Origin of the sequence: Bradyrhizobium sp. I1.14.4 (assembly GCF_050435825.1) — a bacterium.
Lineage (GTDB): Bacteria > Pseudomonadota > Alphaproteobacteria > Rhizobiales > Xanthobacteraceae > Bradyrhizobium.
Genome location: NZ_JBNDLA010000010.1, coordinates 1 through 56296, shown reverse-complemented (window position 1 = coordinate 56296; position 56296 = coordinate 1). Strand labels below are relative to the sequence as shown.

The 56296-nt window shown below is 64.2% G+C and carries 55 protein-coding genes, 1 tRNA gene and 1 other RNA gene (1 of these 57 cut by a window edge); 25 read left to right on the top strand and 32 right to left on the bottom strand.

The window, feature by feature from the left end; genetic code table 11:
* From cydB to ABIB78_RS21050, 6 genes are all read right to left on the bottom strand, one after another.
* Positions 1-366: the start of a cytochrome d ubiquinol oxidase subunit II gene (gene cydB / locus ABIB78_RS21075; protein ID WP_429028114.1), read on the bottom strand. It extends 645 nt beyond the left edge of the window; 366 of the gene's 1011 nt are visible here — the first part of the coding sequence; it begins with the start codon at positions 364-366; its stop codon lies beyond the left edge, outside the window.
* Positions 363-1772, bottom strand: coding sequence for a cytochrome ubiquinol oxidase subunit I (locus ABIB78_RS21070; RefSeq protein WP_429028112.1), 1410 nt, complete (start codon positions 1770-1772; stop codon positions 363-365). The genes cydB and ABIB78_RS21070 overlap by 4 nt, the downstream gene beginning before the upstream one ends.
* Positions 1773-1848: 76 nt before the next feature.
* Positions 1849-2427, bottom strand: a complete 579-nt coding sequence (locus ABIB78_RS21065) for a redoxin domain-containing protein (protein ID WP_429028109.1) — start codon at positions 2425-2427, stop codon at positions 1849-1851.
* A gap of 18 nt (positions 2428-2445) precedes the next feature.
* A complete protein-coding gene (locus ABIB78_RS21060; RefSeq protein WP_429028106.1) occupies positions 2446-3141 on the bottom strand; it encodes a cytochrome c biogenesis CcdA family protein in 696 nt (231 codons plus the stop codon).
* Positions 3142-3552: 411 nt separating this feature from the next.
* The gene (locus ABIB78_RS21055) at positions 3553-4164 is read right to left on the bottom strand and encodes a sigma-70 family RNA polymerase sigma factor (protein ID WP_429028104.1); all 612 of its coding nucleotides are present in this window, start codon (positions 4162-4164) and stop codon (positions 3553-3555) included.
* 235 nt (positions 4165-4399) lie between these two features.
* Positions 4400-5467, bottom strand: a complete 1068-nt coding sequence (locus ABIB78_RS21050; protein ID WP_429028101.1) for an acyltransferase family protein — start codon at positions 5465-5467, stop codon at positions 4400-4402.
* A gap of 215 nt (positions 5468-5682) precedes the next feature.
* Here ABIB78_RS21050 and hrpB point away from each other — a divergent pair, with 215 nt between their 5' ends.
* The 6 genes from hrpB to ABIB78_RS21020 all read left to right on the top strand — a co-directional run bounded on the left by hrpB (position 5683) and on the right by ABIB78_RS21020 (position 12883).
* Positions 5683-8151, top strand: a complete 2469-nt coding sequence (hrpB, locus tag ABIB78_RS21045) for an ATP-dependent helicase HrpB (RefSeq protein ID WP_429028099.1) — start codon at positions 5683-5685, stop codon at positions 8149-8151.
* 235 nt (positions 8152-8386) lie between these two features.
* Positions 8387-9838: an NCS1 family nucleobase:cation symporter-1 gene (locus ABIB78_RS21040; RefSeq protein WP_429028098.1), complete on the top strand. Its 1452-nt coding sequence runs from the start codon at positions 8387-8389 to the stop codon at positions 9836-9838.
* Between the two features lie 200 nt (positions 9839-10038).
* Positions 10039-10551, top strand: a complete 513-nt coding sequence (locus ABIB78_RS21035) for a TIGR02281 family clan AA aspartic protease (RefSeq protein ID WP_429028095.1) — start codon at positions 10039-10041, stop codon at positions 10549-10551.
* A gap of 126 nt (positions 10552-10677) precedes the next feature.
* Positions 10678-10908, top strand: a complete 231-nt coding sequence (locus ABIB78_RS21030) for a nucleotidyltransferase family protein (RefSeq protein ID WP_429028093.1) — start codon at positions 10678-10680, stop codon at positions 10906-10908.
* Complete coding sequence (locus ABIB78_RS21025; RefSeq protein ID WP_429028090.1) at positions 10898-11245, top strand: HepT-like ribonuclease domain-containing protein; 348 nt, start codon at positions 10898-10900, stop codon at positions 11243-11245. The genes ABIB78_RS21030 and ABIB78_RS21025 overlap by 11 nt, the downstream gene beginning before the upstream one ends.
* A gap of 138 nt (positions 11246-11383) precedes the next feature.
* Positions 11384-12883: a phosphomannomutase/phosphoglucomutase gene (locus ABIB78_RS21020; RefSeq protein WP_429028087.1), complete on the top strand. Its 1500-nt coding sequence runs from the start codon at positions 11384-11386 to the stop codon at positions 12881-12883.
* Between the two features lie 189 nt (positions 12884-13072).
* Here ABIB78_RS21020 and ABIB78_RS21015 read toward each other — a convergent pair whose 3' ends face one another.
* From ABIB78_RS21015 to ABIB78_RS20990, 6 genes are all read right to left on the bottom strand, one after another.
* Positions 13073-14539 carry a methyl-accepting chemotaxis protein gene (locus ABIB78_RS21015; protein ID WP_429028085.1) on the bottom strand — a complete coding sequence of 489 codons (1467 nt, stop codon included), beginning with the start codon at positions 14537-14539 and terminating at the stop codon, positions 13073-13075.
* Entirely contained in the window at positions 14520-14831 is a 312-nt protein-coding gene (locus tag ABIB78_RS21010) for a hypothetical protein (RefSeq protein ID WP_429028083.1), read from the bottom strand. Before ABIB78_RS21010 ends, ABIB78_RS21015 begins: the two co-directional genes overlap by 20 nt.
* 156 nt (positions 14832-14987) lie before the next feature.
* Positions 14988-15488 (bottom strand): Lrp/AsnC family transcriptional regulator, encoded by a 501-nt coding sequence (locus tag ABIB78_RS21005; RefSeq protein WP_024578797.1) that lies wholly within the window; start codon positions 15486-15488, stop codon positions 14988-14990.
* A 76-nt stretch (positions 15489-15564) separates the two neighbouring features.
* A complete protein-coding gene (locus ABIB78_RS21000; protein ID WP_429028079.1) occupies positions 15565-16512 on the bottom strand; it encodes a sugar kinase in 948 nt (315 codons plus the stop codon).
* 79 nt (positions 16513-16591) lie between these two features.
* On the bottom strand, positions 16592-17542 hold the full coding sequence (gene nudC / locus ABIB78_RS20995; protein WP_429028076.1) for an NAD(+) diphosphatase: 951 nt from the start codon (positions 17540-17542) through the stop codon (positions 16592-16594).
* Between the two features lie 6 nt (positions 17543-17548).
* Complete coding sequence (locus ABIB78_RS20990; protein ID WP_225164140.1) at positions 17549-17968, bottom strand: HIT domain-containing protein; 420 nt, start codon at positions 17966-17968, stop codon at positions 17549-17551.
* Positions 17969-18065: 97 nt separating this feature from the next.
* Here ABIB78_RS20990 and ffs point away from each other — a divergent pair.
* The 5 genes from ffs (at position 18066) to ABIB78_RS20965 (ending at position 21739) form a co-directional block, all read left to right on the top strand.
* Positions 18066-18162, top strand: an RNA gene (gene ffs, locus ABIB78_RS20985) — signal recognition particle sRNA small type.
* A 114-nt stretch (positions 18163-18276) separates the two neighbouring features.
* Positions 18277-20118 (top strand): DNA polymerase III subunit gamma/tau, encoded by a 1842-nt coding sequence (locus ABIB78_RS20980; protein ID WP_429028074.1) that lies wholly within the window; start codon positions 18277-18279, stop codon positions 20116-20118.
* Positions 20119-20139: 21 nt separating this feature from the next.
* Positions 20140-20460, top strand: coding sequence for a YbaB/EbfC family nucleoid-associated protein (locus ABIB78_RS20975; protein WP_429028073.1), 321 nt, complete (start codon positions 20140-20142; stop codon positions 20458-20460).
* The gene (gene recR, locus ABIB78_RS20970) at positions 20461-21066 is read left to right on the top strand and encodes a recombination mediator RecR (protein WP_429028071.1); all 606 of its coding nucleotides are present in this window, start codon (positions 20461-20463) and stop codon (positions 21064-21066) included.
* 244 nt (positions 21067-21310) lie between these two features.
* A complete protein-coding gene (locus ABIB78_RS20965) occupies positions 21311-21739 on the top strand; it encodes a hypothetical protein (protein WP_429028068.1) in 429 nt (142 codons plus the stop codon).
* 194 nt (positions 21740-21933) lie between these two features.
* Here ABIB78_RS20965 and ABIB78_RS20960 read toward each other — a convergent pair whose 3' ends face one another.
* The 3 genes from ABIB78_RS20960 to ABIB78_RS20950 all read right to left on the bottom strand — a co-directional run bounded on the left by ABIB78_RS20960 (position 21934) and on the right by ABIB78_RS20950 (position 25000).
* Positions 21934-23295: an AmpG family muropeptide MFS transporter gene (locus tag ABIB78_RS20960; RefSeq protein WP_429028066.1), complete on the bottom strand. Its 1362-nt coding sequence runs from the start codon at positions 23293-23295 to the stop codon at positions 21934-21936.
* Between the two features lie 120 nt (positions 23296-23415).
* On the bottom strand, positions 23416-23715 hold the full coding sequence (locus ABIB78_RS20955; protein ID WP_429028064.1) for a GIY-YIG nuclease family protein: 300 nt from the start codon (positions 23713-23715) through the stop codon (positions 23416-23418).
* A gap of 76 nt (positions 23716-23791) precedes the next feature.
* Positions 23792-25000 (bottom strand): DNA recombination protein RmuC, encoded by a 1209-nt coding sequence (locus tag ABIB78_RS20950; RefSeq protein WP_429028062.1) that lies wholly within the window; start codon positions 24998-25000, stop codon positions 23792-23794.
* Positions 25001-25171: 171 nt separating this feature from the next.
* Between ABIB78_RS20950 and def the strand changes: the two genes are divergently transcribed.
* The 3 genes from def to truA all read left to right on the top strand — a co-directional run bounded on the left by def (position 25172) and on the right by truA (position 27675).
* Positions 25172-25699, top strand: coding sequence for a peptide deformylase (gene def / locus ABIB78_RS20945; RefSeq protein WP_429028061.1), 528 nt, complete (start codon positions 25172-25174; stop codon positions 25697-25699).
* A 168-nt stretch (positions 25700-25867) separates the two neighbouring features.
* Positions 25868-26803: a methionyl-tRNA formyltransferase gene (fmt, locus tag ABIB78_RS20940; protein ID WP_429028059.1), complete on the top strand. Its 936-nt coding sequence runs from the start codon at positions 25868-25870 to the stop codon at positions 26801-26803.
* A gap of 134 nt (positions 26804-26937) precedes the next feature.
* Positions 26938-27675: a tRNA pseudouridine(38-40) synthase TruA gene (truA, locus tag ABIB78_RS20935; RefSeq protein WP_429028058.1), complete on the top strand. Its 738-nt coding sequence runs from the start codon at positions 26938-26940 to the stop codon at positions 27673-27675.
* A 150-nt stretch (positions 27676-27825) separates the two neighbouring features.
* Here the strand turns inward: truA and dapE are convergent, their stop codons facing one another.
* The 11 genes from dapE to rpmH all read right to left on the bottom strand — a co-directional run bounded on the left by dapE (position 27826) and on the right by rpmH (position 37294).
* Complete coding sequence (gene dapE, locus ABIB78_RS20930; protein ID WP_429028057.1) at positions 27826-28992, bottom strand: succinyl-diaminopimelate desuccinylase; 1167 nt, start codon at positions 28990-28992, stop codon at positions 27826-27828.
* A 49-nt stretch (positions 28993-29041) separates the two neighbouring features.
* Entirely contained in the window at positions 29042-29629 is a 588-nt protein-coding gene (locus ABIB78_RS20925; RefSeq protein WP_429028054.1) for a DUF805 domain-containing protein, read from the bottom strand.
* A gap of 73 nt (positions 29630-29702) precedes the next feature.
* A complete protein-coding gene (gene dapD / locus ABIB78_RS20920) occupies positions 29703-30548 on the bottom strand; it encodes a 2,3,4,5-tetrahydropyridine-2,6-dicarboxylate N-succinyltransferase (protein ID WP_429028051.1) in 846 nt (281 codons plus the stop codon).
* A 168-nt stretch (positions 30549-30716) separates the two neighbouring features.
* Complete coding sequence (locus ABIB78_RS20915; protein ID WP_429028048.1) at positions 30717-31409, bottom strand: pyrimidine 5'-nucleotidase; 693 nt, start codon at positions 31407-31409, stop codon at positions 30717-30719.
* A 182-nt stretch (positions 31410-31591) separates the two neighbouring features.
* Positions 31592-32578: a DUF1036 domain-containing protein gene (locus ABIB78_RS20910; RefSeq protein ID WP_429028505.1), complete on the bottom strand. Its 987-nt coding sequence runs from the start codon at positions 32576-32578 to the stop codon at positions 31592-31594.
* 86 nt (positions 32579-32664) lie between these two features.
* Complete coding sequence (argB, locus tag ABIB78_RS20905) at positions 32665-33558, bottom strand: acetylglutamate kinase (RefSeq protein ID WP_016848093.1); 894 nt, start codon at positions 33556-33558, stop codon at positions 32665-32667.
* A 92-nt stretch (positions 33559-33650) separates the two neighbouring features.
* A complete protein-coding gene (locus tag ABIB78_RS20900; protein ID WP_429028045.1) occupies positions 33651-34019 on the bottom strand; it encodes a DUF423 domain-containing protein in 369 nt (122 codons plus the stop codon).
* Positions 34016-34669 (bottom strand): ribosome biogenesis GTP-binding protein YihA/YsxC, encoded by a 654-nt coding sequence (gene yihA / locus ABIB78_RS20895; protein WP_429028043.1) that lies wholly within the window; start codon positions 34667-34669, stop codon positions 34016-34018. Before yihA ends, ABIB78_RS20900 begins: the two co-directional genes overlap by 4 nt.
* A gap of 166 nt (positions 34670-34835) precedes the next feature.
* Positions 34836-36743 (bottom strand): membrane protein insertase YidC, encoded by a 1908-nt coding sequence (yidC, locus tag ABIB78_RS20890; protein ID WP_429028041.1) that lies wholly within the window; start codon positions 36741-36743, stop codon positions 34836-34838.
* Between the two features lie 3 nt (positions 36744-36746).
* Positions 36747-37127 carry a ribonuclease P protein component gene (gene rnpA, locus ABIB78_RS20885; protein WP_429028039.1) on the bottom strand — a complete coding sequence of 127 codons (381 nt, stop codon included), beginning with the start codon at positions 37125-37127 and terminating at the stop codon, positions 36747-36749.
* Positions 37128-37159: 32 nt separating this feature from the next.
* Positions 37160-37294 (bottom strand): 50S ribosomal protein L34, encoded by a 135-nt coding sequence (gene rpmH, locus ABIB78_RS20880; RefSeq protein WP_008542748.1) that lies wholly within the window; start codon positions 37292-37294, stop codon positions 37160-37162.
* A 397-nt stretch (positions 37295-37691) separates the two neighbouring features.
* On the opposite strand from rpmH, the gene ABIB78_RS20875 reads away from it, so the two are divergent.
* The 7 genes from ABIB78_RS20875 (at position 37692) to ABIB78_RS20845 (ending at position 44451) form a co-directional block, all read left to right on the top strand.
* Positions 37692-39137 carry an ATP-binding protein gene (locus ABIB78_RS20875; RefSeq protein ID WP_429028025.1) on the top strand — a complete coding sequence of 482 codons (1446 nt, stop codon included), beginning with the start codon at positions 37692-37694 and terminating at the stop codon, positions 39135-39137.
* 154 nt (positions 39138-39291) lie between these two features.
* Positions 39292-39368: transfer RNA gene (locus ABIB78_RS20870), tRNA-Arg, on the top strand.
* A gap of 1086 nt (positions 39369-40454) precedes the next feature.
* Complete coding sequence (locus ABIB78_RS20865; RefSeq protein WP_429028022.1) at positions 40455-41417, top strand: alpha/beta fold hydrolase; 963 nt, start codon at positions 40455-40457, stop codon at positions 41415-41417.
* Positions 41418-41869: 452 nt separating this feature from the next.
* On the top strand, positions 41870-42136 hold the full coding sequence (locus tag ABIB78_RS20860; RefSeq protein WP_429028020.1) for a hypothetical protein: 267 nt from the start codon (positions 41870-41872) through the stop codon (positions 42134-42136).
* Between the two features lie 617 nt (positions 42137-42753).
* Positions 42754-43554 carry a sterol desaturase family protein gene (locus ABIB78_RS20855; RefSeq protein ID WP_429028017.1) on the top strand — a complete coding sequence of 267 codons (801 nt, stop codon included), beginning with the start codon at positions 42754-42756 and terminating at the stop codon, positions 43552-43554.
* On the top strand, positions 43541-43828 hold the full coding sequence (locus ABIB78_RS20850) for a DUF5658 family protein (RefSeq protein WP_429028015.1): 288 nt from the start codon (positions 43541-43543) through the stop codon (positions 43826-43828). Before ABIB78_RS20855 ends, ABIB78_RS20850 begins: the two co-directional genes overlap by 14 nt.
* Positions 43829-44076: 248 nt before the next feature.
* Positions 44077-44451: a hypothetical protein gene (locus tag ABIB78_RS20845; protein WP_429028013.1), complete on the top strand. Its 375-nt coding sequence runs from the start codon at positions 44077-44079 to the stop codon at positions 44449-44451.
* 46 nt (positions 44452-44497) lie between these two features.
* Here ABIB78_RS20845 and ABIB78_RS20840 read toward each other — a convergent pair whose 3' ends face one another.
* The 6 genes from ABIB78_RS20840 to ABIB78_RS20815 form a co-directional block, all read right to left on the bottom strand.
* Positions 44498-45994 carry a sugar ABC transporter ATP-binding protein gene (locus tag ABIB78_RS20840; protein WP_429028011.1) on the bottom strand — a complete coding sequence of 499 codons (1497 nt, stop codon included), beginning with the start codon at positions 45992-45994 and terminating at the stop codon, positions 44498-44500.
* Complete coding sequence (locus ABIB78_RS20835; protein WP_429028009.1) at positions 45991-47088, bottom strand: SMP-30/gluconolactonase/LRE family protein; 1098 nt, start codon at positions 47086-47088, stop codon at positions 45991-45993. The genes ABIB78_RS20840 and ABIB78_RS20835 overlap by 4 nt, the downstream gene beginning before the upstream one ends.
* Positions 47085-49202, bottom strand: a complete 2118-nt coding sequence (locus tag ABIB78_RS20830) for an ABC transporter permease (protein ID WP_429028007.1) — start codon at positions 49200-49202, stop codon at positions 47085-47087. The genes ABIB78_RS20835 and ABIB78_RS20830 overlap by 4 nt, the downstream gene beginning before the upstream one ends.
* 83 nt (positions 49203-49285) lie before the next feature.
* Complete coding sequence (locus tag ABIB78_RS20825) at positions 49286-50302, bottom strand: sugar ABC transporter substrate-binding protein (RefSeq protein WP_429028006.1); 1017 nt, start codon at positions 50300-50302, stop codon at positions 49286-49288.
* Between the two features lie 41 nt (positions 50303-50343).
* On the bottom strand, positions 50344-51315 hold the full coding sequence (locus ABIB78_RS20820) for an ABC transporter permease (RefSeq protein ID WP_429028004.1): 972 nt from the start codon (positions 51313-51315) through the stop codon (positions 50344-50346).
* A 20-nt stretch (positions 51316-51335) separates the two neighbouring features.
* On the bottom strand, positions 51336-52043 hold the full coding sequence (locus tag ABIB78_RS20815) for a TetR/AcrR family transcriptional regulator (protein ID WP_429028503.1): 708 nt from the start codon (positions 52041-52043) through the stop codon (positions 51336-51338).
* Positions 52044-52462: 419 nt separating this feature from the next.
* Here ABIB78_RS20815 and ABIB78_RS20810 point away from each other — a divergent pair, with 419 nt between their 5' ends.
* The 4 genes from ABIB78_RS20810 (at position 52463) to ABIB78_RS20795 (ending at position 56138) form a co-directional block, all read left to right on the top strand.
* The gene (locus tag ABIB78_RS20810) at positions 52463-53233 is read left to right on the top strand and encodes a secretin and TonB N-terminal domain-containing protein (RefSeq protein WP_429028003.1); all 771 of its coding nucleotides are present in this window, start codon (positions 52463-52465) and stop codon (positions 53231-53233) included.
* Positions 53230-53958: a TonB family protein gene (locus tag ABIB78_RS20805; protein ID WP_429028002.1), complete on the top strand. Its 729-nt coding sequence runs from the start codon at positions 53230-53232 to the stop codon at positions 53956-53958. Before ABIB78_RS20810 ends, ABIB78_RS20805 begins: the two co-directional genes overlap by 4 nt.
* A 189-nt stretch (positions 53959-54147) precedes the next feature.
* Positions 54148-54690 (top strand): RNA polymerase sigma factor, encoded by a 543-nt coding sequence (locus ABIB78_RS20800; protein WP_429028000.1) that lies wholly within the window; start codon positions 54148-54150, stop codon positions 54688-54690.
* Positions 54691-55154: 464 nt separating this feature from the next.
* Positions 55155-56138 carry a FecR family protein gene (locus ABIB78_RS20795; protein WP_429027998.1) on the top strand — a complete coding sequence of 328 codons (984 nt, stop codon included), beginning with the start codon at positions 55155-55157 and terminating at the stop codon, positions 56136-56138.
* Positions 56139-56296 lie beyond the last annotated feature (158 nt).

The following is a 56296-nucleotide window of genomic DNA, read 5'->3' as shown; positions in this document are numbered from 1 at the left end:
GCCGGTGAAGGCGAGATCCCATTTGTTGCGTGCTTTCTGGGTCCGCCAGCGGAATTCGAAGGCGACGCCGCGGAACACCAGGCCGAGCAGCATCGCGATCATCGGGGTGTAAAGCGCCGGCATCAGCACCGCGTAGGCCAGCGGAAACGCCGCCATCATGCCGCCGCCGCCGAGCACCAGCCAGGTCTCGTTGCCGTCCCACACCGGCGCCACCGTGTTCATGATGACGTCGCGATCGGCTTTTTGCGGAAACAGCGGAAACAGGATGCCGAGGCCGAGATCGAAGCCGTCCATCACGACATAGACGAACACGGCAAAGGCGATGATGAAGGCCCATATCGTGGTGAGATCGATGGCGAAGCTCATCGTGCGCCCTCCGCGACGGGGGCGCCAGCCGCCGGCGTGATGCCGGCCGCGCGGGCGGGAAGGTCTTTTGTCGGGCCCTGCTCGCCGGGATGCGGCGGCTGCGCCATCAGCCGCAGGATGTAGATCACACCGGCGGTGAACACGGCGAAATAGACGATGATGAAGGCGATCAGTGACGAGCCCACCGCCGGCGCCGCCAGCGGCGACGCGGAATCGGTCGTGCGCAACAGCCCATAGACCGTGAACGGTTGCCGCCCGGTCTCGGTGGTGATCCAGCCGGCGAGCACCGCGATGAAGCCGGCCGGGCCCATCAGGACCGCGAAGCGGTGCAGCAGCGGCGACTGGTACATCATTCCACGCCAGCGCATCAGCAGGCTGAACAGGCCGAGCCCCATGATCAGGAAGCCGAGCCCGACCATGATGCGGAACGACCAGAAGGTGATCGGTACCGGCGGCCAGTTTTCGCGCGGCACGGTGTCGAGGCCGGCGAGCGGGGCGTCGAGCGAATGCTTCAGGATCAGCGACGACAGCTTCGGCACCTCAATCGCGTATTTCACCTTCGCGTCGGCCTGGTCCGGCCAGCCGAACAGGATCAGCGGCGCGCCGTCCTTGTGGCTCTGGTAATGGCCTTCCATCGCCATCACCTTGGCGGGCTGATGCTCCAGCGTGTTGAGGCCGTGCTGGTCGCCGGCGAGAATCTGGATCGGCGCCACCAGCGTCGCCATCCACATCGCCATCGAGAACATCACGCGCGGGCCCGCCAGATGCTGGTCGCGCAACAGGTGCCAGGCGCCGACTGCGCCGACCACGAGCGAGGTAGTGAGGTACGCCGCTAGCACCATGTGCACGAGGCGATAGGGGAACGACGGATTGAAGATCACCTTGAGCCAGTCGGCGGCGACGAACTGCCCGTCGGCATTGACGGCATGACCTGCCGGTGTCTGCATCCAGGAGTTGGCCGACAAAATCCAGAACGCCGAGATCAGCGTGCCGATCGCGACCATCAGGGTCGCCACAAAGTGCAGCCTGGGCCCGACCCGTTCGAGCCCGAACAGCATCACGCCGAGAAAGCCGGCCTCGAGGAAGAATGCGGTCAAGACCTCATAGGCCATCATCGGGCCGATCACCGGCCCGGTCTTGTCGGCAAAGGACGACCAGTTGGTGCCGAACTGGTAGGACATCACGATGCCCGAGACCACGCCCATGCCGAACGCAACCGCAAAGATCTTCAGCCAGTAATTGAACAGGTTGATGTAGACCTCGCGCTTGGTGGCAAGCCACAGCGCTTCGAGCACCGCGAGGTAGCTCGCAAGCCCGATCGAGAACGCGGGAAACACGATGTGGAACGACATCGTGAAAGCGAATTGCGCGCGGGCGAGTACGACCGCATCCCAGCCTTCGAACATGATCCACCACTTGCCGTCGACCTGGCGTGGACCTTACCACGCCAGACGTGACGACGACACAGGGCGGAATGTCCAATCAGCTATTGGCGTTGAGCAGCCGGGCGACGGTGCGGTCGATCTCGTCGTACTGCCCTTCGCCGGCATGCTGGAACACGATCTTGCCGTTCCGGTCGATGATGTATTGCGCCGGCCAATACTGGTTGCCGTAGGCGTTCCAGGTCTGCGAATTGTTGTCCTGCGCCACGGGATAGAGGATGCCGTGCCGCTTCAGCGCCGCCTGCACGTTGGAGGCCGAATGCTCGAACGGGAATTCCGGCGTGTGGACCCCGATCACGACGAGGCCGCGATCCCGGTACTTTGAATAAAGTTTGGTGACATGCGGCAGCGTGTTGACGCAGTTGACGCAGCCATAGGTCCAGAAATCCACCAGCACGACCTTGCCGCGCAGGTCGGCAAGCCTCAGCGGCTGCGAATTGAACCAGTTGCTGATGCCGGCGAATTCGGGCGCGGTCTGGGTCTGTTCGGTCGTCATGGCGGTGGCCATTGGAACGGGCTCGGCCGGCGCGTTGGACTCGGTGCAGAGGCCGGGGATGACGGCGCCGCCGAGGCCAAGGCCCGCGACCACAGCGGATACAGCAATCAAGCGCAGGGACATCGATCTCTCCTTATGAGCTCACAGGCCGATCTGGCCGTTGGGGTAGAACTGGGTCAGCCACGCCACGATCAGCGTGTCGTATTGCAGGTAGGACAGCGCGGCGAAGGCAATGATCACGACGCCGAAGCCTTGCTGCAGGCGGGGCGCGATCCGCGCCATGCTGCGCATGCGGGTGGTGACGGCCTGCCCGCCATAGGCAATCGCAAGCATCGGGATCGCGGCGCCGATCGCGTAGGTGACGAGCTGCAGGCTCGCCCACGCCGTATCCTTCGAGGTCGCGACGATGGTCAGGATCGAGCCGAGCACGGGACCGGCGCAGGGCGTCCACACCAGTCCGAGCGTGCTGCCGAGCACGAAGCCGCCGAACAGGCTCTGCGACGGCGCAGCCTGGCCGACGCCGCCCGCGGCGCCGGTGAGCCGGATCGCCAGCCACTCGAACGGCGCCGGCCAGATCATCAGGAGGCCGAAGCCCGCGAGCAGGACAGCCGCACCCGTTCGCAGCACGTTCGGATCGAAGTCGAAGGCGCGCGTGATCGCGCTCAGCAGCAACGCCACGGCAGAGAACGACATCACGAAGCCGAGCGCGATCATCGCGGGCCGCGCCTTGCCGGTCTGGCCTATCGATACCCCGAGCAGGATCGGCAGCATCGGCAGGGTGCAAGGGGCGGCGACGGTGGCGACACCGGCAAGCAGGGCAAGGGCAAGGCTGAGCATCGTCGTCCGTCCATCAGAAGTCCCGGCGCGCCAGAAGGCCGTGCCGGGTACGCCTGATGTTCTTCGCCAGGACGGCGTGGCCGTTACGGCCGAGCAATCGCAGGCGTCGTCACGTCCGTGTGAGACGAGCTGTGTTCGGCTTCACGACCGCGCGCCAAAAACAGAGCGACCCGGCTGGGGGGCATCCCGGCCGGGTCGTTGGAGGTTTACTTGGGAGGTTAGAACTAGGGAGGTATCGAAACTGGTTCAGTGAATGGGGTTGGCGTTGCGTCGTTGGATATAGGTATAGAGATCGTGTTTTTCCGGCTGATGTCGTCGATTGTTTCAATTGTTTCGTCGCCTGACTTTTTTGGCTTCGTGGACAATCGCCCGGATCGCTCTCTCCTATTAAGTAACTGAATTTGCTTTATTTTATGCCGCGACGCTGTCCACGCCGGCACCCCGGAGGAGGTCGGCGAGCTGTTTGCGGGCATAGAACATGCGGGTCTTCACCGTGCTCTGCGGGATACCGATGATCTGCCCGGCCTCCTCGACCGACTTCTCATGGTAGTAGACCAGATTGATGATCTCGCGGTGGGCCGGCGACAGCTTGGCTACGCAGGCGCGCAGGATCTCGCTGGTTGTGGCGCGATCGAGCGAGGTTTCCGGTGTGTCGGCCCCGTCGGCGATCTCCAGCACGTCGTCCTGGTCGATGTCCTCATGCTTGCGCTGGCGCAGCGCGGTCAGCGCCTTGAAGCGGGCGATCGAGAGCAGCCAGGTCGAGACCTGCGAGCGGCCCTCGAACTGGGCCGCGGTGCGCCAGACGTCCAGGAACACCTGGCTCACCAGATCCTCGGCCATGGTGGTGTCGCGCACCATGCGGAGCACGAAGCGGTAGACCCGGACATTGTGACGGGCATAGAGCGTGTGCATCGAGGTGCGGTTATTCTTGGCGATACGCGCGAGCAGCGTTTCATCCGAGGTCGCGCGGGCAGCATCGATATGCTTCGTGGCTGCAGTGTTGATGGCGATGACGTTCGGCATGACAGGCTCCCAGTTCGCCGTTGGGCGGCGGTTCGTTGGGAGAATTGTTAGTTACCGCCCGTTTCCGGATGTCTGCGCGAAAAGCGGAAAATGGTTTCGTGATCGGGAGAATTGTTTCGTCGCCGGCCGGACGACGAAACATTCGGGACCAAAAAGCCAGTAATTTCAACGGGTGGAAAATTCGAGCCGCCGGAATCGCCCCTGTTGGAACGAATCCGGGCCATGACTTTTGGCACTATTCGGCCGCCTGCAAAGCGGTCGCCGCCTTTTTCGGGGCGATCCAGAACACGTCGGGCCGTTCGAAAAGGAAATTGGCCCGCACCGCCAGCGCCAGCCGCCAGATCAGGAGCGAACCGGCGACGCCGGCCGCGGTCACGATCAGCGAGACCAGGCCGATGTCGGGGATGACGTCGTATCGCAGCAAGAGGGTGCGTGTCGCGGCCATCGGCAGGAAGAAGGCGAGATAGATCACGATCGAGTGCTCGCCGCAGAAGCGCAGGAAGCCGAGCGGGTGCGCCCGCGCCAGCAGCGTGCCGGTCACGATGATGGCGCAGGCGCCGGCAAAGCCGAGTGCCAGCGAGACGATCGGCCATTCACTTACCCCGAGCGCAACAAGGCCGCCATTGATCAGGGCCCAGAGCCCAAGCCCGAGCAAGGCAAGCGCAGGCTGCGCCCGTGCGCGGTCCGACAGGGCGAACACGTAATCGGCGAGGACATAGCCGGTGTAGAAGTAGACAAAGCGGGAGCAGAACTCGTCGATCACGGTCCAGCCGGTCGCGAGATGCGCGGTCTCCAGCACTGCCGCGACGAGCCAGATCGCGAGCGGGTGCACATTGCGCGTGAGCTTGGTGACGACAAAGAAGATCGGCAGCAGATAGATGAACCACAACGTGCCGAACGGCTCGATGAAGGATTCGAGATATTGCAGCCCGACCTGGGCCCAGCCTCCCTGAGCAGCCAGCGAGGGTGCCTTGAAGCCGAACTGGATCGTCACCCAGAGCACGTAGAAATAGGCGAAGTGCATCACCTTGCGGTCGAGATAGGCGCGCCAATCGCGATCGATCACGACCGACAGGAACAGTCCCGAGATCAGGAAGAAGTCCGGCATCCGGAACGGTTTTGCGAACATCACGACGTAATGCATGAAGCCGGTCTGCTCGGCGGCCTTCTCCACCCCCAGCACCGAATGCATCATCACGACCATGATGATGCAGATGCCCTTGGCGTAGTCGACCCAATCGACGCGCGCGCCCATGTTCCCGGCGGAACGATCTGTCGCAGCTTGTGTGCCGTTTGTGGTCATCCTTGTCCTGTTCCGGCATGAGCGGACCCCATCATCGGCCCGATCGGTTGCTTTCTCCTTTATCTATACAAATGATGTGCCGCCGAACCCGGGCCTTTCCCAGGTTTCCCTGGACCCTGCGAATGGTCTAAGAGGCCCGGAAATCCCAAGCGAAGCCGGGGTTCGTTAACCACAGGACGCAGGCCGGCCGAGCGCCGCTGCTGCGATGAGACTCGTTGCCGCACCATTTCGATAGCCCGCTGCCGATCGACGCCGTGCTTGATGAGCTCGACCGCACGCTCGACGGCCACAACGCCGCCGTGCTGGTCGCGCCGCCGGGTGCCGGCAAGACCACGCGCGTGCCGCTGGCGTTGCTCGATGCGCCCTGGGCCAAGGGCAAGAAAATCATCGTGCTGGAGCCGCGCCGCATCGCCGCGCGCGCCAGCGCCGAGCGGATGGCGAAGACGCTCGGCGAGCGTCCCGGGGAGACCGTCGGCTATCGGGTGCGCTTCGGTTCAAAAGTGTCGCGCGCGACGCGGATCGAGGTCGTCACCGAGGGCATTTTCTCGCGCCAGATCCTCGACGATCCCGAGCTCAGCGGCGTCGCCGCCGTGCTGTTCGACGAATTCCACGAGCGCTCGCTCGATGCCGATCTCGGGCTGGCGCTGGCGCGCGACGCGCAAACCGGCCTGCGCGAGGATCTGCGCATCCTCGTGATGTCGGCAACGCTCGACGGCGCGCGTGTCGCAAAACTGCTCGGCGAGGCGCCCGTCGTCGAGAGCGAGGGGCGCGCCTTTCCGGTCGAGACCCGTTACGTCGGCCGCAAGGTCGATGCGCCGGTGGAGCGGCAGATGGCCGAGACGATCGCGGCCGCGCTGCGCGCCGATACCGGCTCGGTGCTTGCCTTCCTGCCGGGCGCGGCCGAGATCCGCCGCACCCAGACCTTCCTCGCCGAGCGCGTGCACGATGCCTCGATCGAGATCGTGCCGCTGTTCGGCGCGCTCGATTCGACCGTGCAGGATCGTGCCATCGCGCCGGCGCCGAAGGGCATCCGCAAGGTGGTGCTGGCGACCTCGATTGCCGAGACCTCGTTGACCATCGAGGGCGTGCGCATCGTGGTCGATTCCGGCTTGGCGCGGGTGCCGCGCTACGAGCCTGACATTGCATTGACGCGGCTCGAGACCGTGCGGGCCTCGCGCGCTGCGGTCGATCAGCGGCGAGGCCGCGCCGGCCGTATCGAGCCTGGCGTCTGCTACCGTCTCTGGGACGAGCCGCAGACCGCGTCGCTTCCGGCCTACACCGCGCCCGAGATTCTCTCCGCCGATCTGTCCTCGCTGGTGCTCGACCTCGCGCAGTGGGGCGTCAGCGATCCCGCAAGCCTTGCCTTTCTCGATCCGCCGCCGGGGCCGGCGCTGAAGGAAGCCAAATCACTGCTGTCAGAACTTGGCGCGCTCGACGGTGACGGCCGCATCACCGAGGAGGGCAAGAGCCTGCGCGCGCTGGCGCTGCCGCCACGGCTGGCGCGCATGATCGTGGATTCCGCCCGCTTTGGCGCGGGCGAGGAGGCGGCCGAGATCGCCGCGGTGCTGACCGAGCGCGGGCTCGGCGGCGACAGTGTCGATCTCGACGTCAGGCTCGACCAGTTCCGCCGCGACCGCTCGCAGCGGGCATCGAGCGCGCGCAGCATGGCCGCGCGCTGGGCTTCGCAGGTGGAGACGGCGGCCGGCGAGCAGAGCGGTCTCTCCACCGGCGTCATGCTGGCCTTCGCGTTCCCGGATCGGGTCGCGAAGAACCGCGGCAATGGCAGCTTCGTGCTGGCCAATGGCCGCGGCGCTGCCGTCGAGCAGACCGCGGCGCTGGCGCGGCTGCCCTATATCGCGGTTGCCGAGCTGACCGGTACGGCGGCGAGCGGCCGCATCCTGCTGGCGGCGCCGATCACCCAGGAGGAGATCGAGCAGCGCTTCGCCGACCAGATCGAAAACGTGGAAGAGGTGACGTTCGACCGCGGTGCAATGGCGTTGCGCGCGCGCCGCCGGCGTTCGTTGCATGCGATCACGCTATCGGAGGCGCCGATGTCATTGTCGCCATCGGCCGATACCGCGCGCATCTTCGCCGACGGCCTGATCGCGGCCGGGTTCGACCGGCTGCCGTGGTCGAAGCATTCGAAGCAGTGGCGCGACCGCGTCATGTTCCTGCGCAAGGCCGAAGACGAAAGCTGGCCCGATCTGTCGGACACGGCACTCGCCGCGCGAGCCGACGATTGGCTGGTGCCCGCGCTCTACGACAAGACCGCGCTGAAGGATCTGTCCGCCGGTGACCTGTCGGACGCGCTGATGGCGTTGCTGCCGTGGGACTTGCGCGCGCGGCTCGATCGCGAGGCGCCGACGCATTTCGAGGCGCCGACCGGAACGCAGCTTGCGATCGATTACGAGGCCGAGCAGGGCCCGACCATCGCGGTTCGGCTGCAGGAGCTGTTCGGGCTCAACACCCATCCCTCGATCGCCAAGGGCGCCGTGCCGCTGGTGCTGGAACTGCTGTCGCCGGCGCAGCGCCCGGTGCAGGTGACGCGCGATCTGCCGGGTTTTTGGCGCGGCAGTTACGCCGCCGTCCGTTCCGATCTGCGCGGCCGCTATCCGCGCCATCCCTGGCCGGAAGATCCCGCCAGCGCGATGCCGACAAGGCGCGTGAAACCGCGCGGCACTTGAGATTTCGAACACAGTCGGCTCTCGGGAAACATTTGATGATTCGCTTCCCGTCATGGCCGGGCTTGTCCCGGCCATCCACGTCTTCCCTTGCTCGAGGAATGCATAGACGTGGATGCCCGGCACAAGGCCGGGCATGACGAGCTGGATGAGTTCTTGCGCTGGCGAGCGCCGGCAAACGGTGGTTAGATTTGCGGGCTGGGATGGGATCACGGGCTCGCACCTTGGGGAGACCGCTGTGGAGATCAAGAACGCATCGCCCTCGCTGTACAACGAGGATCTGGCGCCGGCCAGGGAGCGCAACTGGGGTGCCTTCAGCATCTTCAACGTCTGGACCTCTGATGTGCATAGCCTGTGGGGCTATTATCTCGCCGCCAGCCTGTTCCTGCTCTGCGGCAGCTTCGTCAACTTCATCCTCGCGATCGGCGCCGGCTCGCTGGTGATCTTCGTGCTGATGAGCCTGATCGGCAACGCCGGCGTAAAAACCGGCGTGCCCTATCCGGTGCTGGCGCGGGCCTCGTTCGGGATCTGGGGCGCCAACATTCCGGCGCTGGTGCGCGCCATCGTCGCCTGCTTCTGGTACGGCGCGCAGACCGCGGCGGCCTCGGGCGCGATCGTCGCGCTGCTCACGCGCATCGACAGCTTCAAGGCGTTCCACCAATCCACCCACGTGCTCGGCCATTCCGGACTTGAAGTGGTCTGCTTCGTCGTGATCTGGGCGCTGCAGCTCCTGATTATCCAGCGCGGCATGGAGACGGTGCGCCGCTTCCAGGACTGGGCGGGGCCGGCGGTGTGGCTGATGATGCTGGTCCTCGCGATCTATCTCTGCATCGCGGCCGGCGGCATCTCGCTGACCGCGCCGATCCCGCAGGATGTGCTGCTGGAGAAGACCAAGGATGCCGGCGTGCCCGGCGAGCCCGGCACGTTCCCGGCGCTCTGCGCCGTCGCGGCGACCTGGATCACCTATTTCGCCGCGCTGTATCTCAATTTCTGCGACTTCTCGCGTTACGCGCCCGACGCCAAGGCGCTGCGCAAGGGCAATATCTGGGGCCTGCCGGTCAATCTGATCCTGTTCTCGCTGGTCGCCGGCGTCACCACGATCGCGGCGTTCAACGTCTATCACGAGGTGCTGCTGCATCCCGACCAGATCTCGGCCAAGTTCGACAGCTGGTTCCTGGCGCTGCTCGCCGCGGTCACCTTCGCGGTGGCAACGCTCGGCATCAACGTCGTCGCCAATTTCGTCTCGCCGGCGTTCGATTTCTCGAACGTGTTTCCGCGGCATATCGACTTCAAGAAAGGCGGCTACATCGCGGCGCTGATCGCGCTGGCGCTGTATCCGTTCGCGCCCTGGGAGGGCAGCGCCGCCTCGTTCGTCGGGCTGATCGGCGCGACCATGGGGCCGATCTTCGGCATCATGATGGTCGACTATTATTTGATCGCCAAAGGTCGCGTGAACGTGCCGGCGCTGTATCAGGAGAACGGCGAATATCGCTTCCAGAACGGCTGGAACGCCAGGGCGCTGATCGCAGCCGCGATCGGCGCCCTGTTCTCGTCGGTGTTGCCGAACTTCACCTCGATCCTGCCTTCGTGGTGGGCGGTCTATGGCTGGTTCTTCGGTGTCGCGATCGCGGGCGCGGTCTATTACGCGCTGCGGGTGGCGATGCCGAGCCCGGTCGCCAGGACGGCCTGAAGCCCGCCTGAAAGATCGCCTGAGGGCCGGCAAACTTCGGCCCTGGCCGGCGGCCGATGGTATTCGGCCGCCTGATCGGACTCATATTAACTCTTCGCTCATCCTTTTCGCCAAAATGGCAGGCTCGCGCTGCTGCCCTCGCTCGCGGCGGGACGTGCGGCGTGGTGAAATTGCGTGTTCGGTTTTCCGAGTATGGTGTCATGCGTAACCTGATGATTTTCGCGGCCATCCTGATCGGGCTGGGCACCTTCATGGCCCAGATGGCCAGCAAGATGTCGCCCGCCGCCGCGACCACCGCAAAGCAGACCATAGCCCCCGCCGTCACGGTGGCGCAGGCCAGCGCCCGCACGCTCAGCATTTCGCCCGATCCGCGCGGCCATTTCGCAACCGACGGCCGGATCGACGGCCAGCGCATCGACTTCATGGTCGACACCGGCGCATCGGTGGTTGCCCTGAACGAGACCTCGGCCGCGCGCTTCGGCCTGCGTCCGGTGCCGGGCGATTACACCTCGCGCGTCACCACCGCCAACGGCACCATCAAGGCGGCGCGCGCCCGCATCGCCATGATCGAGATCGGCGGCGTTACCGTACGCGACGTCGACGCCCTGGTGCTGCCGGACGAGGCGCTGTCCGAAAACCTGCTTGGCCTGTCGTTCCTGTCGAAGCTGAAGCGCTTCGAATACGCCAACGGCAAGCTGTTGCTGGAGCAATAGACGGGCCCTTGGCCTATCGCGGCCCTCCCGGCGGGCGCCGTCGCATGCTATATTCGGCCTATGAACAGCTCCGATGCGATCGACACGTTACGGCGTTCCGAGCAAGCCCTGCGCAGGCGCGGAGTGATGCATGCTGCCCTGTTCGGCTCGGTCGCGCGGGGCGATCATAGCGCTGACAGCGATATCGACATTATGATCGAAATCGATCCGGACGTCCGCCTGACGGTTTTCGACTACATGGATCTCAAGGAATACATCTCAGGGCTGTTCGATCGGCCCGTCGATGTGGTCAATCGCGACGCCCTGAAATCACACGTCCAGCCTGCCGCAACGGCCGATGCCGTCTATGCCTTCTGACCGCGCGGGCGGTGCGCTCCGCGATATCCTGCATCACATTGACTTGGCAACGACGTTTAGCGAAGGCTTCGATCGCCAGACGTTCGGCGCGGACATTCGCTCCATCTATGCGGTGACGCGTTGTCTGGAAATCATCTCGGAAGCATCGCGGCGTCTCCCGGCCAGCCTCAAGGCGCGACATCCTGATATTGCGTGGAAACAGATGGCTGGGGCCGGGAATGTCTATCGGCACGACTATGAGGATGTTGCCGCGCAGTTCGTGTGGGACACGGTTGAGCAGGCGTTACCTCCCCTGAGAGCGGTTGTCGAACAGGAGATCGCGCGTTTGACCAGATAGACCCGGCGCTGCCTCGTATGTCACCGCCATTTCTGCCGTAATTGTCGGCCACCAGCCCCAGTCCCACCTTTCGCCCGGCCCGCGCATTCGCTAAAGGCTGCGGCGATGTCTTTGTGCATGCGACCATAAGGCCGACCCATGTTTCCCAAGCCGAAATCCGCGCTGGTCCCGAACACCTATGCCTTCGAATCCGAGCCGCTGGTGAAGCCGACCGGGTTTCGCGAATACGACGCGCGCTGGCTGTTCAACAAGGAGATCAACCTGATGGGCGTGCAGGCGCTGGGCATGGGGCTCGGTGCGCTGATTGCGGAGCTCGGCGTCAAGCAGGAGATCGTCACCGGTCACGATTTTCGCGGCTATTCCGCGTCGATCAAATACGCGCTGATCTCGGGCCTGATGGCGGCGGGCTGCAAGGTGCATGACATCGGGCTTGCGGTGACGCCGATGGCTTATTTCGCGCAGTTCGATCTCGACGTGCCCTGCGTCGCGATGGTCACCGCCTCGCACAACGACAATGGCTGGACCGGCGTCAAGATGGGGGCCAACCGTCCGCTCACCTTCGGCCCCGGCGAGATGACGCGGCTGAAGGAAATCGTGCTCAACGCCGCGTTCGACAACAAGGCCGGCGGCTCCTACCAGTTTCACGAGCATTATCCGGCGCGCTACATCGCCGATCTCACCAGCCGGCCGAAGCTGAAGCGCAAGCTGAAGGTGGTGGCGGCCTGCGGCAACGGCACCGCGGGCGCGTTCGCGCCGCAGGTGCTGGAAGCGATCGGCTGCGAGGTGATTCCGCTCGACACCGAGCTCGATCACACCTTCCCGAAATACAATCCGAATCCGGAAGACATGGAGATGCTGCACGCGATCCGCGATGCGGTGCTGGCGCACAAGGCCGATGTCGGTCTCGGCTTCGATGGCGACGGCGACCGCTGCGGTGTGGTCGACAACACCGGCGAGGAGATCTTTGCCGACAAGGTCGGCGTCATGCTGGCGCGCGACATGTCGGCGATCAACGCCAACGCGCAGTTCGTCGTCGACGTGAAATCGACCGGGCTGTTCGTGACCGATCCCGTCTTGCAGAAGCAGGGCGCGAAGACGGTCTACTGGAAGACCGGCCATTCCTACATGAAGCGCCGCACCAATGAGCTGGGCGCGCTCGCCGGCTTCGAGAAGTCGGGCCACTTCTTCTTCAACAAGCCGTTCGGCCGCGGCTATGACGACGGCCTGGTGTCGGCGATCGCGATCTGCGAGATGCTCGACCGCGCCCCCGGCAAGTCGATGGCCGACCTGAAGGACGCGCTGCCGAAGACCTGGTCGTCGCCGACCATGTCGCCGCACTGCGCCGACGAGGCGAAATATGGCGTGGTCGACGCCGTGGTGAAGCACTTCGAGACGCTGCAGCAAAAGGGCGCGCAAGTCGCGGGCCAGAACATCCGCGATCTCGTCACCGTCAATGGCGTGCGCGTCACGGTCGAGGACGGCAGCTGGGGCCTGGTGCGTGCGTCCTCGAACAAGCCGGAGCTCGTGGTCGTGGTGGAAAGCCCGGTCAGCGAGCAGCGCATGCGCGACATGTTCGAGGCGATGGATTCCGTGCTGCGCACGCACCCCGAGGTCGGCGCGTACAATCAGAAGATCTGAGCACGCAGCTCCGCTGTCATCACCCGCGCATGCGGGTGATCCAGTATTCCAGAGACGGAAGTGATTGAGCCGAGAGGCCGCGGCGTACTGGATCGCCCGGTCCCGTCTACGCCAAGGCTTCGACGAGGCATTCGCTTTCAGGCGCGCCGAAGCTTCAGCGGAGGCGGCAAGCCGGGCGATGACGACACCTCACGCCGCCCGCAGCGAGGCGAGGAAGCGGTCCAGCTCGGTCTTCAGCCATTCCGATTGCGACGACAGGCCGTTCGCCGCGTCGAGCAATTGTGCGGTCGCGCCGCTGGCCTGTTCGGACGCCCGGTTGACGTTGAGGATGCCCTTGTTGACGTCCCGCGTGCGATCGGCCGCCTGCTGCAGGTTACTGGAGATCTCGCGGGTCGCCGCGCCCTGCTGATCGACGGCGGCCGCGATCTCGCCGGAGACCTGGTCGATCTCCGCGATGGTGGTCCCGATGGTCCCGATCGCGCTGACGGCTGCGCCGGTCGCGCTCTGGATATCCTGGATCTGAACCGAAATCTCCTCGGTCGCCTTGGCGGTCTGATTGGCCAGTGCCTTGACCTCGCTCGCGACGACCGCAAACCCGCGGCCATGCTCGCCGGCGCGCGCCGCTTCGATGGTTGCGTTCAAGGCGAGCAGGTTGGTCTGGCTGGCGATGCTCTGGATCAACGTCACCACTTCGCCGATCTTCTGCGTGCCGGCGGCGAGACCCTGGACGACGGTGTTGGTGCGGCGTGCCTCTTCAGCGGCCTGGGCAGCGATTCGCGCCGAGCGCGTCACCTGCTCGGCGATGTTGTTGATCGACGCCGTGAGCTCCTCGGTCGCCGACGCCACGGTTTCCACGTTGCTCGACGCCAGCGTCGATGCGGAGGCGGCCGCGGTGGCCTGACGAACGGTTTCCGCGTTGCTGCCGTTCATCGTTGCCGACAGGCCCTGCATCGCATTCGCCGCCACCGCGACGGCCTCGACGACCTCGCCGATCTTGCGCTCGAAGCCGGCGGCGAGCTCGCGCCGCGCGGCATCACGGTCGTGCTTGGCCTGTTCGGCCTCGATGCGTTCGGCATTGGCGCGCGCTTCGGCGGCGTTGGCAGCTTCGGCTTCCGCCGCCTTCAACGCCGACGTTTTGAACAGTTCGGCAAGCGTGTGCGCAAGCCAGATCAACACGCCAGCCTCGATCAGGAGGATCACGGCGTGGAGAACGACGCGGCCGAAATCGGCGCCGCCGGGGTAGATCGCGGCCGGAAGGATGAAGTTCAGCGTCAGGTGATGCAGGGCGACCGCTGCGGTGCCGGCGACGATCGGCCGATAGTCGCAGTAGGCGACAAGGCACGCCAGCGCGGCGAAGAAGTACATGTGCATGTCGACCTGCCAGCGGTGGCCCGCGAACTGATAGACCAGCATCGACACGCCGGCCATCAAGGCCACGGCAACGATCAGGCGAGTTGAAACGCCGTTTCCCGACATGCGCCACGACACCGTCGCGGCCAGCGCCATCGCGACCATGAAGCCGGCCGGGATCAGCCAGTCGGTGCGGAGCGTGATGCCGATGATGACCGCGATCGGAACGTGCAGCCAAAGCACCACGAGCAATATCTTGCTGGCCGTCTTGCGCAGGGCGGCCATTTCATCGCCTTCGAAGGTCATTCCCAACCCCCAGATCGTCGTCCGCTCTGAAGCAGCCAGCGATCGCCTGCGGATCCATGGTCAGCAAAGCGCCAGCCTCGTACAGCCGGCTCAGCCCGCCATTGCGGTCAGGCCGCACCACCAGCAGGGCCGGAATCGCGGTCATCCGAACGATCGACGCATTGGCGGACGCGGCGGCCATCAGCGCGCGCTCGGCGCGCCACCACGGCGGAAAAGCCACCGCCACCACGTCGCTGCCCGTACGCGCCTGCAACGACAGCACTGCGACCGCGATCCAGCTCGCAATCAGCAATGCAGCTGCGCCCAGCCATGCGGGCCGTCGTCTCGCTGGGATGATCTCCCCCGGCACCATCGCAGCACAATACCGCTGCCGGCGCTAACTTCAGGTAAATGCCGGACAGGCGGACTACTTGGGGGCGTATCGACGTGTGGGGTGGTGCGGCGGCGCTTACGCCGCCGGCACCGGCAGCGCCGTCACCGACTTGATCTTCTCCATCGCGAAGCGCGAGGTGACGTTCTTCAGCGGCACGGCGGAGATCAGCTTCTTGTAGAACACGTCGTAGGCCTGCATGTCCGCGACCACGACGCGCAGCATGTAGTCGACATCGCCGGCCATCCGGTAAAATTCCATCACCTCGGGCATGGCGCTGACGGCGTCGGCGAATTTGCGCAGCCAGGCTTCCGAATGGTCGGCGCTCTCGACCGAGACGAATACCGAAATCCCGAGTCCGATCTTGTTCTGATCGACCAGCGCCACGCGGCGCAGGATCACGCCGTCGGCCTCGAGCCGCTGGATGCGCTTCCAGCATGGCGTCGACGACAGTCCGACCCGGTCGCCGATTTCGGCGACGGAGAGCGAAGCGTCCTCCTGCAATACGGTCAGGATCTTGCGATCGATGGCGTCGAGGCGGCGGTTATTGTCATGAAGCTGAATGGCGACATCGGTCATAGAAGAAAGTTCCACATGAAGGTTCAATACCCCTCATATAGAGAAGAATCTTCCAAATCAAGCGATTCGTAGTCGGTCAGGCCGGCCGGGCATCGGCGTGGTCACCCAAAAACGCTTCAACTTCAGCACGTTGCGGTGCGGCATAGGCACCCCCGAAGCGGGTGCATTTCAGCGCTGCAGCGGCGGAAGCGAAGCGGAGCGCCTGCCGCAGCTCCTGCTTTTCGGTGATGGCGAGGGCAAAGGCCCCGTGGAAGACGTCGCCGGCCCCCAGCGTGTCGACCGTATGGACCGGGAAGGCCGGGGTTTCCTCGAGCCCGCCCTTCTCATCGAGCCAGATCGTGCCCATCGGCCCGCGGGTGCCGGCCAGGAAGGAGGAGGTGAGCTTGGCGAGCTTGTGCAGCGCCTGGCCGTCGTCGGTGACGTCGGCGGTCTCCTGCAGCGGTTCGCTGGAAAACACCAGATGGGAGGAGGCGGTGAGCAGCCCTTCCCGCATCGACATCGCGCGGTCGACGTCGACCACCACGGGGATGCCGCGCCTGACCGCCTCGGCGCAAAGTTCGGTGCAGAACGGCGCGCAGCGGCTCTCGGTCAGGATCGCCGCGCAATCCTCCAGCAACAGCTCGGTCGGCGGCAGCTTCACCTTCCAGAGCCCGGGATCGCGGAAGGTGACGATGGTGCGCTCGCCGCTGTCGTCGATCATGATCGCCGAGATCGGCGTGACCAGGTCCGGCATGTGGATGAGATGGTTGGTCTCGATGCCTTCCTGAGCCATCTTGTCGAAGATGTAGCGGCTCGAGGTCTCCCGCGAATCGCCCATCGGTCCGCAGATCGAGGCCCGGCCGCCCAGCCGGACGATGCCGATGGCGGCGTTCAGCGCGTTGCCGCCGCAGATCTCGTCGAAATGCGTCGCGTTCTCCTTGGAGCCGCGCGCCGGAACGCTGACGCGGAAGGTCAGGTCGCGCACCGGCAGGCCGATGCAGAGGATGCGGGGCGGGACTTTCGGGGCGCCGTCCTGAAAATTCATGCGGGGATCCGTCGCAATGGTTCCGTCAACTGCCAAACCTGTGTCCAGATCTAATCGGCAGAACGATGTCCGGTTCCCGCTATTGGTCCAACGGGTTTCGGTGATGCACCCAGCGGCCGAGCAAATGATGGGCAATCGCGAACGGATGCGGTCCGGCGAGGCCGTCGGGATGCTGGCGCTTGAGCATCAACGTCGCCTCGGCGTGGTCGAACCAGCGTGCATCCTCCAGCTCGGTGCGGTCGACCACGATGTCCTCGTTGGTCGCACGCGCGGTGCAGCCGATCATCAGCGATGACGGATAGGGCCAGGGCTGCGTCATGTAATAATTGACGTCGGTGCAGCGGATGCCGGACTCCTCGAAAATCTCGCGCCGTACGGCATCTTCGATGGTTTCGGCGGCCTCGACGAAGCCGGCGAGGCAGGAATACATGCCGGGCATGAACTGCTTCTGCCGCCCCAGCAGCACCTTGTCGCCTGACGTGACCAGCATGATCACGACCGGATCGGTGCGCGGAAAGTGCTCGGCCTTGCAGCTCGGGCATTCGCGCTTCCAGCCGCCGTCCTTCATCGCGGTGCGGGTGCCGCAGTTCGGACAGAAGCCGTGACGCTGGTGCCAGGTCACCATCGATTTCGCCATCGCGATGGCCGAGAGCTGCTCGGGCGGCACCACGCCCTGCATCGCCATGCCGCGCAATTCGGTGATCGCGACGTCGCCGCGCCCGACCAGCTTTTCGGCCGCTTGCGGCGCGATCCCCATGCCGAAGATCGGTGCCGCATCGCGCAGCCCCAGGAAGATCGTGCCGGGATTGGCGCCGTAGCTGCGGGCCTCCTCCAGCGAGAGCAGCGCGCGGGCCCCGCCATCCTCCTGCTTCACCACCAGGGAGTCGCGATAGATCACGTAAGCGCGGGCCTCGCGATGGCCCTCCAGCGCGAACAGTTTCTCGTCATTGGTGCGCAGATGCGCGGCGCGGTCCAGCACATGGGTCACGAAGGCCGGCTGGCCGAGCGGAAATGAATCGGATGCAGACATTGAAATTCAACCCAACCAGATCTTGCGGCGAAGCGCGCTGATGAAATTCTGCACTTCCTCGGCGTCGTGCGCCAGCGGCGGCATCACGCCCCAAACGGGACGCGGCCATGCAGCGTCGCTGGTGCGGCGCGCGATGACATGGACGTGAAGCTGCGGGACGAGGTTGCCGAGGGCTGCGACATTCAGCTTGTCGCACTTGGTGACCTCTTTCAGGGCCCGCGAGACGCGGGTGATCTCGGTCATCAGCTGCGCCTGCTCGACCTCGTCGAGATCGATGATCTCGACCGCGCCGTCGCGCCGCGGTACCAGCAGCAGCCAGGGATAATGCGCATCCTTGATGACGAGCACCTTGCACAGCGGCAGGTCGCCGATGTCGATGGTGTCTTTCTTGAGCTGCGAATGCAGCGACCAATTGGAGGCGGACATGACGGGCAAGTAATGCCTTTCCGTGTTCCCAGACAAGCCCCACAAAGCCCGGTCAGGCCGCTTGCTTTCCGGCGGCTTTGGCCCCAAATAGGGACCGGGAGATTGGCGGTGGACGAGCCACTCGCCAACCGGGTCAGGTCCGGAAGGAAGCAGCCCTAACGAGGTCCGGATCGGGTCGCTCGTCAGTCTCCTACCTGTTTTTCCGAGCGAATCGCGCTGGAATATGGCGGTCTCCGCGCCCGGCGCTTGATTTTGGCTCCTATCCGCACGCCGGCTGAAGAGACAAATCCCTAGTTGCGGATCGATGCATGAATGATGCTGGCGACCCCTCCCAACCGTCCGACGGCGCAGGCCAGAGCGGTTTTGATTTGGGCGGCGCGCCTGATACCGCGAAGCCGTACCGCGTTCTCGCCCGCAAATACCGCCCCTCCAGCTTCGAGGATCTGATCGGCCAGGAGGCCATGGTGCGCACGGTCTCGAACGCGTTCGAGACCGGGCGGATTCCGCAGGCCTGGATCCTGACCGGCGTCCGCGGGGTGGGCAAGACCACCACCGCCCGTATCCTCGCCCGCGCGTTGAACTACGCCAAGCCGGATGGCTCGGTGAAGGGGCCGACCATCCACATGCCCGACCTCGGCGTGCATTGCCAGGCGATCATGGAAAGCCGGCACATGGACGTGCTGGAGATGGACGCCGCCTCCCACACCGGCGTCGACGACGTCCGCCAGATCAATGACAGCGTGCGCTATGCGCCGGCCAGCGCGCGCTACAAGGTCTACATCATCGACGAAGTCCACATGCTGTCGACGGCGGCGTTCAACGCCTTCCTGAAGACGCTGGAGGAGCCGCCGGAGCACGCCAAGTTCGTGTTCGCCACCACCGAAATCCGCAAGGTTCCGATCACGGTGCTGTCGCGCTGCCAGCGCTTCGATCTGCGCCGCGTCGAGGCCGACGTGCTGATGAAGCATCTCGGCAACATCGCAACCAAGGAAGGCGTCGAGGTCGAGCCCGAGGCGCTCGGCATCATCGCGCGCGCGGCTGAGGGATCGGTACGTGACTCGCTGTCGCTGTTCGACCAGGCAATCGCGCATGCCGCCGGCAACGTGAAGGCTGACGCGGTCAGGCAGATGCTCGGTCTCGCCGACCGCACCCGCGTGATCGATCTTTTTGATTCGCTGGCGCGCGGCGATCTCGCCAGCGCCTTCGCCGAGTTCCGCGCACAATATGATGTCGGCGCCGATCCGGTCGTGGTGCTGTCCGACCTTGCCGAGTTCGTCAATTTCGTCACCCGCGTGAAGGTCGTGCCGGGGACGGCCGACAATGTCGCATTCGGCGAGACCGAGCGGGTGCGTGCGCGTGAATTCGCCGCAAAGCTTTCCATGCGGGTGCTGTCGCGGATGTTTCAGATGCTGCTCAAGGGCATCGCCGAGGTGCAGACCGCGACGCGCCCGGCCGCGGCTGCCGAGATGGTGCTGGTGCGGATCGCCTATGTCGCCGACCTGCCGACGCCGGATGAGGCGATCCGGATGATCGAGCAGAATGGCGGCGGCGCTGCGCCGGCGACCTCAGGCTCCGCCGCCTCGCAGTCGCCACGCGGGGCGTCGGCCTCGGCGATGTCGGCAATGCCGTCGCCGCCGGTGCGTTCGCCGCAGGCCTCGCCGCGCGGTGATCTCGCCGCGCGTCCGCAGATGGCGTCGCCGGCCACCAATGCCGCGCCGGCGCTGCGGATCACCAGCTTTCCGCAACTGATCGCGCTCGCCGGCGAGAAACGCGACATCATGACCAAGGGCGCGCTGGAGGCCGATGTGCGGCTGGTGCGTATCGAGGATGGCCAGCTCGAGATCGTGCTCGAGCCGAAGGCGCAGCGCGGTCTCGTCACCGATCTGTCGCGCAAGCTCGAACTATGGACCGGGCGGCGCTGGACCGTGATCATCTCCAACCAGGCCGGCCAGCCGACGGTGCGTTCGCAGAACGAATTGGCGCGCAGCGAGCATCAACGCGCGGCGGAAGCCGATCCGCGCGTGCAGGAGGTGCTTGTGCGTTTCCCCGGCACCAAGGTGGTCGAGGTCCGCCGCCTTGCCGCCGAGGTTCCGGTGGCGGATGCCACCGGCGAAGACCCGATTGAAACTTCCGACAGCGACGACGATTGATCTGATTACAGGAACGCACCCATGGCTGATTTTCTCGGCATGATGAAGCAGGCAGCGGAGCTGCAATCCAAGATGCAGGCGATGCAGGAAGAGCTCGGCAATGTCGAGGTCGAGGGCATTTCCGGCGGCGGCCTGGTCGCCGTGCGCATGACCGCGAAGATGGAAGTGAAGGGCATCAAGATCGATCCGTCGTTGATGAAGCCGGAGGAGCGCGAGGTGCTCGAGGATCTGCTGGTCACCGCGCACGGCGATGCCCGCCGCAAGGCCGAGACGGCGATGCAGGAGAAGATGATGGCTCTCACCGGCGGGCTCGGCCTGCCGCCGGGATTTGGTCCGACTTAAATGGCTGCAAGCGTTGCCGGCCCCGAGATTGAACGCCTGATCCAGTTGCTGGCGCGGTTGCCCGGGCTCGGGCCCCGCTCGGCGCGGCGCGCGGCACTGCATCTGATCAAGAAGCGCGAAGCCTTGATGACGCCGCTGACCGCAGCGCTGCAAGTCGCGATCGACAAGATCCAGGTCTGCAAGACCTGCGGAAACATCGATACACAAAACCCCTGCACCGTCTGCACCGATCCGCGACGCGATCCCTCGATCATTGTCGTGGTCGCCGACGTCGCCGATCTCTGGGCGCTGGAACGCGCCAATGCGACCAATGGCCGCTATCACGTGCTGGGCGCGACGCTGTCGCCGCTCGACGGCGTCGGTCCGCAGGATCTCACCATCGATCAGCTGGTGGCGCGCGCGCATGCGCCTGAAGTGAACGAGATCATTCTGGCGCTGAATGCGACCGTCGATGGCCAGACCACCGCGCATTACATCACCGACCTGCTGTCGGAGGCCAATGTGCGGGTGACGCGGCTGGCGCATGGCGTGCCGGTCGGCGGAGAGCTTGATTACCTCGACGAAGGTACGCTATCCGCAGCCATGCGGCAGCGGACGCTGTTCTAGAGCATGATCCGGAGAAGTGTGAAGCGGTTTTCCGAAAAGATCATGCTCAAACAATGAGCTAAAGCGATGGCGATTCAACCCAATCTCATCGGGCCTTAGCGCGCGCTCGAAAGCCGGACGCAACGGCGTTCGCCAGGCGATCCGTCACAAGTCGAAAAGATCGCACTGAAACAAAATGATAGGGTGGATGACGATTCAGGGGCGGTCATCCACGCTCTGACGAATCAAATACGGAACACTGCAAATGACGACACACCGATTCGGCGTACGCTTGGGCTTTGCGCTTCTGGCGGCAACCGTCGCCGCGCCCTGCGCGCTCGCGCAGCAGAGCGACGCGCCGCAGAAGCCCGGCAAGATGATCCGGGCCGGCGACGTGCTGTCGGGGGAACTCGGCGTCATGAAGGTGCGCGACGCCAAGAACCGCGGCAAGCGCGTCGCGACCTACCAGATCACCAGCGAGCCGCGCCGCCTGCCGCCGCCGAACGGTCTCTGCAATCTGGAAACAGGGCCGGAAACCTTCCAGCTGATTCCGACCAATGACGCCCAGGCGGCGCAGCTCAAGAGTCTTTCCGGCAAGGCCATCTCGGTGAAGGTCGACGAGATCGCCTGCGCGAAGGATGCCGGCGAGATGAGCGAAGCCATCGTCACCAAATGGAGCGTGGTGGCGAAGTAGGTCCTGCCGCAATTGCGGTGTCATCGCCCGGCTCGCCGCCTCCGCTAAAGCTTCGGCGTGCCAGGCACTCGTGGCCTCGTCGAAGCCTTGGCGTAGACGGGACCGGGCGATCCAGTACGCTGCAGCTTCTCCGCTGAATCACGAACGCCTCCGGAATACTGGATCACCCGCCTTCGCGGGTGATGACAGCCGAGCTAGACCCTCACTGGTCCCAATTCGTCAAAATGCCCGCGCCGCTGCAGCCAGGCGAGCAGGATCAGGCTCGGGATCGCGACCAGCACGCAGATCACGAAGAACATTTGCCAGCCGACGGCCTTGGCCACATAGCCCGCGCCCGATGACAGATAGGTGCGGCCGACGGCTGCGAGCGCCGTGAGCAGCGCATACTGGGTCGCCGTGTGCAGCGGATTGCGACACAGCGCCGAGAGATAGGCGACGAAGATCACGGTGCCGATGGCGCTGGTGAAATTCTCCGCCGTGATCGCAAGCGCGAGCGCCCATTGATCGACGCCGACATGCGCGAGCCAGGAGAACGAGAGGTTGGCGATCGCCTGCAGCACGCCGCCGATCCACAGGCTGGTGGCGAGCGAATAGCGCCGCGCCACGAAGCCGCCGGCAAAGCCGCCGATCAAGGTTGCGGCAAGTCCGACGCCCTTCACGATCGCCGCGTAATCGACCTTGGAAAAGCCGATGTCGATCACGAACGGCGCAGTCATCGTGCCCGAGAATGCGTCGGTGAACTTGAACAGCACCACAAAGGCGAGCGCCGCGAAAGCGTCCTTGCGGCTGAGAAACTCGGAGAACGCGCCGAGCGCCGCGTGCAGCACGCGTTCGGCTGCGGTCTGTGCATGCGTGGCCGCATCCGCGCCTTTCGATTGGGCCGGCTCGGTCGCAGCAAGCGCCGTGACGATGCCGATCACGACCAGCGCAGCCATCACCACATAGCCCCACATCCATGCCGACGGGCGCACCAGTCCGGCGGACTCGAAACCGCTGACAATGAACAGCGCGCCGGCGGTCGAGACCAGCATGCCGATGCGATAGGCCGCGACGTAGGATGCCATGCCGGCGGCCTGCTCGCTTTCAGGCAGGCTTTCGACGCGGAAGGCATCGACCACGATGTCCTGGGTCGACGAGGCCGTTGCGACCAGCAGCGCGGCGAAGGCCGCGAACCATGGCGATCGCGCAGGATCGGCCATCGCCAGCACCAAAATCGCCGCGATCAGCAACAGCTGCGAGAACAGCAGCCAGCCGCGGCGGCGACCGAAGATCTGCGTGAACAGCGGCAAGTGCAGCGCGTCGACCAGCGGCGCCCAGAGGAACTTCAGCGTGTAGGGCGTGCCGATCAGCGCCAGTAGCCCGATGGTGCCGAGGTCGACCCCGGCCTCCTTCATCCACACCTGCAGCGTCGAGCCCGACAGCGCCAGCGGCAGGCCCGAGGAGAAGCCGAGCAGCAGCACGACCAGCACCCGCGGCTGCAGATACACCGCAAAGCTGTCGCGCCAGGAGACGGGGAGGTCTTTCTCCTGTGTGGCTGTGGCGTCGGGAGCGGTCATCTATCCTATCGTGAGGTCATCGTCCGCGAAGGCGGACGATCCAGTACTCCGTGACGATTCCGTCCAGCCACCTACGTTCCGGCGTACTGGATGCCCCGCCTTCGCGGGGCATGACCACAGTTAGACACCGCTAATGCCTGGATACAAGTCTTCCCAGTTTGGATTGTGTTCTTCAATCAGGCGAATTTTCCAGGCTCGATTCCATTTCTTGAGTCGCTTCTCGCGCTTGATCGCGCTCTCAGGATCATCGAATGGCTCGAAATAAACGAGCTTCACCACATCATATTTCTCAGTGAAACTCTCGATGAGCTTCAGCTTGTGCTCGCCCACGCGGCGAATGAGGTCATTTGTCACACCGATGTAGAGCGTGCCGCCGATGTGGCTCGCAAGAATGTAGACGTAGAAGCTGCGTGCGCCCAACTTCCGCCTCTGGATACTGGGTCGCCCGGTCAAGCCGGGCGATGACATCGACTATGCAGCGAGATCAGGGTCCATACTACTCCCCCGCCTGCAGCTTGCGCGGGGCGGGGAACAGGTCGGGGGCGGCTCCCTTGACGAAGCGGGGGACTTCGATCGGGGTCTCGGCCTTGCTGAAGTCGAGTTCCTCGATGCGGCCGGCGCGTTTCTCGATCTTGTCGGCGGAGATCAGGATCTGCCTGACGTCCTCGTTCGCCTGGCCGAAGTGATTTTGCAGCTTGAGCACGCGATCGCGCAGGCGGGTGAGGTCGTCGCCGAGATGCATCACCTCGTTGCGGATCTGGTCGGCGGCGTCGCGGATGCGGGCGTCCTTCAGGATCTGCTGCATCACCTGGATCGCCAGCATCAGCAGCGAGGGCGACACCAGCACGACGCGGGCGCGATAGGCCTTCTGGACCACGTCGTCGAAGCCGTCGTGGATCTCGGCATAAACCGATTCCGAGGGCACGAACATCAGCGCGGTGTCCTGGGTCTCGCCGGGGATCAGGTACTTCTCCGCGATGTCGCTGACATGCTTCAGCACGTCGGCGCGCAGCCGCTGGCTGGCGAATTTGCGTTCCTCGTCGCTGCGCGCATCGTGCAGCGCGGTCATGGCCTCCAGCGGAAACTTCGCGTCGATGCAGAGCGGGCGCTGGTCCGGCAGGAATACCACGCAATCCGGCCGCTTGCCTGACGTCAGCGTGTACTGGAACTCGAACGAGCCCTTCGGCATGCCGTCCTGGACGATCGCCTCCATTCGTGCCTGGCCGAAGGCACCGCGCGACTGCTTGTTGGCGAGCACGTCGCGCAGCGTCGTCACCTGGGTCGTGAGCTCGTTGAGGTTCTTGTGCGCGTGATCGATGATGCCGAGTCGCTCATGCAGCACGCGCAGCGAATCCATCGTGTTGCGCGTGGTCTGTTCCATCGATTGGCCGACCCGGTGGGTCACCGAATCGAGCCGCTCGTTGACGGCACGGGCCATCTCGGCCTGTCGGCCGGCCAGTGCCTGTCCCATCGCGTCGACCCGTCCGGAGGATTCGCTCTGGGCCCGCAGCATGTCGGCAAGCCGCTCCTCCAGTTCGTCGGCGCGAATGGCCTGAGCCATCGCGAGTTCCGCGCCGCGCCGGCTGGCGCGTGCGATCACCACGGCGATGGCGAACAGCAGGATCAGCGCCAGCGCGCCAAGGCCGATCAAGGCGTCGGAGACCCGGACCGGAAGGTCGCCAATCGTGAGCAGAATTTCGTTCATGCCATCAGCTGTAGCCGATTCGGTGTCGTCATCGAACGAAAAGGGAACAATTATGGTAAACACTCGCTTAAATTTCTTGGTTAACGTCGCATGAAGAAAGGTGGCTGGTGGCTGCCTTAACCGGTTCCTGAGCGCATTGACCCCATGAAGTCAGCAGCTTAAATCGCCGCCATGGCATTAAGAGAAATCATCATCCTGCCGGACAAGCAGTTGCGTCTGGTGTCGAAACCGATCGAGAAGGTGACGCCGGAGATCCGCAAGCTCGCCGACGACATGCTCGAGACCATGTACGACGCGCCCGGCATTGGGCTCGCGGCGATCCAGGTCGCGCAGCCGCTGCGGCTGATCACCATGGACCTCGCCAAGCGCGACGAGAACGGCGAGACCAGGCCGCAGCCGCGGGTGTTCATCAATCCGGAGATCATTTCGCACTCGGAGGAGCTGTCGGTCTACGAAGAGGGCTGCCTGTCGATCCCGGAATATTACGAGGAGGTCGAGCGCCCGGCGCGGGTGCGCCTGCGCTTCACCGACCTCGACGGCAAGCTGCATGAGGAGGATGCCGAGGGGCTCTACGCCACCTGCATCCAGCACGAGATCGATCACCTCAACGGCGTGCTGTTCGTGGACTATCTGTCGAAGCTGAAGCGCGACCGCGTGTTCAAGAAATTCGAGAAGGCCGCCAAGCGCGCGGCGGAGTAGGCGCGCGCACTCCGCCGTCATGCCCGGGCTCGACCCGGGCATCCACGTCTTCCTTCTGGGAGACCAAAGACGTGGATGGCCGGGCATGGGCGAGCGAAAGCGACGCCGTCCTTGACGGCTATGCCCGGCCATGACGAAGATTGGATCCTCCCGGAAGAACCTGATCGCATGCCTCTTCGCCTGATCTTCATGGGCACGCCCGATTTCGCGGTGCCGACGCTGCTGGAGCTTGTGGCCCATGGCCACGAGGTCGTGGCGGTCTACACCCGCGCGCCGAAGCCGGGCGGGCGCCGCGGCCTGCAGCTGCAGCCGACGCCGGTCGAGCAGGAGGCACGCCGCCTCGGCATACCAGTGCTGACGCCGAAGACGCTGAAGACGCCGGAAGCGCTCGATGAGTTTCGCGCGCATGACGCCGATGCCGCTGTCGTGGTCGCCTATGGCATGATCCTGCCGCAGGCCATTCTCGACGCGCCCAGGCTCGGCTGCTTCAATCTGCATGCCTCGCTGCTGCCGCGCTGGCGCGGTGCCGCGCCGATCAACCGCGCCATCATGGCCGGCGATGCCGAAAGCGGCGTGATGGTGATGAAGATGGATGTCGGCCTCGACACCGGCGACGTCGCGATGGCCGAGCGGCTGCCGATCTCGGACAGCATGACGGCATCCGACCTGCACGACGCGCTGGCGCCGCTCGGCGCCGACCTGATGGTGCGTGCGATGGGCGCGCTGCAGCGCGGCGGGCTGCAGCTGACGAAGCAGAGCGAGGACGGCGTCACCTATGCCGCCAAGATCGAGAAGGCCGAGGCGCGAATCGACTGGAAGCAGCCGGCGCATGCGGTGCTGCGTCATATTCACGGGCTGTCGCCGTTCCCCGGCGCCTGGTGCGAGCTCGCGGGCGAGGGCGAGCAGGTGCGGCTGAAAATCCTGCGCTGCGAGCTTGCCAAGGGCTCGGGCGAACCGCGCAATGTGCTCGACGACAATTTTGCGGTCGCCTGCGGTGACGGCGCGGTCCGGATTCTCGAATTGCAGCGTGCCGGCAAGGCGCCGATGAAGGCGGCGGATTTTCTGCGCGGCACGCCGCTGAAGCCGCCCGCGAAGCTCACCTAGCCACTGTCATACCCCGCGTAGGCGGGGTATCCAGTGCGCCGCGGCCTCGAAGCCGAACTGGGACATCACGGAGTACTGGATCGTCCGCCCCAGTGCGCAATTGCGCACAAGGCGGACGATGTCATTGGAGCAAAATGCCGCGCTACAAGCTCACCATCGAATATGACGGCACGCCGTTCTCCGGCTGGCAGATCCAGGACACCGCGCCGACTGTGCAGGGTGCGCTGGAGACGGCGGTCAAGGCGATCTGCGGCGAGGACGTGCGCGTCCACGGAGCCGGCCGCACCGATGCCGGCGTGCATGCGCGCGGCCAGGTCGCGCATTGCGACATCGCCAAGCATTTCCCGCCCGGCCGCTTCCGCGACGGGCTGAACGCACATCTGCGGCCCAATCCGATCGGAGTGCTCGCGGCTGATATCGTGCCCGACGATTTCGAGGCACGGTTCTCGGCGATCAAGCGGCACTACCTCTATCGCATCACCAACACCCGTGCGAACCTCGCGCTCGACATCGGCCGCGTCTGGCGCGTGCCGCGGGCGCTCGATGCTGACGCGATGCACGCCGCCGCGCAGCGCCTGCTCGGCAAGCACGATTTCACCACCTTCCGCGACACCGAGTGCCAGGCCAGGTCGCCGGAAAAGACGCTCGACCAGCTCGACGTCACGCGCGAGGGCGACGCCATCAACATCGTGACGTCGGCGCGCTCGTTCCTGCACAGCCAGGTGCGCTCGATGGTGGGTTCGCTGGTCTGGGTCGGCGAGGGCCGCTGGAGTGCGGACGATCTCGCGGGCGCGCTCGCCGCCCGCAACCGCGCCGCCTGCGGCCCCGTGGCGCCACCGGACGGGCTCTATCTGATGCGGGTGGATTATTAGGCGGTGTGAATGATCTGGTAGGATGGTCGAGCGAACGCTCTACGCATCCGACGGACTGTACTGTATCTGGTGCGGGTGGACTGCCAGCTGCCCCAATCCCTACTGTGCATGGGGTTGTTTTCGATGTTTTTGTCTGGCCGAGCGGCTGGATTACGCAAAATACCTGTCCAACACGCCCCGATATATCCGCGTCAGCTTCTCCAGATCGGCCACCGGCGTGCGCTCGTCGATCTGGTGCATGGTCTGGCCGACCAGGCCGAATTCGATCACCGGGCAATAGCTCGAGATGAAGCGCGCGTCCGAGGTGCCGCCTGAGGTGGAGAGCTCCGGCTTGCGGCCGGTGACCTCCTCGATCGCGGCGACCGCGAGGTCGGTGAACGGCCCGGGCTGGGTGACGAACACGTTCGAATTCGAGGGTTGCCAATCGATGTGGGCACGGATGCGATTGCCGCAGGCTCGTGCAAGCCGTTCATCGACCAGCTGCCGCAGGCTCTCCTGCGTGTGGTTGTCGTTGTAACGGATGTTGAACTTCGCCCGCGCCTGGCCGGGGATCACGTTGCTTGCGGTGTTGCCGACATCGACCGTGGTGAATTCGAGGTTGCTCGCCTGGAATTGCGCGCTGCCGTGATCGAGCGGCTCGTCGCTCAGCGCCACGATCAGGCGCGAAATGTCCGGTACCGGATTCGAGGCGCGGTGCGGATAGGCGACGTGGCCTTGCACACCATCGACAACCAGCGTTCCGGATTGCGAGCCGCGCCGGCCGATCTTGATCATGTCGCCGAGCACCTCGACATTCGAGGGCTCGCCGAGCACGCAATGGTCGAATTTTTCGCCGCGCTCGGCGCACCATTTCAGCAGCTTGACGGTGCCGTTGATCGAGACGTCTTCCTCGTCGCCGGTGATCAGGAAGGAGATCGAGCCGTTGCCACTCTCTTGTGGCTGTCCACCATGGTCCTGCAGATATTGCAGCACGGCGGCGACGCTGCAGGCGATGCCGCCCTTCATGTCGACGGCGCCGCGGCCGTAGAGATAGCCGTCCTTCACCTCGCCGGAGAATGCGCCGAGCGTCCACGCCGCTTCGTCGCCGGGCGGCACCACGTCGGTGTGGCCGGCAAAGGTGATATGCGGCGCTGAGTTGCCGATGCGGGCATAGAGGTTGTCGATATCGGCGGTGCCGGGGTCGGAGAACGTCACGCGGTGGACGTCGAAGCCTGCGGCCTTCAGCAGACCTTCGAGAACGCCGAGCGCGCCGGCATCGGCCGGGGTGACGGAGGGGCAGCGAACGAGATCGCGGGCAATCGAGACGGCATCACTCATGCGCCTCGCTTAACACGTCACACTGTGGGTGGACCAGCTTTGTGCGGCATCATTGGAGCTCGCTGTGCTGATCCCAGCCCTGCGAGGAGCGCGACCCGCCGTCGCGGTCGCCGCGTCGCCGCACGTGGGTTTTTCCAAGTGGATTGGGACCATAGCGATTGGGGTAGCGGGTACCAGGGAGAAAGGCGAGTTCGATGAAGCCCCAGATATACAGCACGAAGACGATCGTCCCCGCGGCCACGATCCAATAGGACTCATCGGGAAGCCGGCCCCCGAACTGACTCATGAAACCCGGGATCGCGAAGAACGGGACCATCCACCAGCCGCTCTTGTCGCGATCGTGCAGGCGCTTGATCGAGACAGCGATATAGACCCAGACGAACAACGCCGTCCCGCCGGCCTTGACCAGCAGTGCCGGCAGTCGAGCCCAGGTCACCGACTTGTAGCTGTCAGGGTCGAATGCCCGGAAGATGTCCTCGACATTGAAGCCAAACGACGCATCCTTGCCGCCGAGGCCCGCCAAAATCACCACCGCGGCCAGGAACATCATCCAGCAGACGATGATCAGTCCCGCGAGCCAGAATTTGGCTCGGTTGACGCGGCCCTTGAAGCCGAACAGGTAATTGGCCCAATCCATGAAAATAAACTCCGGGCAGCGGCAATGTCCCGCGGCCCGGAGTTTTGTCGGCATCAGATGGAGATTGGTTCGATCAGTCCCGCAGCAGCTCGTTGATGCTGGTCTTGGCGCGGGTGCGCTCGTCGACGCGCTTGACGATCACGGCGCAGGCGGTGGCCGGGCCGGGCTGGCCGTTCTTCAGCGGCTTGGCCGGCAGGGTGCCGGGCACCACGACGGCATATTCCGGGACCTCGCCGATGAAGATTTCGCCGGTCTCGCGATCGACGATCTTGGTCGAGGCGCCCAGGAACACGCCCATCGACAGCACCGCGCCCTTGCGCACGATCACGCCCTCGGCGACCTCGCTGCGCGCGCCGATGAAGCAGTCGTCCTCGACGATCACGGGCTCGGCCTGCAGCGGCTCGAGCACGCCGCCAATGCCGACGCCGCCGGAAATGTGCACGCGCTTGCCGATCTGGGCGCAAGAGCCGACCGTCGACCAGGTGTCGATCATGGTGGCTTCATCGACATAGGCGCCGAGATTGACGAAGGAGGGCATCAGCACGACGTTGCGGGCGATGAAGGCCGAGCGGCGCACGATCGCGCCCGGCACGGCGCGGAAGCCGGCGTCGCGGAAACGGTTCTCGCCCCAGCCCTCGAACTTCGAGGGCACCTTGTCCCACCACGATGCCTTGCCCGGGCCGCCCGCGATCTGGCCCATGTCGTTGAGGCGGAACGAGAGCAGCACGGCCTTCTTCAGCCACTGATTGACCTTCCACTTGCCGCTGGCCTCGCGCTCGGCGACGCGGGCCTCGCCCTTGTCGAGCAGATCCAGCGCGTGGTCGACGGCGTCGCGGACCTCGCCCTTGGTCGAGGTCGAAATGCCCTCGCGGGCGTCGAACGCGGCGTTGACGGTAGTTTCGAGGGCGGACAGCGACATCGGGACAATCCTTGGGCGTATCGGGGATTATGACTGGAATTTGCAGGGCTTTTTCGGAATTTGGGGCCGCGGAGTCAAGGCAGACTCCTCCGTCGTCCCGGCGGAGCGGGCACTCTCCCCCGTCGTCCCGGCCAAGCGAAGCGCGAGCCGGGACGACGGGGGGAGAGATCAGGGCTTGAGCCGCTGCAAGAACCCGGTGAGATCGTCCGTGACATGGTCGACATAAGCGGCGTCGCGGCCTTCGAGCTCCCAGGTTTCGCGCACCACCTCCCGGCTGCCGTCGGGCACCACCAGCACGGTGGTCATGCCGAGCTCATGCGGCACGACCAAGTTGCGCGCGAGGTCCTCGAACATCGCAGCCTTTCCCGGATCGACGTCGTGCAGCTTCAGGAACTTCTGGTAGGTCTGCGGCGCCGGTTTCGGCTCGAGATCGGCCGCGATGATGTCGAACACGCCGTCGAAATGGTCGCCGATGCCGAGCCGGCCGAGCACCGCGTCGACATGGTCGACCGAGCCGTTGGTCAGGATCAGCTTGCGCCCCGGCAGCTTGGCGATCGCGGCTCCCATCGCCGGATTGGGCTGCAGCGGCGAGTGGTCGATCTTGTGCACATAGGCGAGATAGTCGTCGGCCTGCACGCCGTGTTCGGTCATCATGCCGCGCATCGTGGTGCCGTAGCGCAGGTAATAGTCCTTCTGCAGCCGCCGCGCCTCCTCGGGAGAAATTCTCAGCCAGTTGCCGACAAACTCGCCGATCCGCGCATCGACCTGCTGCCACAGATTGACGTGATGCGGGTACAGCGTGTTGTCGAGGTCGAACACCCAAGTCTCGACATGGCCGAAGCTGCGGGGAGTTTTAGTCATGGCTTTCTCCACGGGTCAGCGCGATCGCCCCGTACTCCGCCGTCGTCCTGGCGAAAGCCAGGACCCATACCGCGGGATCTATCAATGAGGCACGGTGCTCGTTCTTCGCCAAACCCAGTCCTGTGGTTATGGGTCCTGGCTTTCGCCAGGACGACAGTGATGTATGTGGCGCCATTGTCTCCTCACGGCATCGCAAAGCGCAGCGTCTTGCCGCCGCTGGTCATGTCGACGGTGGTGAAGCCGAGTGCGGCGGTGCCGCGGCCGGCGCAGTCGCCCTGTTCGTTGATCTCGAACTTGCTTTCGCGGGTGCAGAGCTGGACTGCGCCGCCCCAGTTCAGCGGCTTGTCCTTGATGCGGATGGCCCGGTTGTCGGCATCGACCGCTTCGGCGAAAGAATAAATCTGCTTCGGTGCGCCCGACACGTCGGGATGCAGGCACTTGCCGGGGTCGATGCGATACCAGCCGCGGCTGGTCACCACTTTGCCGTCGTCGGTCGCAACCGCGGCCATCACCTTGTGCGGCGTATCGTTGCACCAGGTCAGTCCTGACGGCGAGGGCTTCTGCACGGCATCGACCATGGTAGCGAAGAAATTCGGCGACTGAACGACGTCGCTGGCGAGCCCGCGGCTCTTGAGGAACGCAGACAGCGCGCTCTGGGTCTTCGGCCCGTCGACGCCATCGATCGGCGCGGCGTCGTAACCTGCGATCACCAGCAGGCGTTGGATGCCGGCGAGCCGCGCCTGCTCGTCGTCATATTCGCTGTCTTCCGCGAGATAGGCGACCAGATTGCCGTCATCGGTCTGTGCCGGCGTGATCTGGGTGAATTGCGCCGGCGTCTGGCCGGAGCGGCATTGGCGCGCGGCCGCGATCACGAAATTGTCCTGCGCGACGCAGAGCGTGTCGGTGCCGTGCTGCGGGATCGGCGACGCGCCATAGACGCCGAGTGCGCGCGCATTGAGCAGCACGCGGTCCGCGGTCAGCGCCCCCTGCACCACGACCCGGCAGGTTGCCGGATCGATGCGGAACCAGCCGCGTGTCGCCGTAGCGGCCTTGTCGTCAATGCCGATCGCGGCCTCGATGACGTAGCTCATGCGGTTGCATAGCTTGAGGTCGGCATGCGCCGGCGCCGACGAGAACAGGAACGACATCAGCGCGGCCGGCAGCGACATCGCGAGCCGCGCCGCCGGCGACCGGTGAGGCATCCTCGCCGTGAGTCCAGCGATGACGGCCTTCATTCGCGCTGCCGCGTCTGTCATTACTTGTGGATCAGCGTGCCGGTGCCCTGATTGGTGAAGAGCTCGAGCAGAACCGCGTGCTGCGTCTTGCCGTCGATGATCACGACGCCCTGCACGCCCTGTTCGAGCGCGTAGATGCAGGTTTCGACCTTCGGAATCATGCCGCCGGAAATCGTGCCGTCGGCGATCAGCTTGCGGGCCTCCTTGATCGACAGGTCCGGAATCAGCTTCTTGGACTTGTCGAGCACGCCAGGCACGTCGGTCAGCAGCAAGAGGCGCTTGGCCTTCAGCGCGCCCGCGATTGCGCCGGCAAAGGTGTCGGCGTTGATATTCAGCGTCTGGCCGTCCTGCGAGGTCGCCAGCGGCGCCAGCACCGGGATCAGCTCATAGCCGATCAGCTGATTGAGCAGCGTGAGGTCGACCTTTTCGGGGTCGCCGACGAAGCCGAGATCGATCGCCTTCTCGATATTGGAATCGGGATCGACCATGGTGCGTGTCGTCTTCGACGCCTTCACCATGTTGCCGTCCTTGCCGGAGAGGCCCACGGCCTTGCCGCCGGCTTCATTGATGTAGCCGACGATCTGCTTGTTGACCGAGCCCGCCAGCACCATCTCGACGATCTCGATGGTCGCAGCGTCGGTGATGCGCAGGCCGGCGGCGAATTCCGACTGGATGCCGAGGCGCTTCAGCATGGTCGCGATCTGCGGGCCGCCACCATGCACGACCACCGGATTGATCGCGGTCTGCTCGAGCAGCACGATGTCGCGCGCGAACGCCTTGGCAGTGTCCTCGGCGCCCATGGCATGGCCGCCGTATTTAATGACGATGGTTTCCTCGTCATATTCCTGCATATGCGGCAGCGCCTCGGACAGGATGCGGGCCTGATCGAGCGGGCTGATGTGCTGGTCGGTCATGGGGCAGGTCTCGTCGTCAGCGGAGGGGTGGGCGCGGTTCTATCTGATTGCCGGGCAGGGCGCAAAGCGGGAGAGACATTCCGGGCGACGGATCAACGCTTCGGCCACATGGCTGCGATCGCAAGCACCAGCCAGCTCAGGATCAGCAGCGTTCCGCCAGTCGGGGCGGCCATCGGAAACAATTCATGGCCGGCATATTGGCGCAGCGTCAGGTCGCCGGCGAACAATGACGCCGCGATGACGAAGCCTGCCGCCGCCACGGCTCCAAGCTTCGCATGGATGAGCGCGCGGTCCGCGACCGCAACGGTCGCGATGGCGGCGGTCGCATGGAACAGCAGCATCGAGGACGCCGCCGCCAGCCGCGACGCGTCCGGCAAATGGGCTGCGGCCGCCGCCAGCATCACGCCGCAGGCCCCCATGACAGCAGTAGCGCCGATCAGGAAGCGGCCTACGCCGTTCATCGGCGCCGTTCCTCGATCAGGCGCACCATGGCGGCGCGCAGCTCCGGCATGCCGTCGCCGGTGCGTGACGAGGTCACCAGCAATTCGGGGAAGGCTGCGGGATGTTTTGCGAGCGTTGCCGTGGTGTCGGCGATAACGGTCTTCAGTTCGCCGGCCTTGACCTGGTCGGCCTTGGTCAGCACGACCTGGTAGCTGACCGCGGATTTATCCAGCGTCTTCAGCACGTCGAGATCGACGTCCTTGATGCCGTGGCGCGCGTCGATCAGCACATAGACCCGCGCCAGCGTCGCGCGCCCGAGCAGGAATTTGTGGATCAGCGCCGTCCATGACGCGACCTTGGTCTTCGGCGCCGAGGCGTAGCCGTAACCGGGCATGTCGACGAGACGAAAGTCCGCGTTTTCCGGGCCCTCGAAGAAGATCAATTCCTGGGTGCGGCCCGGCGTATGCGAGGTGCGAGCTAGCGCATTGCGGCCGGTCAGCGCGTTGATCAGGCTCGACTTGCCGACATTGGAGCGGCCGGCAAAGGCGACCTCGATGCCCGCCATCGGCGGCAGCGTCTCGATCGAGGGCGAGGCCCAGATGAAGCGCCAGTCGCCGGCGAACAGCTTTCGCCCCTGCTCGATCAGCTCCGCATCGGATTCGGCGGTCATGTGCGAAGCCTTCGATTAGTCCTCAGCGTGAGGCAGGTGCCGCATCTCGCCCTCATGGCGAGGAGCCGCGAAGCAGCGTCTCGAACCATGAGGCCAGAGGTCCCGGTGGGCCATCCTGCGAGACGCGGCCTTGCGGCCGCGCCTCGGGATGAGGTCAGAAGTAGTTCTACGTCGCCTTCTTTGTCTCAGTCGTCACGCTTTTTTTTTGAAACGTCGACTTCAGATTGTCGAACAGCTCCACCTTCACGCCGTTGCGGCGCATGATGTAGCTCTGCTGCGCCACGGAGAGCGTGTTGTTCCAGGCCCAGTAGATCACGAGACCCGCCGGGAAGCCCGCCAGCATGAAGGTGAAGATCAGCGGCATCCAGTCGAAGATGATCTTTTGGGTCGGATCCGGCGGCGCCGGGTTGAGTTTCATCTGGACCCACATCGTGATGCCCATGATGATCGGCCAGATGCCCATCACGAGATAGGCGCCGAAATGCGGTCCGAGCAGCGCGATCGGATCGAACGGAATGAGCCCGAACAGCGTGAACAGATTAGTCGGGTCGGGCGCCGAGAGGTCCTTGATCCAGCCGAAGAACGGCGCGTGGCGCATTTCGATGGTGATGAACAGCACCTTGTAGAGCGAGAAGAACACCGGAATCTGCAAGGCGACGGGAAGACAACCGGCGATCGGGTTGATCTTCTCCTTCTTGTAGATCTCCATCATCTCCTGCTGCTGCTTCACGCGGTCGTCAGGATAGCGCTCCTTCAGCGCCTGCAACTGCGGCTGCACCGACTTCATCTTCGCCATCGAGGCGTAGGACTTGTTGGCGAGCGGGAAGAACAACAGCTTCACGATCACGGTCACCAGCAGGATCGCGATGCCGAAATTCCCGACCAGGCGATAGAACCAGTCGAGCGCCAGGAACATCGGCTTGGTGATGAAGTAGAAGTGGCCCCAGTCGATCAGGAGATCGAAATGGTTGAGGCCGAGCTGCTTGTTGTAGCCGCCGAAGCCGACCAGCGGGAAGTTGAGGCCGACCGTGGCGGCTTCCTTTGCGCCGGCGAACAGCCGCGCGTTGGCGACGCCGGTACCGCCGATCGGAATGGTCTGCGCGCTGAGCATGTAGTCGGCCTGATAGCGCTTGTCGCCGGTGGTGAATCTTGCGCTCTCGAGCGTTGCGTTGGTCTCAGGCAGCAGCGCCGTGGCCCAGTATTTGTCAGTGATGCCGAGCCAGCCGTCGGTGACCTTCGAGAACACGACGCCGCGCGAATTTCCGCCGGTCGACGTCTTGGCCTCGTCGAGGTTCTTGTAGGTGTATTCCTGCAGGCCCTGTTCGCCGAGATAGCCGATCGGGCCTTCGTGCAGGATCGCGTAGCCCGAGACCGGCGGCTTGCCGCCGCGCGAGATCAGACCGAACGGATAAAGCGTGACCGGCGCGCTGCCGAGATTGTTGACCTCGTCCTTGATGTTGAAGAGGTAGCGTTCGTCGATCGAGATGGTGCGGCGGAAGATCAGGCCCTGGCCGTTGTCGTATTTCAGCGTCACCGGGGTGCTTGGCGACAGGCTGTTCGACCCCTCCTGCTGCCAGACGGTTTCGGCGTTCGGCGTCTTCACCGACGAGCCGTTGGCAGTCAGCCACAGGAACTCGGCATAATAAGGCTCCGCCGTGCCCGACGGCGAAAGCAGCACGACGGCCGGCGATTTGGGATCGACCGTCTCGCGGAACTGGACCAGCGCCAGGTCGTCGATCCGGGCGCCCTTCAGCGCGATGCTGCCGATGATGCGCGGGGTCTCGATCTTGATACGCGGGCCGGCAGCGAGCACCACCTCGCGGCTCGCGACCGGAGCGTCAGCAGCAGGCGTGCCCGGTGCCGGAGAGGGAGTTGCCGAGGTTCCGGGAGCGGCGCCAGGAGCGGCACCAGGAGCGGCACCTGGAGCAGCCTGCGGCGCAGGCTTCTGCACCTCGGCCTGGCGCTGCGCCTCGCGCTGCTTCTCCATCTGCGGCACGTTATAGAAGTATTGCCAGGCGATCAGGACGAGGCCGGACAGAATGACGGCAAGGATCGTATTGCGGTTGTCGGACATCTCTTAGGGTCTCGTCATTCCATTCGGATTGGGCGCGCTTTTGTTACCCGCTTTGGGCGCAGGCCGGTCGAGGCGGCGCAGCGCCGACCGCAGGTCGTCAAGCATGGTCGCAAAGTCGCGGGTCAGCGCGTCACGACGGCCGACTAGCACATAATCATGGTGCGGCCGCATGAATACGGCATCGACCCGTCTTATCACTTCGCGAAGCCGGCGGCGGATCCGATTGCGCTCGGTCGCGGTGCCATTCTTCTTGGTGACGGTGTAGCCGACGCGGATCGGGCCCTGATCGTCGCGGCGGCGGCCCTGCAGCACAAAAGCTGCGGTATTCGCCCGCGCGCCATTGGCAACGGCGAGGAAATCCGCCCGCTGCCTCAGCCGATCCATAATGGGTATCTCCGGAGAGGAGACGTCCGGGCTCAGGCGCTCAGGCGCTTGCGGCCGCGCGCGCGGCGCGCAGCGAGGACCTTGCGGCCGCCGGCCGTGGCGAGACGGGCGCGGAAGCCGTGACGGCGCTTGCGCACCAGTTTGCTGGGTTGATAAGTCCGCTTCACGGGTAATTCTCCGCTGACCGGGCAATTTGCCGTTGTATTGAGATGGAGTCCGGTGATGCTGGCGGGCCCAAACGAGCCGTTTACGGCCCCAAAGAGCCGCCCCCGGTCAAGAACCGGGCCATCGCGGACAGTTGGCGCGGCTTATAAGCGAGCGCCCTGTTTTCGTCAATGTCACAGGGCGTCGCAAAAAGGCTTCTTTGAAACGTCGCAATTGGGGCGAATATAACTGTTTTCGCGGGGTTTTTGACGGCAAGGGAGCGCTTTGGGGCGTTCGGGGAACCGCCGACATTAGCGATCCGTAATTTGACCGGGTTGGGGGCCGGGCCGCATCTTCCGACCTCTAAGCCAAACAAGGCCTTATCTTGTGGCTCTAACTGACGATCAGGCGACCGCGCAGATGCAGCGGCCCAAGCCGGCCCTTCGGCTCGGGCTGTCGGGCAAGCTTTTGCTGCTGACGATCCCCCTGGTGATGATCGCCGGGCTCCTGATCTATGTGCCGGCGATCGCCAACTTCCGAATGAACCGGCTCAATGACCGCCTGGCCGCCGCCAATACCGCGGCGCTGGTGCTCGATGCCGCCCCCTCCGGACTGGTGCCGGATTCGCTGGCGCGACAGATCCTGACCAGCATCGGCGCCCGTGCCGTCGCCATCAAGATGGGACAGCAGCGCCGGCTGCTCGCCAGTGCGGATCTACCAGCCGCGATCGACCATGACGTCGACATGCGGACCATGACGGTGTGGTCGGCGATCGTCGACGCTTTCGAGATCATGCTGGAGCACGGTGACCAGACCATCCGCGTGGTCGGACCCGCGCCCGGCCAGGCGCAATTCATCGAGGTCGTGATCGACGAGAAGCCGCTGCGGCAGGCGATGTACCGCTTTTCGCGCAACGTGCTGGTCGTTGCGCTGTTGATCGCCGGCCTCACCGCGGGTCTGGTCTACCTGGCGCTGCACTATCTGTTCGTCCGCCCGATGCGGCGGCTGACCGCGAGTCTTGTCGGCTTCCACGAAAATCCGGAAAGTTCGGCGCGAATCATCGTGCCCAGCCTGCGCGGCGACGAGATCGGCGTCGCCGAGCGCGAGCTGTCCGACATGCAGCGCGACCTGGTCTCGATGCTGCATCAGAAGAGCCGGCTCGCAGCGCTCGGGCTCGCCGTCTCCAAGATCAACCACGACCTGCGCAACCTGCTGGCGTCGTCGCAATTGCTGTCGGACCAGCTTGCCAGCGTGCCCGATCCGCGGGTGCAGCGCTTTGCGCCAAAATTGCTGCGCTCGCTCGAGCGCGCTATCGCCTTCTGCCAGTCGACGCTATCTTATGGCCGCGCGCAGGAGGCGGCACCCGACCGCCGTGTCATCATGGTTGAGCCGGCGGTTGCCGAGGTGCGGGAATCGGCCGGGCTTGCGACCGACGTCTCGATCACCTGGATCAGCGCGATTGAACGCGGCCTCACCATCGACGCCGATCCGGACCAGCTGTTTCGCGTGCTGCTCAACCTGGTGCGCAACGCGACGCAGGCCTTGGAAAGCCGGCCGAACAGCGACGGCGGTGCCCAGCAGATCCGCATCACCGGCCGCCGCGAGGGGACGGTTGCGATCATCGAGGTCTCGGACACCGGCCCCGGCGTTCCGGCCAAGGCGCGCGAGCATCTCTTCGAGGCGTTCCAGACCTCCGGCCGCCCTGGCGGCAGCGGGCTCGGCCTGGCGATTGCCGCCGAACTGATCCGCGCCCATGGCGGCCATATCCATCTCGTCGAGGGCACCATCGGCGCCACCTTCCGGATCTCGATCCCGGATCGTCCGGTGGAACTGCTGTCGGTTCGCAGCGAGCGGGCGAGGGCTTAAGACCGTCCCGGTATTCCGCGGCCGGTTAAAAACCGTGGCCGAAATTGGCGCTTCCAGACCTTGCCAACTGGACCCGGAGCCTGTAGCTAGAGCGCTCTTTCGCCACGTTCCGGGCTTCCCGGAGCCATGCGGGCTTAAGCCCTACCGCGAAAATGCGCCCGTAGCTCAGCTGGATAGAGCATCAGACTACGAATCTGAGGGTCGGACGTTCGAATCGTTCCGGGCGCGCCATTTCGGTACGGCAAAGCCTCGCCAGATTATGCTCCTTCAGGCAGGATGTCTCACAGTCACGCCGGTCGCCGTGGCTGCCGCCAAAAAAATATCGAAAACAACCCCATGCAAAGTAGCCGGCGGTCGCCGGCGCCAACGCCTGGAGACGATAGCTGATACTTCCCCGGGCGCGCGACGGCGCGCTGTTCGGTGTGACGTCAGGCGAAACTCCATCTCCCATGGTCGGACACTGCATCGTGACAGCTTCAATGCATCGATGCGGTCATGTTCCGCGTGGGTACCGTTGAAGACGATCTGCCCATGGAAGTCGAAGGCGCCCACCAAGTGAAAGCTGCTTCCTGCGAGCCGCGTTGTCCGACTCCAGGCGAGCGGCGGCTCGTCGTCGAGCCGTGACTTGCAATAGTTTAGTGCACTGTCACCGTAATTCGCGGCGGCGCCATTCCGAGCGCCGATCGCTCAGCAGCGCCAAGTCGGATCGGCCTCGGCTACACATTGCACTGACCTCTTCGCAAATGAGAACCTGGCTTTTTGCAATGTGCGGCGATGCCAGAAAAATTGCGATAAGCTTCTGCACTGGCTGACGATCGACCGCGGCGCACCTTGCCCTTTTATCCTGCTATCAAGCGGTCGGTTGTCTGCGCCTCGCCGGTCCTGCGCTATCGTTCGCCAAACCGCCATCGGACAAAAACCAGGACAAGCATGACGCGAGCAGCTTCCGCGTGGATTTGGCGCAGTTGATATGCCGGGTCTTTGTCGACCGCAGGTGCAGCTCATGTCTCTTAGCCGGTCGAGGGCAGAACGCCGGAGCTGCCGCGGCTGCGCCGGTTTTGCAATTCGGGCGCGGCAAGGCGACAGGCAGGCCAGTCCCAATCGGACGTGAATGTCCGGCTAAAGCAGACGTCGAAAAATCGACGCGATTGACCCGAAGCCGACCTTGCGCCGATGCTGCCGGAGGCGCGGTGCGGGCTCGAAAATAAATTCGTAGAGCATGTCGTTTTGGCGGTCCGCCGTTCGACTGGGTGTCGGCGGAGCCACTTCGGTTGTGGCTGGAACTCACAATGTGACTGGATCTTACGGAGGTTGGCAATGACGATCTCGCATCGATTTATCGAGACAAATGGCATTCGAATGCACCTGGCCGAAGCAGGGAGCGGCCCCACCGTCCTTCTCTGCCATGGCTTTCCGGAGTGCTGGTATTCGTGGCGGCACCAATTGGAAGCGCTCGCTGCCGCCGGATATCGCGCCATCGCGCCCGACATGCGTGGATACGGGCAGACGGACAAACCTGATGCGATCGATCAATACACTCTATTGCATTTGACCGGAGACATGGTCGGATTGCTCGACGCGATCGGCACGGATCAAGCAGTCGTTGTCGGACATGATTGGGGAGCGCCGGTCGCTTGGCGCTGCGCTCTGTTCAGACCGGATCGATTTAGGGCCGTCGTTGGCTTGAGCGTGCCGTTTCAGGTGCGTGGTCCCAACCGACCAAGCACCGTCATGCCGAGGTCCGAAAAGCAGCGCTTCTATCAACTGTATTTCCAGACGCCGGGCGTTGCCGAGGCAGAACTCGAAAAAGACGTCCACAACGCAATCAAGACGACATTGTTCGCCCTATCTGGCGATGCGCCGGTTGAAGATCCTGCGTCGCTCACGATGCTTCCTAGTGAGGGGGGTTGGCTTGATGGGAAGCCTACAACCCAATCATTGCCGACGTGGCTCACGGACAGTGACATCGAATTTTACGTTGAAGAGTTCAAGCGCACCGGCTTTGGAGGAGGTTTGAATTGGTATCGCAACATTGATCGCAATTGGGAGTTGCTCGCACCATGGTCCGGCGCAAAGGTTCAGGTCCCGGCACTCTATGTCGTTGGCGATCGAGACGGGGTTTACAGATCGCCGAGTTGGAGCCATCTCGTCCCTAGCCTGAAACAGTTCGTGCCCTTGCTTCGCGAGACAATAGTCTTGAAAGGTTGCGGTCATTGGACTCAGCAAGAGCGCGCCAAAGACGTAAGCAATGCGCTCCTGGAATTCCTGAAACAGTTATAGATCGCGAACGGGGACTTGCGTAGACGCGGAAAGCAACGCAATGTCGCGTTTTGTGCATTGGCCCTTCGCGTCTATCTGGGAGGCTGATCGAGATTACCGCTATTGAGGGGTAAGCGGAGCACCCCGCAACATCGGGGGATCCACGATGCGTAGTGCTAGATGGCAGAGCATCGTAGACTTGCCGATTGTAGCGTATCGCGGGCTTCGGCATCATAGGGGAATCGCGAGGGAGTAGTGCCCATCTTCATCGGCTGTGGCGCGCCATTCGACTTTGTTTTCAGTTGGATTTGGGGTGCCTGCCGGGCTCGCTCCCGGCGTGAGCGTTAGCCGCACGGTGATCTCCAGTGTCGGGTCGCGGCAATCAACTATTTGTGCGATGCGGTAGTATCGATATTGCATTGCAACAAAATGAGCTTACGTCTGCTTCTCGAATTCTATCGAGGAGCCTTCAAGTGACCAAGATTTCCCTCTCCATCATTGCCGCCACCCTCGCGATCGCGAGTGCAACGGTCGCATCAGCCGCCGAGCTTCCGACGTTCGAAGCCGCGGGACTGCCGATCTCGCCGGTGCAGGCTGGCGTGCTTGGCGCCGCCAACGTCCACGAGCAAGCGGCGGTGGCCGCAACGGCAGCCACGCCGCATCAGCTCCACGTCCTGACGCCGCGAAGCAAGCTCACGACCGCACGGGCTTCTGTCCGGACCGACCGCTCGCTGCACTGACCGGCATCGCCGAACCCTTAGAGAGAGCCCGCGACGACGTCGCGGGCTTTTTCGTCCCGCACAAGTCGCGGCCTGTGCAAACAGAATTGGGCTCGCCGGTTGAACGACCAGTGCTGCCAACGGATTGCTGGATCAGCCGCGCAGAAGCAGAAGACTCGTCCGACAATCCTGCATCGAGCAGGCGCCGGCCGCATGCTGCGGCAATCTCCTGATCGAACTCGATGGCACATTTGAACAGCTGCAAGGCCTCGACATTGGCTTTGTCGGATGCGTGCGATGACGAACAGGAAATGAAACCACGACGGCGTCGTGAAGATTTCGTCAACGGCGCCGTCGGCGAATTATTCCGGTTGCGGGGCGCGGCTCATATTTCTGAGACGGCGGGACCGCGACGGCTGTTGGATCGGAAGCGGCATCGTTTCGGTCGCCCCGGATGCATCCCGTTGACCTTGCACTGGTAAACGGCCCGTCAGAATTGGGCTGAAAGGCGAAGGGCGCCCGTAGAAACCCTGCTTGCGCCGGCCCGCCCGTTGAGAAAAAATAAGGTTTTTAGCTTATAGGGGACGGAGTGTTTTTATTCCTTTTGTCCATCCTATTGAACCGGCGAGTCATGCCTCATGCCGAGTGACATCGCAAACGCCGTGTTTTATGCGGCGGTATTTCTGGGCATCGTCTATGGCAGTCGCATCCTGGAAAAAAGATGGCCGATTGCGGACGTTCCCTACACCGAGTTTCGTGATGATTGGCTCGCGGTGATCGTGAGCCTCGGGTTGTCGAACATGCTCGGTCCGATCGCGGCGATCAGCGCGGGCGCAATTGCGAGCTACGCGGGTCTCGGTTGGATCAAGTTACCGACCGACGGTTACTGGTGGTACGTCTCGCTCGCAATCCTCGTGGTCGCCCTCGATCTCTACAAGTACACGTACCATCGCCTGCAACACGCGATCCCCTTTCTTTGGGCGATGCACTCGTTCCATCACAGCGCGAACGGCGTCACGTTCATTACCGGCGGCCGGCATTTCTGGTTGGAGCGGGTGCTGTCCGACGCCTTTCTTCCGGTCATGGCGATCTTGTTTCGCATCCCGCCGGACATGGCGATAGCGGTGGGATTTATCTTCTTCATCCCCGATTCGTGTGCTCATCTCAACGTCCGCATCCGGCTCGGCCGGTTTGTGACATGGATCAACAACCCGCAACGGCATCGGATCCATCACTCGATCCATCCCGAGCACCGGGACAAAAATTTTGCTGCCTTTTTCCCACTCATGGACATTCTGTTCGGCACAGCCTGGGTGCCGAAGCCGGACGAGTATCCTGCAACGGGCCTCGTGCCTGCCGAGCGAGTGGACATCATCAATAGCGTGATCTGGCCAATCCGGCATCTTCGGCATCGGGAGTCTCAGAATGAATTGGGTTAAAGGTCTTTTGGTGCTCCTCGCCTTGTTGCTGGGATACGCCGACCTGGTGTCGACCAATGTGATCCTGAATCTCGGATTGGGCGAGCTGAACCCGTTCATGCATCTGGCGCAGACATGGTTCGGTGTATGGTGGCTGGTCCCCAAGCTCGGTTTGACGTTCGTCATCACGTGGCTGCTTTGGCGCAGCAACAACGTTTACAACATCGCTCTCGTTGTCGCCTTCTGTTCGACGCCTGTACTGAACAACCTCGTCGTCATCGCGGGCAATAGCTGAACCGGCCGCTTCGTCAGTTGTCGCAACTGGCGAAGTGTTTGTCCCGCGCGGACCTTCCATTCCCCTTGGCAGCAGATCCTGCGCAACGCGATCGGTCTCTCTGCCTGCATTGGCCGAGGCCGATCGCGGTGCTGTCCTTTCCGGTGCGCAGATTTTCGCCGTATCTCGCAGAACCTGCCCGCATCGTCCGACGACAAACATCCTGGAATGATCGATGATCGCCTTCTGGCGGTCCAGGAGAATGAGTGATGTCGGACAGGTTTGTGCTCGCCTGCATCGTCTGTAGCGCGGTGGTCCTGGGCGCTTTGGGTGCGACCGTGCACGCGCAGACACCGTCGAGCTGCAAGGAGCCGCAGACCGGCACCAGCCGGATCCCGATACTGTCGCCGCCGGTTGCCAATGTGGTGACGGGCGCGGCACGGCTGCAATTCTACTCGGCGCCGAATCTGCACTGCCCGATCGGCGGGGTGTTCGTCATTCCGAATGACGCGCTGATCGCCTATGCGCAAACCAGTGATGGCTGGTCGTCAGTGATGTATCTCAATCCGGGGTCGGGCAACGACGTTTCGGGTTGGGTGAGGTCGGCGAGATTGAAGGTGACCGGAACCGTCGGTCCAAAGTAGTAGGCGGCCGTGGCGAGCCGGCCGTGACGCATGCCCGTTGCGGCGATCAATGGATCGCCGCGTACATGATCTTCTCCTCGGTGGCTTCGAGCGCGGAGAATTCCTCGACCACCTTGCCCTGGCGCGAGACCAGGATGCGGTCGGACAGGGCCATGATCTCGGGCAAATAGGACGAGATCACCACCACCGCCTTGCCCTCGTCGGCGAGCTGGTTGATCAGCTCGTGGATCTCGACAATGGCGCCGACGTCGACGCCGCGCGTCGGTTCGTCGAAGATGATCAACTCGGGCTCCTGCACCAGCGATTTGGCGATCACGACCTTCTGCTGGTTGCCGCCTGAAAGCTCGACGACCCTGGCCTCGTCACCGATGGCGCGGACCTTCAGCCGCTGGGTCCAGGTCTTGCCCACCGTGTTGGTCTCGCGCCGCGACAACATCATCCGGCCCCCGGGGAACTTGGAGAGCAGGCCGAGATAGATATTGCGGGCGATCGAAGCGGTCTCGAAGAAGCCCTCGACCTTGCGATCCTCGGTCACATAGGCGATGCCGGCTTTGACCGCCGGCGCCGGAACCCGGTAACGCACCGGCTTGTCGTGCAGCAGGATCTCCCCGCCGTGGAAGAAGTCGCGCTTCAACACGCCGGACACGATCTTGAAGGTCTCGGTGCGGCCGGCGCCGACCAGGCCGAATACGCCGGTGATCTGCCCGGCAAACACCGACAGCGAATTGTTCTTCACCATCGGCGCCATCTTGAGATTCTGCACCGTGAGCACGCGCGCGCCGGCGGGCCGGACGCTGGTCTTCCGGGCACCGTACAGCGTGTTGGAGAGGTCGCGCCCGACCATAGCCTGCACGATCGCCGCGCGGTCGAACTTCGCCGCGTCGTCGGTGACGACGTGCTTGCCGTCGCGCAGCACGGTGATCCGGTCCGCGAGCAGCAGGGCCTCTTCCAGCGCATGCGAGATGAAGATGATCGAGACACCGCGCTTCTTGAGGTCACGGACCAGATCGAAGAAATACTTCTTCTCTTCCGGCGTCAGCGACGCGGTCGGCTCGTCGAAGATGATGACCTTGGCCTTGTGCAGGACGGCGCGCGCGATCTCCACCATCTGCTTCTTGGCCGCGCCGAGCCCACTTACGGTCGCGGTCGGCGTCACGTCGAAATTGAGCGATTGCAGGAATTGCTGGGCGGCGATGTAGATGCCGCGCAGCCGGTTGTAGAATTTCTCCTGCCCGAGAAACAGATTCTGCGCCACGGTCATGGTCGGCACCAGGCTGTTCTCCTGGAACACCATGGCGATGCCGAGATTGCGCGCCTCGAGCGGCGTGCGCGGTGCGACCTCTGCGCCATCGACCGTCATGCCACCCGATGTCAAGGTCACGACGCCGGCCATCACCTTGGTCAGCGTCGACTTGCCGGCGCCGTTCTCGCCGACCAGCGCGTGGATCTCGCCGCGGCGCAGATCGAAGTCCACGCCCTCGATGGCGGGCACGCCGGCGTAGAGTTTGGTGGCCTTGCGCAGCGAAAGCACGGTGTCGCTCATGAGCCGATCTCCTCGGCAAGCCCGGCGAGGGGCAGCTTCAGCACGCGGCCCGGTCCCTTGGCGATCAGCACAAGGTCACCACCCAGCTCGAGCGCGGCGACGACGCCGTGATTGATGCCGTCGACCCGGCTGTGCAGCGAATACATCGGCTTGCCGTCTTCGCCCAGCCGGATGACGAGGCCGTAGGAACGCGGCGGCGCCCATGGTTTGATGACGCCCATCGTCTTGATGTGCGCGCCCTGCATCGGCTCCTTGAATGAGAAGCCCGAGCGCAACCGCGGCGCCACCCAATAGGCCGGGTCGATCTCGGCCATCATGCGGCGGCGGTAGGCCGGTTCGCGCAAGACAAACTCGATCAGCTGGGTGCGTGCGGTGAACGCCGTGAGCCAATAGCCGCCGCCGGCGGCCTTCGACAGCCGCGACGGATAGACGGGCAGGTGACCGAGCACGATCTGCGGCGGTCTGCCATCCGCGACAAGAACGAGACGATGCCGCCAGCTCTCGCTGACCAGCACGCCGTCGCCGTGTGCGCAGGCCCCGAAGGCGTAGCCGAGCTTTGAAGCCAGCGGCTTCACAGATCGGGCCTTGGGATCGAGCCGGAACACGCGGCCGCTCCGATTCAGCTCCATCAGGTCGCGCGCCCAATCGTCGATACCGCAGCTCGCCGAGCCGTCGGTCGCGATCAAGGTGCCGTCGCCTGCCGGCGTCAGCGCGTTGATCGCATGGAAGGCGGCATCGCTGAACGTCACGCTCGGCTCGCCCGACGACGGATTGGCATAGAGGCGCACCTCGCGGCCGCCGAGCGCGACGGCAATGCCGCCGTCGGCCAGCGCGCAGAGCGCCGAAATCGGCTGCTCGAAGCTGCGCAGCTCGGTCGCAGTACCGCCGTCGAGGCGCAGCAGACGCCGGCCGTCGGCGACATAAAGGTTGCGGCCGTCGGTCGCGAGGTCCTCGGGCGCCTCGCATTCCAGCAGGGTCGTCGCGGCCTCTAGCTTCTGGTTCGGCTTGAGCGCGCCGTCGAACGACGGCACGGTGATGGTGGCCTCGCCACGGCCGAGAAAGCGGTTGGCGAATTCCCTGACGGCCGCGATCACGACAGCTTCCCCCAGCGCTTGTCATACTGCACGAAGTTCGGGTCGGCGTTCGTCAGCTTGTAGCGGCCGATCCGGTTGTTGGCGATGCCGCCGAGATAGAGGTAGCCGCGGTGCTCGCGCATCGAGGTGATCATCGGATGGTTCTCGCCGCGCAGGTCCCAGAACGATTCGAGGATCTTGCCCTGCTCGTTGAACTTGACGACACAGCCGGTGTTGATGTTCGGGAACAGCCATTCGTCGACCGGGACCCGCTTGGCCATGCGGCGGCGGAAGCCGGGCATCTTCCAGGCGAGGTCGAGCGAGGGGCTGCGCATGCCGACCAGCGCGAGCCAGTAATTGCCGTCGGAGGCGAGATTGATGTTGTCGGGATAACCCGGCAAATTGTCCATCACCACCTCGACCTGGCCCTTCTTCGGTCCCGCGAACCACAGCCGCTTGATCGAGCAGCCGAAGGTTTCGGCGAACAGGATCGACTGGCCGTCGCTGGCGACGCAGATGCCGTTGGGGAATTTGAGGCCGCGCAGCGCAGTATGCGTGGCGCCGGTCTTGGTATCGTAGCAGATGATGCGGCCATTGCCGCGCGCCTCGAGGCCGTCGATCGGCCATTCGTCCATCTCGTAGCGCACGGTGGCTTCCGAGAAGAAGATCAGGCCGTCGTCGGTGATGTCGAGGTCGTCGGCCAACCTCAGGCGGCTGTCGTCGTTCACCGAATGCATGCTGCGGTTGGTCTCGTCGGTCGCCTTCTCCACAGTACCGTCGGGCGTGATGCGGTAAAGACCCATGCCGCCGATGCAGACATAGAGATTGTCCTGCCGGTCGAAGGCCATGCCGAGCGGCTGGCCGCCGATATGGGCGAACACCTCCATCCGCTGATAGTCGGGCGCGAAGAAGCGGATGATGTCGCCATGGCGCGAGCCAGCGTAGAGATTGTCGTTGCGATCGAGGATCACGTCCTCGGGCGCCTCGATGCGGCCGAGGCCGATCAATTCGACGTCGCGCAGCTTGTCATTCTGCTCGAACGGGCCGCCCTGGCCGATCTCGGTGGCCGGCGGTGGCGGCAATGCGTGATAGGTCGGTGCGACATAGACCTTGCTGATGATGCGGGTGCGGTTCTTCTGCCAGCGGATGTCGACCATCGCGGCGACCAGCAGAATTCCAGCGAGCGCCATGCGGTTGATGCCGCCCCGCGCGTTGAGCGTGGTCAGGCCGTTGGTGATCAAGAGCACGATCAGCACGCCGACCAGCGATTTGGCGACCGAGCCCTTGCCGCCGCCGAGCGTGATGCCGCCGAGCACGGTCGCGGTCAGCACGATCACCTCGAGGCCGACACCGATATCGCCGCCGACGGTGCCGAGCCGGGCGGCAAAGAACAGCGCGGCGATGCTGGTCAGCACACCGCTTGCGACGTAGCAGAGCGCGATGGTGCGGCGAACCGGAATGCCGGAATTGTAGGCCGAGCGGCGCGAGCCGCCGATCGCGGTGATGTGCCAGCCCGGGCGCAGCCGGGTCATGAAGATGTGGCCGAAGATCGCGATCGCGATATAGACGAAGGCGACGCTCGGAATGCCGAATACGTCGCCGCCGCCGATGAAATTCCAGGATGGGATGTCGGGAAAGGCCGCGGCGATCGAGTTGGAGTAGCGCTGGATCAAGAGATCGAACGCAGAACGATAGATGATCAACGTGATCAGCGTGGTGATGAAGGCGCGTAGCCTCAAGTATCCGATCAGGACGCCGTTGACGGCGCCCAGCAGCGCGCCGCAGAGCAGGGTGGCCACCACCACCGCAGGCACCGGCCAGTTCAGCACGTCGAGCAGATAGAGCGCGCAGAAATCCGTCAGCGCGAAGATCGATCCGACCGACAGATCGATGCCGCCAACGATGACCACCAGCGCCATGCCGAGCCCGATAAAGCCGATCTCGCCGGCCTGCCGCGCGGTGTCGGCAAGGCTCGACGGCGACAGGAAATGATCGATGGAGCGGCTGAGCGCGAAGCCGATGATCAGGAGCAGGATCACCGGAATTGCAGTCTCGGTCCAGCGCTTGGACAGGACCTCGCCGAGGAGATGATCCGGCCAGTAGCGGTAACGCAGGCTCGTCAAGGTGTCGCGCATCGGCGTTCCAGCAAGGCGTTCGATTTTGGGAGATCGATGTCCCGGGCGAGGGCCGCCCGGGACATCGTGCGGGAACGGCCGGATTACTTCTTCAGGTCACTGAGATTCCAGCACGCGGTCTGGCTGTCCGCGTTCTCCTTGGTGATCGGAATCAGGGTCGTGTATTCCGAACCCTTGATCGAGCCGGCCTTGGCGCCCGACGACAGCAGCCACTTGATCGTGCCGGCCATCTGCGCGGCCTGGGTCGGCACGTCGTAGCTCAGGTTGAGGTCGAAGGCGCCGGACTTCACGAGCTCGCAGGCGCCCTTGCGCTCTCCGCCGCCGGAGGTCGCCACGAAGACCTTGCCGGTCAGGCCGGCTTCCTTCACTGCGGCGGCGGTGCCGATGTCCATGCCGTCCCAGAAGCCGACGATGCCGCAGAGGTCAGGATTCTGCTTCAGCACCGTCTGGGTGATCGCCTTGGCCTTCGCGGCATCCCAGTCGGCCGCCTGGCTCGACACCACCTTGATCTCCGGATGCTTGGCGAGCACGTTCTCGACGCCCTTGAGCGTGTAGGCGCTGGCGGCCGCCGAGAGCGCGCCCTGCACGATGGCGATCTTGTTCGACTTGCCTTGGCAGGCCTTGACCACGGCTTCAGTGTCCTTCTCGCCGATCTCGATCCAGTTTGCGCCGACGAAGGCCGAGCTGCGATAAGCCGATCCCATGTTGATCTGGATGACATAGATGCCTTCGTTCTCGGCGCGCTGCAGCAGCTTGGCATAGGTCTGCACGTCCGGATTGTGGATCACCATCACGGCCGGCTTCTCCGAGATCAGCGAGGTCACCGCCTGTGCACCGGCATTGGTGTTCCAGTTGGGATCGCGGATCTCGAACTTCACGCCGAGGGGCTCGAGCTCCCTCTTCATGCCGGCGTACCAGCCTTCGGTGAGGTCGAAGTTCATGGCCACCGGAACGTAGGCCACCGTCTTGCCGGCGAGGGCCTCCTTGAACGGCTTCTGGAACGGCTCGTCCAGGCCCTGCTGGGCTAGAGCAGGCGCGGCGATGGCCGCGAGCCCGAGCGCGGCAACGATCAGCTTTGCAGTCCCGACAGCGTACTTCATTGCTTCCTCCCTGGTCGTGATTGATGTTGTTGCGGCTTGGGTCAGATGTCGCCCTGCTGTGCCGTTTCTTCGTTGCGCGGATTCAGGAATGAATCCGTGATGACGGCGAGCAGCAGGACGATACCCTTCACGAGGTTTTGTCCGGCGTAGGAGATGTCCATGATGGTCATGCCGTTCAGCATGGTGCCGATCAGCAGCGTGCCGATGATGACGTTGGGCACGCCGCCGCGGCCGCCCGACAGGCCGATGCCGCCGAGCACGACGACCAGGATGACATCGTAGATCAGCGTCGAATTGAAGACGCGGGTCGGCATCGAGTTGACGGAGGCTGCCATCACCAGGCCCGCGAAGCAGCCGATCAGCGCCGCGACGACATATTGCAGCACGATGATCGGGCGCGAGGGAATGCCGGTGACGCGGGCCGCGTAGGGATTGTCGCCGATCGCGTAGATATAGGCGCCCCAGCGCGTCTGGCGCAGCAGGAACGCGACCACCAGGCAGGCGATCGCAAACATCACGATCGAGGTCGGGATGCCCAGGATGGTGCCTTGTCCGAGCCGCTCGAAGCCCTGCATGCCGTCGCTCCACTGCACGACGTCGAGCTGAAACAGCGCGGCCTGTCCGAGGCCGGCGAGCAGCAGGCCGGTCGCCAGCGTCGCAAACAGCGAGGGGACCTCGGCGTAGGCAATCAGCCAGCCGTTGACCAGGCCGAACGCGATCGTGAGCAGCACGGCCGTCAGCAGCGAGGCCGGCAGCGAGTGGCCGTTCTGCACCATCTGAAGCACGAGCCCGGGAGGGACCGCGAGTGCTGCAATCAGCGAGATGTCGATGCCGCGCCCGATCACGACGATTGCCATGGCAAGCCCAAGGATGCCGAGCACCGCCACGTTCTGCAGCAGCGTCAGCATGTTCTCCGGCGTCAGGAAGCCGCGCAGGAAAATCGAGAACGCCAGGAAGAGCACGGCAAATACGGCGAAGACGATCTCCTGTTGATTGAATCGCAATCGCTTCATTGCCTCGTCCTTCCCGGCGGCTATGGGTGCGCCGCCTGCCTGGATTTCGTGCGGGAGCCGGTCGCGACGCGGCTGGGCCGCGTCCTGCCTGCGACCGCGGCGTCGACGAACGCACCGACGGCGTTGATGTAAGCCTCGATCGAGGTGCCGCGTCTGCGGTATTTCCAGCGTTTGACGTACCAGTCCTGCAGCAGCGGCTTGATCAGCGAAGCCGCCAGCGTGACCTGGTCGATCGCGAACACGCCGCTGGCGACCCCCTGTCTGAGAGCGTCGGCGATGATCTTTTCGGTCATCACCTCCATCTCGATGGCGCGCTGGCGTTCTGCGGGCGGAAACGACTTGGCTTCCATGAAGCAGAACACGAACCAGGGCTGCATCGCCTCGCTCATGCGAATATGGGTGGCTATGATCCAGTGCAGATGCTTGCGCGCATCCTGCTTCACGCTGGCGGGCGGCGCGGTGAGGACCTCCGCCGCCGTCTCGGCAACCTCGCCGAGGATCATCGCCAGCAGCGTCGGCTTGCTGTCGAAATAGGTATAGAGGCCGCCCATGCTGAGGCCGGAGGCCTCCGCGAGCTGGCGCAGCGTAGTGGCGTGAAAACCGTGCTTGTTGGAAAGCGTGAGCGTGGCGCCGATGATGCGCGTGAGGTTCGGAACGGCAAGATGGGTTTTCTGGACCCGGATGGAATCCCGATGACGTTCGAGGATGCGTGCGCAAAGCACGTCCATCGCGAACGCATTCGTCCCCGGTCGCTGACGCGCGAGACCCACGTTGCCTCCCTGGCTATGTCGCCGGACCATTTCATTTTATTGCCGGTCCGGGCTGGGCTTTACGCCCTTGCTTAATTCCTAGCCCACGAACCGGCGTTAGGAAAAGGGGGATGATCAAAGTTTCTGAGAGAGCGCTCGCTCGTTTTTCTGGCCCGCGCCGTGCCGGTTGCCCGGGGTTCGGCGCCTCTACGGCGGTGCTCGGGAACTTTTCACGCTGAAAGGTCAGCACAAATCCCGGCGCCTTGGCCGATCGATATGCCGGTTAGACGGCCGTCACATTCCAGATATAAAGAACGCAGGTTCGCTGGCCGGGAGGCTATCCCGCACGGATGTGCTGGCCGAATTTCACCCACGGTCACTTGGGCCGAAGCAAGGTTATGACGGCAGTTGGATCATATGGTGCACGCGCGGGCGCTGCGATCGGCGTTGATTCTCCGGGCGCCTCCGCAAGGCCGCGGCATCTGTTCTGGATTTGCGCTGCGCTGCTGATCGGCAGCATCTGCGCGGTCGCCGCGCAGCAGCGCGAGACCGTTACCGCATCCGCGCCGATCGAATTCAACATCCCCGCCCAGCAGCTTGCCGGCGCGCTGCAGGCCTATGGCGAACGAACCGGCGTTCAGGTGCTCTATGAGAGCAATTCGGCAACCGGCCGAAAGTCGACGTCGGTGGAGGGGAGTCTTACGCCCGAGGATGCATTGAATCTGCTCCTGACGGGAACCGACCTGAAGGTCCGGTACATTCGTCCGGACGCCATCACCCTCGCGTCGCGCAGCGCGCGCGCCGACCGTCCGCCGCCGACCCCGCTCGCGACCGCGGACCTGTCGCTGGGCACGCTGCAGGTGCGTGCGACCAGTGACGGCAACGACACCGGCGTGCTGCGCGACTACAGCGAAAGCCTGCAGCTCGACATTCAAAAGGCGCTGCAGAAGAATATCGGGCCCCGCGGCGGCAGCTATCAGCTCGTCGTCGATCTGTGGATCGACCCCGCGCGCACGATTCAGCGAACCCAGTTGTTGCGGTCGACCGGCGATCAGCGTCGCGATGCCGCTGTGACCGCGGCGCTGCAAGGACTGACCGTGAGCCGAACGACACCCGCGAATGCGTCGCAGCCGGTGCGGATCGCGATCCGGGTGAAATCGTTCCAATGAGTGCCAACGACACCAGCGGACCTGATGGCGTGCGCGGCGTGAGCCCGATGTCCCTGCTGTTTCATCCCGAGGATCCGAGCGCCTGGACCTCGGGCGAGGTCCTGCGCCTGCTCCTGGTGCCGGCCATCGCGACGCTGTTGTTCGTCGGTGGAATCTATTGGATCCGGCTGCAGCCGCCGGCTGGACCGGCGAGCCGGGAGCAGAGCTCGATCGTGCAGGTTCGGTTGCTGCCGAGCCCATCGCCTGCGCCCATCCCGGTTGCGCCGGTGTCGCAGCCGCAAACCGCGACCCTCGCCAGCCGGACCGAAGTGTCGCTGGAGAACTCCGATCCGCCCCTCGACAATCTGACCGCGGCCCCGGCGCGGGAGCCGATGCCGGCGGAGCCGACCGTCCCGAGCCTGCGTCCGACGCCATCGCCTGCCGATGCTCCGCCCAACAGTGTCGCCGTGAAATTTCAGCAGACGCTGCTTCGCCACGTGGCCCGCTACCAGCGCTACCCGAACGCGGCGCGGCTCGGGCGGCTGCACGGGGCGGTCGAGACGCTGTTTTCGATGCAGCGGGACGGCACCCTGCTTGATGTCTGGGTCAAGACCAGTTCCGGAGAGACCGTGCTCGACAAGGCTGCCGTCGACGCGATCCGGCGGGCGCAGCCGCTGCCGTCGATCCCGTCGCCTCTGCCTGACCGGCTCAACATTCAGATCACGCTGGTGTTCGACCCGGCCTGATCCGGCGCGCTATCGTTGTCCCCGAGCGCGAGACCATTGTTCGGATGTGACCCCGGTGCACCAGCTTGCGTGTCGTTCGGTGTCGACTTGTTACCGTCATAAATGTGTTGTGCGCGGCCGTTACGAGATTGGCAGCTTCAAGAACAATTCAATCTGGATATCGGGCTGGTGTCTGGGAGGCCGCGGAACGTGGCTGAAATCAATCGAGTGCGGCTGCGGGGCCAGCTTGCAGACAACTATGATGGCCTCGTCAAGAAATTGACCCGCCGTCTGGGATCGTCGGACTTCGCCTACGAAGCCCTGCACGAGACGTTTCTGCGGCTGGAGCGGGTCACTGACGCCGTGCCGATCCGCAGCCCCGCCGACTATATATTCCGTATCGCGATCAACATCGCCAAGGACCGCCAGAAGGCGCAGAATCTGCGCGTCAGCGGGGCCGAAATCGCTTCACTGCTCGACTTAAGCGACGACGGACCGAGTCCGGCGAGAATCGTCGAGGCGCGATCCGATATTGATGCTTTCAAGCGAGCGTTGGCCGAATTGCCGGAGCGGCCGCGCGATGTACTTTATAGTATCACGATCGAGGGACGGACGCCGCATGATGTCGCGACCCGCCTCGGTGTCAGCGTGAGAACGGTGGAAAGCGATTTGAAGCTGGCCTTGAGCCATTGTGCTGATTGTCTCGACTATACTTTGATCCGTCGTCTCGGCGGTCCTCGCCCCCGTTCGTGATCGAAATTTCGCCGCGGCCGCGACGCCCGTCAAGCGGCCGCGAGCCGTCGAAATTCGTTGCGGAGAATTATTTCCAACGGCTGCAGGCGCTTGACCTCAAATCAGGAGTGACAGACTGCACGAATTTCAACCTCTATTCTGCGGGATAGAGGGCTTTCAGTCGTCTATCGAATAGAGAGCGATCTCATAAGGACCGTTGGGGTGCCCGGGAAAGGTTCGCTGGAAGTGTTGAGACTCTTTAAAGCAGGTTCAGACGCAATTGAGCCGGCACGCGATCGCCGGGCTAACTTCCGGAGCGCGACGCGGCGCAAGCCGCAATTGCCGGATGTTTCTGCTTGCGTTGTGCGCAACGGCCGATTGCGGTGCCCTGCTGCCGTCGGAATCGTCTATATAGCGACCTTCGCTATGTGCTCGACGCGATCAGGAGGTTGAGGTTTGGCGAGCAGGGTGATGAGCAATCCGTCGTGACCGAGCCGACCCCTACATCCGGGCCCGATCCGTTGCTGGATGAGGCGCTTGACTGGGTTGTTCGGCTGAAAGCCGGCGCGCCGACACGTGCCGACGTCGACGCGTTGCAGCGCTGGCGCGCGCAAAGCCCTGACCACGAGGAGGCGTTCAGGACGGCTGCCCGGCTGCTCCGCACCGCCAGCGCCGCGGCCAAGGAGCTTGCCGACGAAAATGCCGCCGCGGCCTCCGTCGTGGCGTTGCCGTCCCGGCCGTCACGCGCTTTGACGCGCCGCATCGTGCTCGGCGGCGCGATTGCCGCCGCGCTCGGCTATGTGATGATCCGTCCGCCACTCGACATGTGGCCGTCGATCGAGGAGCTTTCGGCCGACTACCGGACCGGGAAGGGCGAGCAGCGCAAAGTGATGCTGGCGCCCGACATTTCGGTTGAGTTGAACACCCAGACCAGCCTTGCGCTGCGGCCTGCGCTGAACGAAACCCGGGTCGAATTGATCTCGGGCGAGGCCTCCGTGGTCGCGCGAAGGTCGTCGTCGACGCCGCTCGTGATGCTGGCGCGCGACGGACGCATCAGCGCGCTGCAGGCTGACTTCAACGCGCGCTGCATCGACGGCGTCGTTTCCGTGACGTGTCTCGACGGCATCGTCACTGTCGAGCAGGACGGCCGCTCCGTACAGCTTCGCAAGGCCGAACAGGTCACCTATTCGCACGCCGGACTGCAGGCATCGCTTCCGGTCGACGCCAAGCAGGTCGCAGCCTGGCAGACCGGATTGTTGATCTTCCGCGACCGGCCGCTCGCGAATGTCGTGGACGAAGTGAACCGGTATCGCGCCGGAAAGATCATCATTACCAATGCGGAACTGAAGCGCCGGCTCGTCAACGGCACCTTCCAGGTCGACAAGCTCGACAATTTCGTCGCTCAGGTCGAGCAACTGTTCGGCGCGCGGATCACATCGCTGCCAGGCGGCGTGGTGCTGATGAGCTGACCTCGAGCGTTTTCGAGCGAAGTGGATACCGGTTCGCGTGAAGAAAAACGCGTCAATAAGGATCTAGTACCCACTTTTCTTGGATCGTGAGTCGTGATTCAAGGTCGGGATGATACCCGAAGCAAGAGAAGTCCACCTTTCGAGGAAAGATCGCAAGG

Coding starts and splice junctions, on each gene's coding strand:
- ABIB78_RS21070 (WP_429028112.1), bottom strand. CDS start 1,772: ATGTTCGAAGGCTGGGATGCGGTCGTACTCGCCCGCGCGCAATTCGCT.
- ABIB78_RS21065 (WP_429028109.1), bottom strand. CDS start 2,427: ATGTCCCTGCGCTTGATTGCTGTATCCGCTGTGGTCGCGGGCCTTGGC.
- ABIB78_RS21060 (WP_429028106.1), bottom strand. CDS start 3,141: ATGCTCAGCCTTGCCCTTGCCCTGCTTGCCGGTGTCGCCACCGTCGCC.
- ABIB78_RS21055 (WP_429028104.1), bottom strand. CDS start 4,164: ATGCCGAACGTCATCGCCATCAACACTGCAGCCACGAAGCATATCGAT.
- ABIB78_RS21050 (WP_429028101.1), bottom strand. CDS start 5,467: ATGACCACAAACGGCACACAAGCTGCGACAGATCGTTCCGCCGGGAAC.
- ABIB78_RS21035 (WP_429028095.1), top strand. CDS start 10,039: ATGCGTAACCTGATGATTTTCGCGGCCATCCTGATCGGGCTGGGCACC.
- ABIB78_RS21030 (WP_429028093.1), top strand. CDS start 10,678: ATGCATGCTGCCCTGTTCGGCTCGGTCGCGCGGGGCGATCATAGCGCT.
- ABIB78_RS21025 (WP_429028090.1), top strand. CDS start 10,898: ATGCCTTCTGACCGCGCGGGCGGTGCGCTCCGCGATATCCTGCATCAC.
- ABIB78_RS21020 (WP_429028087.1), top strand. CDS start 11,384: ATGTTTCCCAAGCCGAAATCCGCGCTGGTCCCGAACACCTATGCCTTC.
- ABIB78_RS21015 (WP_429028085.1), bottom strand. CDS start 14,539: ATGACCTTCGAAGGCGATGAAATGGCCGCCCTGCGCAAGACGGCCAGC.
- ABIB78_RS21005 (WP_024578797.1), bottom strand. CDS start 15,488: ATGACCGATGTCGCCATTCAGCTTCATGACAATAACCGCCGCCTCGAC.
- ABIB78_RS21000 (WP_429028079.1), bottom strand. CDS start 16,512: ATGAATTTTCAGGACGGCGCCCCGAAAGTCCCGCCCCGCATCCTCTGC.
- nudC (WP_429028076.1), bottom strand. CDS start 17,542: ATGTCTGCATCCGATTCATTTCCGCTCGGCCAGCCGGCCTTCGTGACC.
- ABIB78_RS20990 (WP_225164140.1), bottom strand. CDS start 17,968: ATGTCCGCCTCCAATTGGTCGCTGCATTCGCAGCTCAAGAAAGACACC.
- ABIB78_RS20980 (WP_429028074.1), top strand. CDS start 18,277: ATGAATGATGCTGGCGACCCCTCCCAACCGTCCGACGGCGCAGGCCAG.
- ABIB78_RS20975 (WP_429028073.1), top strand. CDS start 20,140: ATGGCTGATTTTCTCGGCATGATGAAGCAGGCAGCGGAGCTGCAATCC.
- recR (WP_429028071.1), top strand. CDS start 20,461: ATGGCTGCAAGCGTTGCCGGCCCCGAGATTGAACGCCTGATCCAGTTG.
- ABIB78_RS20965 (WP_429028068.1), top strand. CDS start 21,311: ATGACGACACACCGATTCGGCGTACGCTTGGGCTTTGCGCTTCTGGCG.
- ABIB78_RS20960 (WP_429028066.1), bottom strand. CDS start 23,295: ATGACCGCTCCCGACGCCACAGCCACACAGGAGAAAGACCTCCCCGTC.
- ABIB78_RS20950 (WP_429028062.1), bottom strand. CDS start 25,000: ATGAACGAAATTCTGCTCACGATTGGCGACCTTCCGGTCCGGGTCTCC.
- def (WP_429028061.1), top strand. CDS start 25,172: ATGGCATTAAGAGAAATCATCATCCTGCCGGACAAGCAGTTGCGTCTG.
- fmt (WP_429028059.1), top strand. CDS start 25,868: ATGCCTCTTCGCCTGATCTTCATGGGCACGCCCGATTTCGCGGTGCCG.
- truA (WP_429028058.1), top strand. CDS start 26,938: ATGCCGCGCTACAAGCTCACCATCGAATATGACGGCACGCCGTTCTCC.
- dapE (WP_429028057.1), bottom strand. CDS start 28,992: ATGAGTGATGCCGTCTCGATTGCCCGCGATCTCGTTCGCTGCCCCTCC.
- ABIB78_RS20925 (WP_429028054.1), bottom strand. CDS start 29,629: ATGGATTGGGCCAATTACCTGTTCGGCTTCAAGGGCCGCGTCAACCGA.
- dapD (WP_429028051.1), bottom strand. CDS start 30,548: ATGTCGCTGTCCGCCCTCGAAACTACCGTCAACGCCGCGTTCGACGCC.
- ABIB78_RS20915 (WP_429028048.1), bottom strand. CDS start 31,409: ATGACTAAAACTCCCCGCAGCTTCGGCCATGTCGAGACTTGGGTGTTC.
- ABIB78_RS20910 (WP_429028505.1), bottom strand. CDS start 32,578: ATGTCGCTGCCGGCCGCGCTGATGTCGTTCCTGTTCTCGTCGGCGCCG.
- argB (WP_016848093.1), bottom strand. CDS start 33,558: ATGACCGACCAGCACATCAGCCCGCTCGATCAGGCCCGCATCCTGTCC.
- ABIB78_RS20900 (WP_429028045.1), bottom strand. CDS start 34,019: ATGAACGGCGTAGGCCGCTTCCTGATCGGCGCTACTGCTGTCATGGGG.
- yihA (WP_429028043.1), bottom strand. CDS start 34,669: ATGACCGCCGAATCCGATGCGGAGCTGATCGAGCAGGGGCGAAAGCTG.
- yidC (WP_429028041.1), bottom strand. CDS start 36,743: ATGTCCGACAACCGCAATACGATCCTTGCCGTCATTCTGTCCGGCCTC.
- rnpA (WP_429028039.1), bottom strand. CDS start 37,127: ATGGATCGGCTGAGGCAGCGGGCGGATTTCCTCGCCGTTGCCAATGGC.
- ABIB78_RS20875 (WP_429028025.1), top strand. CDS start 37,692: ATGCAGCGGCCCAAGCCGGCCCTTCGGCTCGGGCTGTCGGGCAAGCTT.
- ABIB78_RS20865 (WP_429028022.1), top strand. CDS start 40,455: ATGACGATCTCGCATCGATTTATCGAGACAAATGGCATTCGAATGCAC.
- ABIB78_RS20855 (WP_429028017.1), top strand. CDS start 42,754: ATGCCGAGTGACATCGCAAACGCCGTGTTTTATGCGGCGGTATTTCTG.
- ABIB78_RS20850 (WP_429028015.1), top strand. CDS start 43,541: ATGAATTGGGTTAAAGGTCTTTTGGTGCTCCTCGCCTTGTTGCTGGGA.
- ABIB78_RS20845 (WP_429028013.1), top strand. CDS start 44,077: ATGTCGGACAGGTTTGTGCTCGCCTGCATCGTCTGTAGCGCGGTGGTC.
- ABIB78_RS20840 (WP_429028011.1), bottom strand. CDS start 45,994: ATGAGCGACACCGTGCTTTCGCTGCGCAAGGCCACCAAACTCTACGCC.
- ABIB78_RS20830 (WP_429028007.1), bottom strand. CDS start 49,202: ATGCGCGACACCTTGACGAGCCTGCGTTACCGCTACTGGCCGGATCAT.
- ABIB78_RS20825 (WP_429028006.1), bottom strand. CDS start 50,302: ATGAAGTACGCTGTCGGGACTGCAAAGCTGATCGTTGCCGCGCTCGGG.
- ABIB78_RS20820 (WP_429028004.1), bottom strand. CDS start 51,315: ATGAAGCGATTGCGATTCAATCAACAGGAGATCGTCTTCGCCGTATTT.
- ABIB78_RS20815 (WP_429028503.1), bottom strand. CDS start 52,043: ATGGACGTGCTTTGCGCACGCATCCTCGAACGTCATCGGGATTCCATC.
- ABIB78_RS20810 (WP_429028003.1), top strand. CDS start 52,463: ATGACGGCAGTTGGATCATATGGTGCACGCGCGGGCGCTGCGATCGGC.
- ABIB78_RS20805 (WP_429028002.1), top strand. CDS start 53,230: ATGAGTGCCAACGACACCAGCGGACCTGATGGCGTGCGCGGCGTGAGC.